General features: G+C 46.6%; 27 protein-coding genes and 2 pseudogenes. 12 read left to right on the forward strand and 17 right to left on the reverse strand.

Going from position 1 to position 49,297, the window contains the following annotated elements; translation table 11 throughout:
• Positions 1 to 283 precede the first annotated feature (283 nt).
• Positions 284 to 868 carry a hypothetical protein gene (locus QT992_RS09110; RefSeq protein WP_333319327.1) on the reverse strand — a complete coding sequence of 195 codons (585 nt, stop codon included), beginning with the start codon at positions 866 to 868 and terminating at the stop codon, positions 284 to 286.
• 532 nt (positions 869 to 1,400) lie between these two features.
• Between QT992_RS09110 and QT992_RS09115 the strand changes: the two genes are divergently transcribed.
• From QT992_RS09115 to QT992_RS09150, 9 genes and pseudogenes are all read left to right on the forward strand, one after another.
• Positions 1,401 to 3,374, forward strand: a complete 1,974-nt coding sequence (locus QT992_RS09115) for a SpoIIE family protein phosphatase (protein ID WP_333319325.1) — start codon at positions 1,401 to 1,403, stop codon at positions 3,372 to 3,374.
• Positions 3,375 to 3,451: 77 nt separating this feature from the next.
• Complete coding sequence (locus QT992_RS09120; RefSeq protein ID WP_333319323.1) at positions 3,452 to 4,030, forward strand: DUF6272 family protein; 579 nt, start codon at positions 3,452 to 3,454, stop codon at positions 4,028 to 4,030.
• 45 nt (positions 4,031 to 4,075) lie between these two features.
• The gene (locus QT992_RS09125) at positions 4,076 to 4,420 is read left to right on the forward strand and encodes a slr1659 superfamily regulator (protein WP_333376872.1); all 345 of its coding nucleotides are present in this window, start codon (positions 4,076 to 4,078) and stop codon (positions 4,418 to 4,420) included.
• Positions 4,421 to 4,490: 70 nt separating this feature from the next.
• A complete protein-coding gene (locus QT992_RS09130; protein WP_333376874.1) occupies positions 4,491 to 5,966 on the forward strand; it encodes an adenylate/guanylate cyclase domain-containing protein in 1,476 nt (491 codons plus the stop codon).
• A gap of 142 nt (positions 5,967 to 6,108) precedes the next feature.
• Positions 6,109 to 6,204 (forward strand): helix-turn-helix domain-containing protein, encoded by a 96-nt coding sequence (locus QT992_RS33570; RefSeq protein ID WP_445251150.1) that lies wholly within the window; start codon positions 6,109 to 6,111, stop codon positions 6,202 to 6,204.
• 137 nt (positions 6,205 to 6,341) lie between these two features.
• Positions 6,342 to 11,180: a PAS domain S-box protein gene (locus QT992_RS09135; RefSeq protein WP_333376876.1), complete on the forward strand. Its 4,839-nt coding sequence runs from the start codon at positions 6,342 to 6,344 to the stop codon at positions 11,178 to 11,180.
• A gap of 172 nt (positions 11,181 to 11,352) precedes the next feature.
• Positions 11,353 to 12,625: pseudogene (locus tag QT992_RS09140) on the forward strand (RNA-guided endonuclease InsQ/TnpB family protein).
• Positions 12,626 to 12,884: 259 nt separating this feature from the next.
• Positions 12,885 to 14,534: an ABC transporter substrate-binding protein gene (locus QT992_RS09145; RefSeq protein WP_333337370.1), complete on the forward strand. Its 1,650-nt coding sequence runs from the start codon at positions 12,885 to 12,887 to the stop codon at positions 14,532 to 14,534.
• Positions 14,535 to 14,695: 161 nt separating this feature from the next.
• A complete protein-coding gene (locus tag QT992_RS09150; protein ID WP_333319314.1) occupies positions 14,696 to 15,355 on the forward strand; it encodes a pentapeptide repeat-containing protein in 660 nt (219 codons plus the stop codon).
• Between the two features lie 412 nt (positions 15,356 to 15,767).
• Here QT992_RS09150 and QT992_RS09155 read toward each other — a convergent pair whose 3' ends face one another.
• The 4 genes from QT992_RS09155 to acnB form a co-directional block, all read right to left on the reverse strand.
• Positions 15,768 to 16,148, reverse strand: a complete 381-nt coding sequence (locus QT992_RS09155; protein ID WP_445251149.1) for a cupin domain-containing protein — start codon at positions 16,146 to 16,148, stop codon at positions 15,768 to 15,770.
• A 101-nt stretch (positions 16,149 to 16,249) separates the two neighbouring features.
• The gene (locus QT992_RS09160; RefSeq protein WP_333337372.1) at positions 16,250 to 16,663 is read right to left on the reverse strand and encodes a nucleic acid-binding protein; all 414 of its coding nucleotides are present in this window, start codon (positions 16,661 to 16,663) and stop codon (positions 16,250 to 16,252) included.
• 35 nt (positions 16,664 to 16,698) lie between these two features.
• Positions 16,699 to 17,112 (reverse strand): hypothetical protein, encoded by a 414-nt coding sequence (locus QT992_RS09165; RefSeq protein ID WP_333337374.1) that lies wholly within the window; start codon positions 17,110 to 17,112, stop codon positions 16,699 to 16,701.
• A gap of 70 nt (positions 17,113 to 17,182) precedes the next feature.
• The gene (gene acnB, locus QT992_RS09170; protein ID WP_333319309.1) at positions 17,183 to 19,798 is read right to left on the reverse strand and encodes a bifunctional aconitate hydratase 2/2-methylisocitrate dehydratase; all 2,616 of its coding nucleotides are present in this window, start codon (positions 19,796 to 19,798) and stop codon (positions 17,183 to 17,185) included.
• Between the two features lie 464 nt (positions 19,799 to 20,262).
• Between acnB and QT992_RS09175 the strand changes: the two genes are divergently transcribed.
• A complete protein-coding gene (locus tag QT992_RS09175; RefSeq protein WP_333376878.1) occupies positions 20,263 to 24,417 on the forward strand; it encodes an EAL domain-containing protein in 4,155 nt (1,384 codons plus the stop codon).
• A gap of 53 nt (positions 24,418 to 24,470) precedes the next feature.
• Here the strand turns inward: QT992_RS09175 and QT992_RS09180 are convergent.
• The 3 genes and pseudogenes from QT992_RS09180 to QT992_RS09190 form a co-directional block, all read right to left on the reverse strand.
• Positions 24,471 to 24,752: pseudogene (locus tag QT992_RS09180) on the reverse strand (IS1 family transposase); the annotation flags it as partial.
• 697 nt (positions 24,753 to 25,449) lie between these two features.
• Positions 25,450 to 29,661, reverse strand: coding sequence for a Calx-beta domain-containing protein (locus QT992_RS09185; RefSeq protein ID WP_333376880.1), 4,212 nt, complete (start codon positions 29,659 to 29,661; stop codon positions 25,450 to 25,452).
• Between the two features lie 300 nt (positions 29,662 to 29,961).
• A complete protein-coding gene (locus QT992_RS09190; protein ID WP_333337380.1) occupies positions 29,962 to 34,521 on the reverse strand; it encodes a PAS domain S-box protein in 4,560 nt (1,519 codons plus the stop codon).
• Positions 34,522 to 35,462: 941 nt separating this feature from the next.
• On the opposite strand from QT992_RS09190, the gene QT992_RS09195 reads away from it, so the two are divergent.
• Complete coding sequence (locus tag QT992_RS09195; protein WP_333319303.1) at positions 35,463 to 35,795, forward strand: hypothetical protein; 333 nt, start codon at positions 35,463 to 35,465, stop codon at positions 35,793 to 35,795.
• Positions 35,796 to 35,926: 131 nt separating this feature from the next.
• Here QT992_RS09195 and mdh read toward each other — a convergent pair whose 3' ends face one another.
• The 9 genes from mdh to QT992_RS09240 all read right to left on the reverse strand — a co-directional run bounded on the left by mdh (position 35,927) and on the right by QT992_RS09240 (position 48,488).
• Positions 35,927 to 36,880 carry a malate dehydrogenase gene (gene mdh / locus QT992_RS09200; protein ID WP_333337382.1) on the reverse strand — a complete coding sequence of 318 codons (954 nt, stop codon included), beginning with the start codon at positions 36,878 to 36,880 and terminating at the stop codon, positions 35,927 to 35,929.
• A 123-nt stretch (positions 36,881 to 37,003) separates the two neighbouring features.
• Entirely contained in the window at positions 37,004 to 37,219 is a 216-nt protein-coding gene (locus QT992_RS09205) for an NAD(P)H-quinone oxidoreductase subunit O (protein ID WP_015178120.1), read from the reverse strand.
• Positions 37,220 to 37,316: 97 nt separating this feature from the next.
• Positions 37,317 to 38,030: a hypothetical protein gene (locus QT992_RS09210; protein WP_333337384.1), complete on the reverse strand. Its 714-nt coding sequence runs from the start codon at positions 38,028 to 38,030 to the stop codon at positions 37,317 to 37,319.
• Positions 38,018 to 38,911, reverse strand: coding sequence for a DNA-formamidopyrimidine glycosylase (locus QT992_RS09215; RefSeq protein WP_333337386.1), 894 nt, complete (start codon positions 38,909 to 38,911; stop codon positions 38,018 to 38,020). Before QT992_RS09215 ends, QT992_RS09210 begins: the two co-directional genes overlap by 13 nt.
• A gap of 2 nt (positions 38,912 to 38,913) precedes the next feature.
• On the reverse strand, positions 38,914 to 39,294 hold the full coding sequence (locus QT992_RS09220) for a photosystem I reaction center subunit IV (protein WP_333053993.1): 381 nt from the start codon (positions 39,292 to 39,294) through the stop codon (positions 38,914 to 38,916).
• 32 nt (positions 39,295 to 39,326) lie between these two features.
• Positions 39,327 to 39,482 carry a hypothetical protein gene (locus QT992_RS09225; RefSeq protein WP_333337388.1) on the reverse strand — a complete coding sequence of 52 codons (156 nt, stop codon included), beginning with the start codon at positions 39,480 to 39,482 and terminating at the stop codon, positions 39,327 to 39,329.
• A 238-nt stretch (positions 39,483 to 39,720) separates the two neighbouring features.
• Complete coding sequence (locus tag QT992_RS09230) at positions 39,721 to 45,444, reverse strand: DEAD/DEAH box helicase (RefSeq protein ID WP_333337390.1); 5,724 nt, start codon at positions 45,442 to 45,444, stop codon at positions 39,721 to 39,723.
• Between the two features lie 16 nt (positions 45,445 to 45,460).
• The gene (locus tag QT992_RS09235; protein WP_333337392.1) at positions 45,461 to 46,465 is read right to left on the reverse strand and encodes a hypothetical protein; all 1,005 of its coding nucleotides are present in this window, start codon (positions 46,463 to 46,465) and stop codon (positions 45,461 to 45,463) included.
• Entirely contained in the window at positions 46,458 to 48,488 is a 2,031-nt protein-coding gene (locus tag QT992_RS09240; RefSeq protein WP_333337394.1) for a hypothetical protein, read from the reverse strand. Before QT992_RS09240 ends, QT992_RS09235 begins: the two co-directional genes overlap by 8 nt.
• A 218-nt stretch (positions 48,489 to 48,706) precedes the next feature.
• Here QT992_RS09240 and QT992_RS09245 point away from each other — a divergent pair.
• Positions 48,707 to 49,297: dihydrofolate reductase family protein (locus tag QT992_RS09245; RefSeq protein ID WP_333337396.1), on the forward strand; the 591-nt coding region annotated here is incomplete at its 3' end.

The raw sequence follows: 49,297 nt of genomic DNA on the forward strand, positions 1-49,297 counted from the left end.
ACAAGAAACCACCCACAAAAAAACTCACTCTTTGTGGAACAGGCATCTTGCCTGTGCCCAGAAGCCCACAAGAAACCACCCACAAAAAAACTCACTCTTTGTGGAACAGGCATCTTGCCTGTGCCCAGAAGCCCACAAGAAACCTCCCACAAGAAAATTCACTCTTTGTGGAACAGGCATCTTGCCTGTTTGTGATCCCCACCTACAAAAAAACTCACTCTTTGTGGAACAGGCATCTTGCCTGTTCCAAAAGGAAACATATATTTCATTTCACAGGGTACATTTACCTAGCTAACTTTTTTTCCAAACGCAAGATATTTCCCCTAGCATTAGTGCGGTAAACCCAAGTTTGCCTACCATCAGAAACCACAACCCGCCAACCTTCGACAATCATTTGACCGCAAATTTCATCCGCTTTCGAGAGTCCTAAACAAGTATTCGGCCAACTTTGTCCGCTTGATTCCGTTACTTTCAACTTGTCAGCAGCAATGCCAGTGGAGTCCGACAACTCTCGGCGAACTGCTGCTGCTACGGTTGCGGGCAATTTGTTCGGGGGATTTGGGGGAGTCGTCTCCGCCAAATTTCCCGGTTCGGAAATGAGAGTATTTAGTGCCAATACCGAATAGCTGATTTTTTGGGGCACCGCTGCTGAGGAAAATTGCTGCGCGGTTTGCGGCGGTTGGCTTTCCAACTGGGCAAGGGAATCTTTGAGAGCGCCCGCGTTAGCCGCAGCGGTGTGTCTTAGCGCCGGATACATTTCCCATACCAGAATTCCTGTCAGCACCAAAGCCAAGATTACAGGATTGGGCTGCTTTTGGTCTCGGTTTTTATTTTTTTGAAATTTATTTGTGGAGATTCTTTTCATCATACGCCCTCTGCCTCACTTTACACAATGCGCGATCGCTCCTGAACACTCAACTGCAGATACTTACTTAGACACTATTGCTGGTGCTATTGGTTCCTTTGTGCAGAACCGACTTGACTGCTGGTGCGTGCGGCGCAAGTATTTCCTACTCGCTGCCTGCAGTTGTGTTTCAGGAAACTTGCACTACCCAGTTATTACTTAATTTTTACTTTTTGTCTCCGGGTATTAAGAAAAATTTATGCTTAAGTAAATATTCTTAAAAGCCTCTCATCTTGCCCCCGAATCTCAGTACAAATTACTATTCTGCGTCCCAAAACTGCTAAACGTGTTTTAGACTGGGGGAAGCGAGCTGAGCCAAGGATCTCACAGGGATGCCTCAAAATTGGTTGCAACAGGAGGAAAACGCATTAGAAATTAAATCAGCTATCGCTGATTAATTATATTAGCCTTGTGGTTTTCTAGAGCGATCGTCCCCGAAACTACTTTAGTAGCGATCGCTACTTTTTTAGTAGAATATTGTTGAAATCTATAGATTATGAACACAAAATCTCTGGGAATCCATTTAATGAATCGGCTGAGCTATCCTCAAAAATTTATCTTAATCGGTTTTCTATTTGCAATACCGTTAACCTTGGTCATGCACCTGCTGATTTCCGAAATTAACAGCCGGGTTGATTTTGCCCAAAAAGAAATCTACGGTAATCAATACCTGCGCCCACTGCGCCAGTTGAGGGAATACATACCTAAACTTCAACTCTTAAATTATCAGCCTTTAAATACAAATTTAAGCCTGCCCGATACGAGAGCCGATTTAGAAGCTAAGATGGATGCGAACTTTCAATCCCTGGCTAATACAGATAGCCAGCTTGGAAACATATTAATATCCAGTGAAAAATTTAATAATCTTTATCAAGATTGGCAAAACTTGAAACTTCGCCGCAGCCAGTGGAATGTAGAAACTTGCGATTTGGTATATCAACGTTTAGCTGCCGACATTAATAGACTGAGCGCTCGCGTCGGCGATACTTCTAATCTAATTTTAGACCCCGATCTAGATACCTATTATTTGATGGATGCTACCTTACTGAAGCTTCCAGAGATGCAAAAAATCTTGTCAGAGATTAGGCTTATTTCTCAAAAAAACAGCTTGCGTTCCCATGCCACACCTAAAGAAAGAGCGAAACTGATTACTTGGGCAGGCAAGTTGAGAGAACTTAATCAGGATGTAGCAATCAATATGGAGGTAGGATATAGCAATAATCCTCACGGTAATCTGCGACAGAAATTAAGCGAGAATGTGACCCAATTCAACTCCGTAGTAGAGCAACTAACTGTGCAAATAGATAAACTGATTTATCCCACAGCCTTAGTGGAATATTATGCCTATCTCGATGGCAGCGATCGCTCTCTGAATTCGAGTTTTGAACTGTGGGACGCAACTATCAATGAATTAGACTTTCTGCTGCAAAAACGTATTGATAGTTTTGTTGCCAAGAAACGCATAATTTCTCTGGTTGTGTTAATAACCTTAGCCCTAGTTATTTATTTATTTGTAAGTTTTTACAGAAGCGTTATGCAAACGGTATTTGTCCTTGACGAAGCTGCAAAAAAGATGGCAAGCGGCAATCTCGATCACAAAATTATTTTGGATAACAGAGATGAACTCGGGCAAGTTGTGGGTGCGTTTAACAAGATTGCCGATGCCTTAGTTGGTGCAAATCACAAAATTACTGTTCTCAACGATCGCCTAAAAGCTGAAAATATGCGAATGAGCGCCGAACTAGACGTTACTCGCAAGATTCAGCAGATGCTGCTGCCGAAAGACCGAGAGCTCAACGAAGTTATCGGCTTAGATATTGCGGGATTTATGGAGGCTGCTGAGGAAGTAGGCGGCGACTATTACGACGTACTCCAGCACCAAGGTAGAGTAAAAATCGGCATTGGGGATGTGACGGGACACGGATTGGAGAGCGGCGTTTTAATGATTATGGTTCAAACGGCAGTGCGAACCTTGCTCGCCTACAATGAACCAGATCCAGTAAGATTTTTAAGTGCTATTAACAGTGTAATTTACGATAACGTGCAGCGGATGAAATGCGATAAAAACGCCAGCCTTGCTTTGCTAGACTATGAGGAGGGGATGCTGAAGCTGAGCGGCCAGCACGAAGAAATGATTGTTGTGCGGTGTAACGGTTCTGTCGAGCGGTTTGATACGATCGATTTGGGTTTCCCGATCGGGCTGGATGTAGATATTGCTGAATTTGTTGCTGAGAAAATTGTGCATTTGCGTTCAGGAGATGTGGTTGTGCTGTACACTGACGGGATTACGGAAGCTAAAAATATGGATAAAGTGCTTTATGGTTTAGATAGGTTAATTGAGGTAATAGAGATTAATTGGCAGCGTTCGGCGGCCGAAATCAGGCACGCTGTAATTAAGGACGTGCGATCGCACATCGGCGAACAAAAAGTTTTTGATGACATCACATTGTTGGTACTCAAACAAAAATAACTACTTGGATATCCCTTCTAAAGTTTAAAATATATTCAGTGATGCCCCTCATCTCAAACTTTAGCTCTCACATCGGTATGATTCAGATTTTAGGCGATTTTATTGAGCAGGCAGGTAGCCAAGAATACTTAATAATTGGATTTTCTCCGAGTTCGGTCCCTCTCAAGCAGCGGTGGCGGAACAACGGTTTGTCGGCGGATTTTCTGGCTGACTACCTGACGACTTTTTTTCCGGGCAACCAAGATGAACCCTCGACAATTGAAAGACAAGCTGAAATAAAAAGCGCTGTTAGCTACATTGCCAACGAGTTATTGGAAAATGCCATGAAGTTTAATGATGAAACCTCAGAGTACCCGATCGATATTAAAGTGCAATTAGAGAGCGACGGAGTGATTGTCTCAGTTGCTAACAGCATCTCTCCGCAAGCTGTGGACAAGTTTCAGGCTTATATTCAGGAGTTGCTGGCCTCGGAGCCAAGCGAACTTTACATTCAGCGGTTGGAAAAAAATGCTGCTGACGACAACTGTACCAATTCTGGATTGGGTTTGTTGACCATGCTCACCGATTATACCGCCAAACTTGGCTGGAAATTCCAGACCGTGCACCAAGACCCGGAAGTAATTGCGGTGACAACGATGGTGCAATTAACAGTATAAGCAACGCTAGCGATCGATAATATTAAGGGACTTTTTTTTGTGGCTATGGAAATTAATACAGAAGATTACCAGATATGTTACGATCCAGCAACGGCAACCGTGAGTTTGATTGGATCTCTAAGGCTGAGCGGGCCTACTGAGTACGCGCCGATAGCGCAGTTGCTGACCAAGGTTGCCGACTTGGAACCGACGAAAATTACCCTCAATTTGCAGCAGTTAGAATTTTTGAACAGTTCTGGCATCAATATGCTATCGAAGTTTATTATCGAGATCCGCAAAACAGCCAGGGTGCAAATGGCGGTGCAGGGCTCTCAAAGCATAGCTTGGCAAGGTAAATCTTTGAGGAATTTCCAGCGCCTGATGCCTGGTTTAGAGTTGGAATTTCTATAGAAACACGCTTACTTTTTGGGTGCGAGCTATTGAGCAATTTTTTGTTAGTCGAGGCGCAAATTCTAGAGTTATGCTGGAAGAACAACCATCTAGAGAACAGCTACTTTTAGAGATAGAAAAATTGCGCCAGCAAGTGGAAGACTTGAAGGAGGAAAAAGCCGATCTGGAAATCTTGCTGGAAACTACTGCTGAACATTCCGATACGGTTGAAACTGAGTTGCGATCTCGCGCATTCGAGGCGGTGCGCGAAGGCGAAATCAAGCTGGCTCAATTTCTAGAAGCGATTCCGGTAGGCGTGGTAGTGCTCGATTCTCAAGGCAAACCTTACTACGTAAATCACGCCGGACACCAGTTACTCGGTCAAGGAGTTTTGCCCTTAAATTCTGTTGAGGATTTGTCAGAAAGTTATCAAATTTATATGGCGGGAACTGAGACTATTTACCCTTTCGAGAATTTGCCCATCGTCCGAGCTTTGAGGGGCGAAAACGCGACTGCTGACGATCTGGAAATTCATCGAACCGACAAGAAAGTTCCCCTAGAAATTTGGGGAAGGCCAATTTTTGACGAGGGTGGCAAAGTTGCTTTTGCGATCGCAGTTTTTCAAGATGTCACGGAACGCAAAGAAGCTGAAGCCGATCGCCAGTTATTTATTAAGAAACTATTTGACCTCAACAAAAATTTAGAAAAATCCCTGGATGCCGAATCAGACTTAACTGATGCCTACGGTAGATTTGTGCCTCACCAATTTCTAAATTTGTTGGGATATGAAAGTATTATAGATGTCCATTTAGGCGACCAAGTGCAGCAGGAAATGTCCGTGCTGTTTTCTGATATTCGCGACTTCACGACGCTTTCCGAAACTATGACTCCCCAAGAAAATTTTAAATTTATCAATGCTTACCTTTCGCGGATGGAGCCGGCAATTACTAGGAATAACGGGTTTATTGACAAATACATCGGCGATGCAATTATGGCTTTGTTTAGTGACTTTGCAGATGATGCAGTGAAAGCGGGTATTGCAATGCTAAATACCCTCAAAAATTACAACGAATACCGTCTAGAGGTCGGCTACGTCCCGATCCGAATTGGCATTGGCATCAATTCCGGTTCTTTGATGCTGGGGACAGTCGGGGGGAAAAGCCGCATGGACAGCACTGTGATTAGCGATGCTGTTAATTTAGCATCTCGCATTGAAGGATTGACCAAAGATTACGGCGTACCTCTGTTAATTTCTCAGCAGACTTTAGAACGGTTGCGAAATCCGAAGGATTATGCTATTAGGATTGTGGATAAAGTACAGGTTAAAGGAAAATCTCAATATGTCGTAGTCTATGAAGTATTTGATGCAGATATGCCGGAAATTATGTCGGCAAAGCTAGCAAATTTGCCTGTATATAATGAAGCTATGTTACTGTGCGATCGCAAGGAATTCCGAGAAGCGGGAAAATTATTTGAAGAGTGTTTGCGAACAAATCCGAGCGATCAGGTAGCTCGCATTTACCTGAAACGCTGTCGGGATTGGCGATCGCTCCTTAAAGGAATTTAAAGCAACTTAGTCTATTTTAGATTTAAGATTGACCTCTGGAATCTGTAAAAGCTGTAAAATATAAACAGCTTTATACCTGTTACTTCTGAGGCTTCTCAAAATAGAACGGCTTAGGGCTCAAAAACCAGCGATCGGTAATTGGGTGCGAGAACAGCGGCAAGCGCTGAAGCTGTATCAGAAAAAGTTGGCGGATAAATTAGGGATGACCTTTCCCACGATTAATCGTTGGGAAAATTGACAGGCTACGCCTTCTGGCTTGGCACTCAAGCAAATTTAGATATTGCTGGATGAGTTAGGTAATTCGCCAGATGCAACGCTTGGCGACTGCTGTAAGGCACAGCGAGCAAGATATTTTTCGGATAAGGAGTACAAACGGTGAGTTTAGAGGGAATCAACAGCATTTTCAGAGATATTCGACTACTTCCCTATGGTGTGGCGATCCTCTCCGTGGCTGTGGCACTGGCGCTAACCCGATCGCTTTTACCGTGGCTCTACCCAACCACGACGCCCCTGTTTTTCATCGCCGTGATGGTGAGTGCCTGGTATGGCAGTTTCGGGGCTGGGTTTCTGGCAACAATTTTATCCACGCTGGCAATCAACTATTTTTTTATTGAGCCGTTCTATTCCTTAAAAATCGCTAATGTAGAGACAATTGTTCGGCTGGGTATGTTCTCGATCGCCGCAGGATTCATCGCTGCACTCAATCTCTCGTGGCGCACTGCTATAAAAAATGCGAAAGCAGCCTTGCAAACTTTACAGGAGTCAAGGTCGCTAGAACAAAAAGCCCAGGTTCGGGGCGAAGTCGCACAAACTGCGGCGACGGAGGCAAAAGAACAGCTAGAAACGGTACTTTCTAGCATCAACGATGGGTTTTACATCCTCGATCGCGATTGGCGCTACACCTATGCCAACGATCGCTACTGTGAAATGGTTGGAATGCCGCGGTCAGCGATTCTGGGTCAGAACGTTTGGGAGCTATTTCCGGCTGCCGTTGACACCGATGCTTACGTGCAATTTCATCGGGCAATGGGGGAACAAACGCCGCTCCAGTTTGATTATCTCTACTCACCTTGGAACGGTTGGCACGACCATCGAATTTACCCTTCGCCCAGTGGACTGACCGTTTTGCTTGCCGACATTACCGATCGCAAACAGGCCGAACTCATCCTAATCGAGCAGAAACGACTGCTGGAGTCGATCGCATCCGGACAGCCACTAGACGACTGTCTGGCAGCCGTGTGTGACTCAGTATCCAGGCTGAATCCGGGTACCCGCGCCTGCTTCCTGCTAGCGGATGCTCAGCGGCTGACGTTTAAGAGATCAATTACTCCAGACTTTCCAGCGTCTTTTGGTGAAGGACTCCAAGATGCTCCGATTAACGATTTGTGCATTGGAACCTGCGGCGAAGCGGTGTATAGCGGTCAGCCCGTGACCTGCGCCGACATTGCCAACGACGATCGCTGGTCGCAAGAATGGCGAAATTTATGCGTGGCTCATGGCATTCTAGCGTGTCATTCTCAGCCCCTCTTCAGACACGACAATCTATCTCTGGGGTCGCTGATGCTGTGCTTTAGCGAGGCGCGGATGCCGACTGATTGGGAAAATAAACTCGCGGAGTTCGGCACCCAAGTTGCCAGCATCGCCTTAGAGCGCGATCGATCGTTCCAGGCATTGCGCGAGAGCGAAGAACAGCTCCGACTGGCTTCCGAAGGCGGCAATTTGGGTTTGTGGTATTGGGATATGGAAACTGACACGGTGAGTTTGACGGACATAGCCAAAGGGATGTTTGGTTTACCCGTGGATCAGGCAATGTCCATGAAGGTGTTTTTAGCAGCCGTGCATCACGACGATCGCCAGTTCGTTCACAGCGCGCTCACAGAGCTAAAAGCGAATCAACCGCATACTGAAATAGAGTATCGGACGCTTTGGGCAGATGGCACCGTTCGTTGGATTTTGGCAAAGGGCGATTCCGCCTATAACGCTGATGGCATCATAATTTCGACGCGCGGCGTATTAATCGACATCAGCGATCGTAAACAAACCGAAGAAGCGTTGCGTCAAAGCGAAGAGCTGAGTCGGAACATTCTGGAGAGCATTGATGATGGATTCTTTTCCCTTGATGAGAATTGGCGTTTCACTTACGTGAATCGGTCAGCGGAAATTCTGCTAGACCGCACTGCAGGCGAGCTGATTGGGAAGAATTTGTGGGAAGAATTCCCCGGACTCAATGACACCGAGTTTGAGCGGGTTTATCGTCGCGTGGCAAACGAGCGCGTGGCTTTGTCAGTCACGGCGTTTTATCCCGAGCACGATCGTTGGTATGACGTTCGCACCTACCCTGCCGCGAACGGGATTACGATTTATTTCCGAAATGTCACCGATCGAAAACAGGCCGAGGAGGTATTGCAACAACGAGAAGCAGAACTTCGTTTAGTCACCAATGCCGTGCCTGCCTTGATTTGCTTTGTAGACTCAGACCAACGCTACCGCTTCCACAATCGAGCATATGAAGAATGGTTTGGATCTGAGGCAAAAGAAATCTACGGCAAGCACCTTCAAGAGGTTTTAGGCGAAACGGGGTATGAAGGGATTCTTCCTTATGTTGAGCAAGTCTTGGCAGGAGAGGAAGTGACCTTTGAAAGCCAAATTTCCTACAAAGATGGTCGAACCCGTTATATCAATGCGACCTATGTTCCCCGCTTCAATAGCCAGGGAAAAGTTGAAGGGTTTGTAGCACTGGTCAACGATATCACTGATGGCAAACAAGCCGAAGCCACACTACGGGAGAGTGAGGCACGGTTCCGGGTGATGGCAGATGCCGCCCCTGTACTGATTTGGATGGCCCGCACCGATAAACTCTGTTATTACTTCAACCTCCCGTGGCTAAACTTTACGGGACGGACGATCGACCAAGAAAGGGGCAATGGTTGGACAGAAGGAGTCCACCCCGACGACTTCGAGCGCTGTTTAGACACCTATGTGACTGCCTTTGATGCCCGTCAACCGTTCAAGATGGACTATCGCTTGAAACGCTGTGATGGCATATACCGTTGGATTATGGATGAAGCTGTTCCTCGCTACGGATTGGACGGCGAGTTCTTGGGCTACATCGGCTCCTGTGTGGATATTGAAGACCACAAACAAGCTGAGGAAGCCCTGCGCGAGAGTGAATCCCGCCTGCGTCTGATCATTGAAAGCGCCAAAGATTATGCCATCTTCACCCTCGACCTTAACGGCATCATTGCCAGTTGGAACTCCGGGGCAGAAAGGTTGTTGGGCTATACCGAGACAGAAGCAATTGGTTGCTCGAGTCGGATGATCTTCACACCCGAAGATAACGAACAAGGACAAGCCGAGTACCAGAGGCAAACGGCTCTACTGCAAGGACGGGCCGAAGACGAACGCTGGCACGTCCGCAAAGATGGGAATCGCTTTTGGGCCAGTGGATTGATGATGCCCCTGCTTAATGAAGCGGATTGTCCGCAGGGATTTGTCAAAATCATGCAGGACAAGACCCCACAACGGCAAGCAAGTGAGCGACTGCAATTGCTGTATGAAACTACCCGCGATCTGATGCAGACAGAACAGCCTCTGGCTTTGATGCACACGCTATTCCGCAAACTTGCATTGCAACTGGATCTGCACTCTTACTACAACTTCATGGTGGAAGAAAAAGACAACCGCCGGATGCTGCATTTGAGAAACTATGATGGCATCTCTGAAGAAAGGGCGCAGGCGATCGCATGGATCGATTTAGGGGAATATCTCTGTGGACTGGTTGCCCAAACGCAGCAGCAACTTGTCTTGAATCAAGCCGAACTTTCCACTCATCCGAATGGTAAAGCCGTCTCTGAACTGGGCATCACGGCTTACGTGGGTCAACCGTTAATCGCTCAAGGGCAGTTATTAGGAACGCTCTCCTTTGCCAGTCTGACTCGGACGCACTTCACGCCTGCTGAAATCGAGCTGCTGGGCTCTATCTGTGACCAGATCGCGATCGCTCTGGAACGGGCAAACCTGAACGATTCACTGCAGCAGCAAGCGGAACAGCTAAGACAGGCAAATCGGATCAAGGATGAGTTTTTAGCGGTACTATCCCATGAGTTGCGATCGCCCCTCAATCCGATCCTGGGGTGGACAAAGCTGCTGCAAACTGGCAAGCTGGATGCGGCCAAAACTGCACAGGCGTTAGCGACGATCGAACGCAATGCCAAGCTGCAAACTGAATTGATTGAAGATTTGCTTGATGTCTCGAAAATTCTCCAAGGCAAGCTTAGTCTTAATATTCGTCCAGTCGATTTAGCTTTAACTGTGGAATCGGCGATCGAAACTGTCAATTTGGCTGCTGTTGCCAAATCCATTGATATTCGGACTGTGTTAGATCCTCAGATCGGACAAATTTTGGGGGATTCGGGCCGTTTGCAGCAGATTGTCTGGAATCTTGTTTCCAATGCGGTCAAATTTACTTCAGCCGGGGGGCGCGTTGAGGTGAATTTGACTCGTGTTGGCAATCAGGCTCAAATTACGGTGGCGGATACAGGGATTGGCATCGCACCGGAGTTTTTACCCTACGTGTTTGACTACTTCCGCCAAAAAGATGGCGCTACAACCCGCAAGTTTGGTGGCTTGGGATTGGGGCTGGCGATCGTGCGGCATCTAGTGGAACTGCACGGCGGCACCGTTGGGGCCCAGAGCCAGGGTGAAGGGTTAGGAGCTACCTTTACTGTAAGACTGCCCCTGTCACCGAAGGTAATACAAGAAAACTCTCTGGCAAGACTTTCGGAACGATCGACTGCGGAGGAACCGTTATCCGGGATGCGGATACTTGTGGTAGATGATGAGCCGGATATGCGAGAGTTGATTTCCTTTCTGCTAGAAGATGCAGGTGCAGAGGTACTGACTGTTGCTGTCCCTCAAGAAGCCCTCACGGCGTTGACTAATTTCCAGCCAGATGTCCTGGTGAGCGACATTGGAATGCCGGGGATGGATGGCTATATGCTGTTGCGGCAAGTGCGAGCTCTGCCGCCAGAACGGGGAGGGCTGATTCCCGCGATCGCCCTGACTGCCTATGCGGGCGAGGTTAATCAACAGCAAGCTTTGCAAGCTGGATTTCACCGCCATCTGGCAAAGCCGATCGAACCGGATAAATTAATTAAGACGATCGTCGCACTTCTTAGCAAGAACACTCATGAGCCAGCAAGCTCTAAAAATTGATCAGAAGGAGTTCAAACCGATCGAACATCACCAAGCTTTTAAGTTGCTGTGGTTAGGGAGCGATATTTGTATTGTAAAACTTCATTAAACTTTTAAGCATTAATAGACAATAGTAGTATCATCTAGTCAGAGAAATCAAGAATGTTGCGATCGTTAAGAATGGAAAATCCAAATGCAGCTAACAGAGAGGCACATCATTAAATCTACGGAACACCGTTTTGCCCAAATTGATGAATTAGCCTTTAAATCCAAGAATCTTTACAATGCGGCCAACTACGTCATTCGTCAAAGTTTTACTTATGGATGGGGTTACATCAACTACAACGAGATGAACCGTTTGATGAAATCTCATCAAGCATACAAGGCTTTGCCCGCCAAGGTTAGTCAACAAATTTTGATGATATTGGACAAGAATTGGAAATCCTTTTTTGAAGCAGTCAAAGCTTACAAAATTGATTCTTCTAAATTCACGGGTCGTCCGAAGCTACCGAAATATAAAGATAAAGCCAAGGGTCGTAATATTCTTATATATACGATTCAGGCGATTAGCAGCAAGCAATTGAAGAAAGGAATTATCAAGCTTTCGGGTACGGAAATCTTGATAAAGACCAAAGTAAATCCCGCTCAAATTTGCCAAGTTAGGCTGATTCCCAAATGTGATTCGTATGTGATTGAGGTGATTTATAATGAGCCGGAGTCCACCGTCAGTAACGATATTTGGGCAGCTAGTATTGATTTAGGACTGAATAATTTAGTGGCGTTAACTTCAAATCAGCCAGGTTTCATCCCTCTGTTGATTAACGGGCGACCATTAAAATCGATTAACCAGTTCTACAACAAACGCTCTTCACACTTACAATCTCAGTTAAAAGGAAGTCGCAAGAGTTCGCCCCGCATTCAGCGCTTAACTCGCTGTCGCAACCAAAAAGTCGATAATTACTTGCATCACGCCAGTCGGCTAATAATCGGTATCTTGGTCGCCAAACAAATTGGGACGCTAGTAATTGGCAAGAATGCACAATGGAAAACCGAGATTGGTTTAGGAAAGCAAACCAACCAAAACTTCGTCAGTATTCCTCATGCTCGATTAATTGAGATGTTGGAATACAAAGCTCGACTGGTTGGGATTAAGGTGCTACAGGAAGAGGAATCTTATACCTCGAAGTCGAGCTTCCTGAATTTAGACCCGATTCCGGTGTACGGGCATACTGGCGCTGATGGTGTCGCATTTAGCGGCAAGCGAATTAAGAGAGGTTTGTACAAGACATCGGTCGGTCAATTAATTAATTCCGATGTCAACGGGTCTTACAATATCCTCAGAAAAGCAATCCCAAATGCGTTTAGCTTTCTTGATAGGGAGCTGCGTAGTTCAGCCGAGGCGGGTCAATCCGCTCAAAGTAAAAGTGAAAGGGGAGGGACTTAATGCCTCCCATGTCATGTCATAAATGACTATACTTTTACTAGCTATTATCTTCTGTCCGGTCGATTCCCTCCGCTTCGCTTCGCCCGAAATGAGGTAGGGGCGGGTTCAACAACAATATCTGCGAATAATTGACAATCTCAAAAACCCGCCCGGCCGGGATATTATGGTCAATCGCTCGGACGTGATATTACAGGAGAATCTACCAATAAATCCGGTTTCTAGTCTAACAGTGCGTAAGTCCTGATAATATAATCAGTAATTTGGAGTGTCAAAAAAAGACGATGGGAATCAACAAGCAGCAGCCTAGAATACATATAAAACCTTCAGTGATTAAAGCGATAGCTCTCTTCTTTCTGTGCTGCTTGTTAACTGCAAGTTGCGGACAAAGAACACGTCCATCGGTCACTGCGAGCGGCGAAAATGCTAATAACCGCGTTACTATTGGCACAACCTTGAAATTGCGGACGATCGACCCTGCGGACGGTTACGAAACCTTATCTGGACAATTGCTACGCAATTTGGGCGACACTCTCTACGCCTACGAGTCGGGAACTACAAAGTTAATCCCCCACTTAGCGACAGCGATGCCAAAAGTTAGCCAAGACGGATTGACATATACAATCCCCTTGCGTCAAGGCGTTATTTTTCACGACGACACACCGTTTAACGCCGCCGCAATGGAATTTTCCTTGCAACGGTTTATCCAAAATGGCGGCAGTCCGGCTTTGTTGTTGAGCGATGCAGTAGAATCCGTGAAAGCGACGGGTGAATACGAATTAACTTTTCAACTCAAAAAGCCTTTTGCTGCTTTTCCTTCCCTGTTGACATTTTCGGGTATGTGTGCAGTTTCTCCGAAAGCTTACGAGATTGGGGCGGGTAAATTTAAACCCGATACCTTTGTGGGAACTGGACGTTACAAGTTGGCGAAGTACGGCAGCGATTCTCTCAAGTTTGACGTGTTTGACAAGTATTGGGGGGAAAAGCCGGTTAATCAAGGAATTGACATTTTGCTGCTTTCTAGTTCGTCAAATTTGTTCAATACTTTTCAGACTGGTGCTGTTGATGTGGCTTATTTGTCTCTGGATGCAGACCAAGTTCGCAGCTTGGATGAGGGAGCAAAAAAAGGGAAATGGCAGGAAATTGCGGGGGAAAGCAGTACGGTTAATTACATGACGCTGAATATGCAGTCTAAACCGCTGGATAAGTTAGAAGTGAGACAAGCGATCGCAGCAGTGATGGATCGCCCGCTGATTAACGAGCGCGTACTGCTGGGACAAGCACAACCGCTTTACAGTCTGATTCCCACAACCTTGGACGTTCAAAAACCGGTTTTCAAAGAACTGTACGGCGACGCCAACACGGCCAAAGCCAAGGAACTTTTAACGAAAGCGGGATACTCGGCCACAAATCCTTTTGTTCTGCAAATTTGGCATGCTTCGGCTTCAAGAAAAAGAGCTTTAGTCGCGAGTACGATCGAGGCGCAAACTAAACTCAAAATGGACGGGATAATGCAGGTAGAAATTAACAGTGTTGAATCTCCGACTTTGTTTCAAAACATAGAGAAGGGCATTTATCCAGCGGTTTTAGTGGATTGGTCTGCCGACTTTTTTGACGCTGACAATTACATTCAGCCGTTTTTAGATTGTGCCACAGGTTCGGAGGCTGGGGGCTGCTCCAAGGGTGCAAGTCAAAGTCAGGGTTCGTTTTATTATAGCGATCGGGTAAATCAACTGATCGACAAGCAGCGCAAAGAAACAAACCCTCAAACCCGCAAAGCCATATTTGCCGAAATTCAAGACATACTGGGTAAAGATGTACCTTTCATCCCTCTTTGGCAGGATAAGGACTATACGTTTGCTCAGAACAGCATTACCGGCGTCCGTCTCGAACCGACGCAATCTTTTCCTTTTTGGTTCCTGAAAAAGCAATAATTCGTTACAATAATTTGGGGGAGTTGAAACGTCAATAATTATTGCATATGTTGTGCACAACAGGGTGATGATTGTCACAGTTTATCAAAGAGACTGATCACCCTACCCTCTTTAATAATGTGGGATATTATTAAGAGAGAGATATTGCTGAGGGTGGGTATATGAAACTTGGAATTTTAACAACAACAGGGCTGCTGATTGCGATCGGTTTTGCCTCGGGAGTAAAGGCAGAAAACGTATCACACGTCAAACAATTATTAGAAACTAAAAAATGTACCCAATGTGACTTGACAGGAGCGGAGCTGGCTGGTATTGATTTGACGGGCGCAGATTTGAGCGGTGCGAATCTCAGCGGTGCAAATTTGAACGGTGCAAATTTGAACGAAGCCAAACTGAATGAAGCAAATCTGAAACAAGCTAAATTGCAAGGTGCGAGTTTAATTGCGGCTAAAATGCACGGGGCTAATTTGGAGGGTGCTGATTTGAGCCGCGCTAATCTGAGTTTGGCGGGTTTAGTGATTGCGAGTTTGAAAAATACTAACCTCACCAGCGCTAATTTAATCGGCGCTAATTTAGAAAGCGCCAATTTGGCGGGTGCAAACCTGAGAAATGCTCGCCAGTCTTTAGCGAATTTATCTAATGTCAGCCTCAGAGGTGGCAGTTTGTCGGGAATAGACGTACAGGGAGTCAACTTGCGGGATGCAAATTTGACCAATGCAAATTTGAACGGTGCAAATTTGAACGGTTCGGACTTGACAGGTGCTAATTTAAAGAATGCCAATATGGCAAATGTAGATTTGAAAAACGCTTCTTTGCCGTAGGACGATCGCCAATTGCTATATCAAATTCTGGTGCTTAACAAAGTTAATATAATCAGGTAGGGGCAATTCTGAAATTGCCCCTACAGTTTTAATGGTAGGATTTATATCATGTCCGGTCGATTACCCTTCATCAGGTAGGGGCGGGTTCACTAACAATATCTGCCAATAATTGACAATCTCAAAAACCCGCCCGGCCGGGATATTATGGTCAATCGAGCGGACATGATATTATCTGGTTTCCTGTCGCGGCGTAGGTCAATCGATTTTAGATTTTAGATTTTAGATTTTAGAATTGAAGCATTGACTTGCGCGAGATGAATCCGGGGGCTTGTATCCTGGTTGCTTTCGGTGATTGTTCGGTGTGCGAAGCTTTTCCCCGGTGTCTGCGATTGCTTCATATTTGGATCTAGGATCAATCTTGCTCGTGAGCATCTTGGGCGAAGCGGATAATGTCATCATCGCCGAGGTATTCACCATTTTGGATTTCAATCATCACCAGGGGAATAACGCCTGGATTTTCTACGCGGTGAGCAGTATTCATGGGAACGTAGGTTGACTGTTTCTGCATGAGAATCGTCTCTTTGTCGTCGCAGATAACTTTAGCGGTACCGGAGACGACAACCCAGTGCTCGCTGCGGTGATAGTGCATTTGGGTGCTGATGTGATGCCCCGGCTTGACTTCAATGCGATTGATCTTATAACGATCGCCCGCGTCTATGATTGTAACTTGACCCCAGTAGCGGGTTTGTGTGCGATCGTCAATTTTTTCGATTGTGTCCACTGTTTCCACCATCCTGTTTATCTCGCCAACGGTGTCTGCAAAAATATCTGTAGTTCAAAGTATAGCAGGTATAGGGTAAGTGCGTAAGTGCGTAAGTGCGATCGATTTAAAGATTACTGAATTAGTCGCCACTCGCGAGCATCAACAAATTGCGACAAATGCCCGACATTTGTTGTAGCAATTACCACATCATTGCCTTCACTTGCCTCCAATATTGCTTGAGCCGCCAAAATCACATCCCCGTCAAGTGCATTAGCTTCTGCGGTTGGTCTTCCTCTCATTCTCGCTTGCGCCCACAACTGAGCCGCCAAAAGCATTACTTCTGTAGTCAAAGGACGGTATGTAAGGACATTCTTGAATACGTCAAGTTTTCTGATACCTCTCTCTTTTCCGGCTCGAATCAATTCTCGCCGCACCTCATAGTCAGCAATTTCAGGCAGGATTACCATTTCACCATTTTGTAGTAAGGAGTCTAGCCAAAGTTGGCATTCCAAATAAGGAGGTTTGGCTTGAGGGTTTGTTACCATCCCTAATGGGCCAGAATCCAAAATAATTATTCTGCTCATTGAAACAAGGGTCGATTAGACATCCGATCTTCATTTATCACTTGTTCTAGATATTCCGCAGTTTCTTTTTGCTCTTGTTCGTCATCCTCTTCTCGCCACGATCGCAATAATTCAATTGCACCTTGATTTCTTTGTATCCGTTCCTCCAGCGACAGTTTAGTAATGTCTATTTTCTCAGATGTCTGGGGAGGCTCGGACCCTACGGGCTTTACTGTCACCGTTTCCAGAAATAAGCGCATCATCTGAAGTAAGTTTGGCCAATATTCTCTGGGAGTTTGCTGAATTACGCGGAGAAATTCCGCGATCGGCTGGCTTAAGGGGCGATCGCTTTCTTTGTCTTCCACCGTAGGAGTTTCGGGCGCTAATTCTACTGTCCCTTGGCTTTCGCTGCTTAAAACTTGTTCGGACATAATTACTTTTTTCCTTTCTCTCATTTACTCATATTATAAACAAAGGGCGGGCAATTGCCCGCCCCACTTTTTACTTGCTCAACACACCATCGGGAATCCCCAAAATATCCTCAATGCGAGGCATATCTTCCAAAGCAATTACTCGTCCTTCATCCTCAAAACCAGCAATTTGATCGAAATTCAAATACCGATACAAATCACCAGCAAAAGGATCGATTCTCTTCGACACAATGTCGTTGTATTCTTGGACTGTAGGAATGCGACCTAACAGCGAACAAACGGCAGCCAATTCCGCCGAACCGAGATAAACTTGAGCATCTTTGCCCATGCGGTTGTTAAAGTTGCGAGTAGAAGTTGAAAACACCGTTGTCGCATCTTTAACCCGCGCTTGATTGCCCATACAAAGACTGCAACCAGGCATTTCTGTACGCGCTCCAGCGGCTCCAAAAATGCTGTAATAACCTTCTTCTTTGAGTTGCTGTTCGTCCATCCGAGTTGGCGGACAAATCCACAGGCGAGTTTTCACTTCCCCTGCACCTTCCAACACCTTCGCAGTCGCGCGGTAGTGACCGATATTTGTCATGCAAGAACCGACAAATACTTCGTCAACCCGATCGCCCGCAACCTCACTCAACAACTTAACATTATCCGGGTCATTGGGAGCAGCCACAATTGGCTCTTTAATTTCGTTCAGATCGATTTCGATGATTTCAACGTATTCCGCATCAGCATCCGCCTCCAGCAGCACCGGATTTGCCAGCCATTCCTCCATCTTCGCCACCCGGCGCATCATCGTCCGCGCATCTTGATAGCCCCGCGCCACCATGTTTTTCAGCAGCGCGACATTGGAACGAATGTACTCGGAAACAGTCTCCACGCTCAATTTAATCGTGCATCCCGCGCAAGAACGCTCTGCAGTCGCATCGGTCAATTCAAAAGCCTGCTCGACCTTCAAATCGGGCAAACCTTCAATCTCCATAATCCGCCCAGAAAAGATGTTTTTCTTGTTCTGTTTCTCGACGGTTAGCAAACCTTTTTGAATTGCCACATAGGGAATTGCATTCACAACATCCCGCAGCGTTACTCCGGGCTGCAATTCACCTTTAAACCGCACTAAAACTGATTCCGGCATATCCAAAGGCATGACGCCCAAGGCAGCAGCAAATGCCACCAATCCCGAACCAGCAGGAAAGGAAATTCCCAAAGGAAAACGAGTGTGAGAATCGCCGCCAGTTCCCACTGTATCCGGCAATAACATCCGGTTCAGCCAAGAGTGAATAATGCCGTCTCCGGGGCGCAAAGCTATGCCGGCGCGCTCTGCCATGAAATCGGGCAATTCATGGTGAGTTTTGACATCAACTGGCTTCGGATAAGCGGCGGTGTGGCAGAAACTTTGAATTACCAAATCGGCGCTAAATCCCAAACAAGCAAGTTCTTTCAATTCGTCTCGAGTCATCGGCCCGGTGGTATCTTGCGAGCCGACTGTTGTCATGACTGGTTCGCAAGATGTACCGGGACGAACGCCGGACAAACCGCAAGCTTTGCCTACCATTTTTTGTGCTAAAGTGAAGCCTTTGCCCGTATCTACTGGGATTGTAGGGCGGGTAAAAATAGTGCTGGGTTCTAGTCCTAAAGCTGCGCGGGTTTTGTCGGTTAAAGTTCGTCCAATTAATAGCGGAATTCGGCCACCTGCGCGAACTTCGTCTAGAATTGTGTCTGGTTTGAGGGTGAATGTGGAGATTATTTCTCCGGCTTCGTTGGTGATTTCGCCTTTGTATGGATGGATGGTAATTACCATTCCTGTTTCCATTTTGGAGACATCACATTCGATCGGCAATGCGCCGGAATCTTCAGCGGTATTGAAGAATATCGGGGCGATCGCACTTCCTAAAATATAACCGCCACTGCGCTTGTTCGGCACAAACGGAATATCATTGCCAATGTGCCAGAGTACGGAATTAATCGCGGATTTCCGCGAGGAACCGGTGCCGACAACATCACCAACATAGGCTACGGGATGACCTTTTTGCTTCAAGTCTGCAATGGTTTGCAAACCTCCTGGCATCTTACTTTCCAGCATCGCCAAAGCGTGTAGGGGAATGTCCGGCCGCGTGGTAGCATGAGGTGCGGGGGACAAGTCGTCAGTATTGGTTTCTCCTGGAACTTTGAAGACTGTAACGGTAATCGCTTCGGGCAGTTGGGGGCGGCTGGTGAACCACTCGGCATCCGCCCAAGAATCGACTACCTGCTTGGCGTAGGGATTGGTATCGGATAAAGTCAGAATATCGTGGAAAGCGTCGAATACTAACAACGTTTTGCTCAAGGCCCGGGCTGCGGTGGCGGGAATGGCAATTTCGGCAGTAGGATTGAGCAAATCGATTAAAGATTGGACGTTGTAACCGCCCATCATTGTCCCCAGCAGGTAAACTGCCCATTTGGGAGCAATTAGGGGGCTGTGGATTTCGCCTTTAGCAATGCCAGTTAAAAAACCAGCTTTGACGTAGGCGGCGCTGTCTACGCCTGGGGGGACGCGATCGCGCAATAATTCTATTAAGGTTTCTTCTTCTCCTGGCGGCGGATTTTTCAGCAGTTCACACAGTTCCGACGTTTGCTGGGCGTCTAGCGGCAGGGGTGGAATTCCCTCATGGGCCCGAACGGCCGCGGTACGGCGGTAAGATTCAAGCATTTCTCCTCTCTCCTCGGATAGTATTCGGTGGTTGGCAAGCAGGTGACTTTACTTTTTAGATTAGGAGCTTCCGCTGCACATTTGGTAAAGTACCTCGCCATACATCAAAACTTAACGCAACTTTAAAAACAGTAGATTGTCATACCAAAGACAGATGTGGTCTTTAACGGGAGAGCAGCATATCAAACTTCAGCCGAGCAGTTTAGGGGCCTTGAGTTGCATAGTTCTGGTTAAGATTAATGTGTTGTGGGCTACTGTAGATCCTCCTCTGCATCTGAAATCGTCATTTACCAATAGTCTGGACTGTTTTTAGTTCGTAGTTTGAAACCCTTGATTTTCCGTTGGTAGCTCGATTGGCGAATCGACTTGAAACTTTATATTCTACGAATGCTAATTAAAAACCGTCCGCAGTATTGATTTACCACAAGTTTAAAAAAGTTGTCTGCTAATGGATCGATTAAACAATGGAAAGTTTTATCCCTGAAAACTCTGAAGACTTTCACGGCTGGGCATCCAAGCCCGATTTGTACAAAGAGCTGCAAGTAACCAAAGAATTACTGCTGACGATCGCCAACTCGATGCCAATACCCCTGATCGTCAGCAGTCTGGGGGACGGCACAATTCTTTATAGTAACGATTTATGCCGTCAGGCTTTCGGGTTCACAGGATTCAAGTCGATCGACCGCCAAAAAGCCGAAATCCTCTACCACAAACCTGCAGATCGCCAGGAATTGCTGTTGCGGCTCGCCCGCAACGGACTGGTCCGCGAGACAGAAGTCCGGCTTAAAAAAGCTGACGGCACGCTGTTTTGGGCAAGTGTATCGATGCGGTATCTGACATTGGTGTCGGGGAAAGCTGTTCTGTCGGTGTTCAGCGACATTACGGATCGCAAACGAGCGGCCGCCAAGGAGCAGGAATTGCTCACGTCAATCCACTCGCGGGCCCGCCAGCAAGCGGCCGTCGCTTACTTGGGGCAGCAGGCCCTGGCCGAAACAGATTTGTCCGCACTGATGGACAAAGCTGCGGTTTTAATTGCTCAAACCCTGGACGTTGATTATTGCCAGTTGTTAGAACTGTTGCCCTCTGGTCATGCTTTTCTGCTGCGAGCGGGGGTTGGCTGGCAGCCCGGCCTCGTCGGCAGCGCTACTGTTGCCGCTTCTGCTCGATCGCAAGCAGGTTACACATTGCTAGTGGGCGAACCGACTATCGTCGAAGATTTGCGGGTGGAAACGCGCTTTAGCGAGTTGCCGCTGCTGCACAACCACCGGGCTGTCAGCGGCGTCACTGTAATTATTCCCGGGAATCGGGGACTGGGGAGCAACTGGGGACAAGCAGAACCAGCCAACAGTTCCTCCTCGCAGGCCTGGGGCATTTTGGGGGTTCATACCTGCCAAGGGCGGGTTTTCACTCAAGATGACGTTTATTTTGTAGAAGCGATCGCCAACGTGTTAGCTGCGGCGATCGAGCGGATTCGATCGCAAGAGCGTTTGCAAATGATGGAACGGGCGATCGAAAGTTGCAGCAACGGCATTGCAATCACCGACGCGACTGTTGCAGATAATCCGATTATTTATGTCAATCCCAGTTTTGAGCGGATTACTGGTTATAGCAGAGACGAGTTAATGGGCAAAAATTGCCGATTTTTGCAGGGCACAGACACTGACGGCCCCGCTGCCCAACAATTGCGAATTGCGATTGAAGAAGGCAGAGAAGCTCAAGTTATATTACGCAACTTTCGGAAAGACGGCACGCCTTTTTGGCACGAACTGTCGATCGCTCCGGTTTACAACTCGCGGCGACACTTAACCCACTTTATTGGAGTACAAACAGACATTACCGACCGCCAGCGATCGGAAGAAGAATTATTTTTAAATTCTCAAGCTTTAGCAGCTTTTAGCGCTAATCTAAAACACTTGCACCGGATTACAACTTATCATTATCAAAACTTTGAAGAACGGGTTGACGATTATCTAACAGCAGGCTGTTTGATGTTTGGACTTTCTATGGGAATCATGGCTGAAGTTGACAACGAGACTTTTATTGTCAGAGCCGCGAAAAGCGATTTAGAATACTTCGTGCGAGGCTTAGAATTGAACCTCAGCGATACTTACTGCGCGGCAGTCATTAAACTTAACAAAACAGTTGCGTATTCTCATATAGGAGCAGATATTGAGATGCGCGAACATCCTGCTTATCAGAACTGCCAGTCGGAATCTTACATCGGAACGCCGATATTTGTCAACAATAAAACTTACGGAACGTTGAGTTTTAGTTCGCCAGAAATAAAGAAAAGAAAGTTCAAGTATGAGGAAATAGAAATTATAGAATTGATGGCTCAAAGTATTGGCAAAATTCTGGCGGTTCACCAAATGGAAGTCGAACGCCAGCAGGCTGAAAAAGAGCGATGCGAGTTGATAGTATCTCTCAAAGAAAGTGAAGAACGCTATCGCCGTTTAGTAGAACTATCTCCCGAAGCGATCGCCGTTCACAGTCAAGGGAAAATCGCCTACATCAATGCTGCGGGCGCGAAACTCCTCGGTGCGAGCTCTCCCGAAGCGCTTATTGGCTTTCCCCTATTGCATTTCGTCCATCCAAACTATGTGGAAATAGCCACAGAGCGCCTTCGGCTAGTCGAGACCGAAAATCAGCCACTCGACCTTGCCGAACAAAAACTGATGCGGCTCGACGGACAAATAATAGACGTTGAAATGGCCGGCATCCCCGCTATTTATCAAGGCTCGACGGCCGGCCAGATTATTATCCGAGATGTCACCGAGCGCAAGCGAGTAGAACGGGAACTGCTGCACGGCGCTTTTCACGATGCGCTGACGGGTTTGCCCAACCGGGTTTTGTTCATCGACAGGCTAGGACAAGCCATCCGGCGATCCAATCAGTCCCCCGATTACAAATTTGGTTTACTTTTCCTAGATTTAGACCGCTTCAAAGTAGTTAATGATTCTTTAGGACACGTTTTAGGAGACAAACTGCTAATCGCCCTCGCGCAGCGACTGCAAACCTGCGTCCGGGTTTCTGATACCGTCGCCCGGCTGGGGGGAGACGAATTCACCATCCTGCTAGACCACATTCAGAGCCTCAGCGACGCCACCCTCGCAGCTAAAAAGATACAAACAGAACTGACGAAGCCGTTTCATCTCGAAGGACACGAAGTATTTACCACCGCTAGCATTGGCATTGTTTTCAGTCGAGGCGAAGCCACCGACAGTGGCGAATCGAATTCGTACACTCACCCGGAAGAATTCCTACGCGATGCTGACATCGCTATGTACCGCGCTAAAGCTTTGGGTAAGGCCCGCCACGAAGTGTTTAATTTGGCGATGCACGACCAAACTATGTCGCTGTTGCAGTTAGAAACTGACCTGCGGTTGGCTATTTTGGGCAAAGAGGAATTAGGAGAGAGCAAGGATCAATGTTCGCACTTTATTCTGCACTACCAACCGATTGTTTCGCTCGCCAGCGGTGCGATCGAAGGTTTTGAGGCCTTGGTGCGCTGGTACCACCCAGTTCGGGGTCTAGTTCCGCCGTCTACTTTTATCCCTGTAGCTGAAGAAACAGGTTTGATCGTGCCTCTGGGAGCCTGGGTGTTGCGGGAAGCTTGTCAGCAATTGCGGATTTGGCAAGAAATGTTAACCGAGGAACAGGGAAGAAGTCCAACGGAAGTCGGAACGAGGCCCTTCGACTCCCTTCGGCTTCACTCAGGGCAAGTCGCTGAGGGCAACAAGAAGGAAGAAGGCGCTTCGACTTCGCTCAGGGTAACAGCAGGGAAGATGGCAACGGGCAATGGAGGGGATTTAACTGATGTAACGGATACAGGGAATGAGGAACACGGAACTTTTACTGAGCGTAGCCCCAGTATTGGTCACAGGGAAGAAAGAATCGGTAAAAAATTACCAATTCCCAGTTACCAATTCCCGATTAGGGATTTCCACTCATCTATTACCAATTCCCAATTCCCAATTCCCAATAGTTCGGCTACGTTAAGTACAACTTCCCAGGTACCCATTCCGAATTTTAAATTACCAATTATTGCTCCTTCGCAATTAACAATGAGCGTCAATCTCTCTCCTAAACAGTTAGGTTTCCCGAATTTAATCGATGAAATAGATGAAATATTAGCAGAAACGGGCTGCGATCCGAGCTGTTTAAAATTGGAGATTACTGAAAGCGCGATCGTAGAAAATGTCAAGAAAGCCAATATTGTGCTAGCCCAATTAAAAGGTAGAAATATTCGATTGTCGATCGACGATTTCGGTACTGGCTATTCGTCTTTAAGTTACTTGCACCGTTTTCCGCTGGATACACTGAAGATCGATCGCTCTTTTGTGAGCCGCTTGGGGGCTGTCGAAAACGGTGACGACGGGGGGCAGCCTTTGCAGATTGTGCGGGCGATCGTAACTTTGGCTCACAATTTGGGATTGAATGCGATCGCCGAAGGTGTAGAGACAGCCGAACAGTTAGCACAGCTTCGAGAACTAGACTGCGAATTAGCTCAGGGATATTGGTTTTCTAAACCTTTGGATAGTTCTGCCGTGACAGAAATTCTGATAAATCTCGGTAATACCAATTCTCAAGTCAGTGAGGTAGAGATTGGTAATAGGTAATGGCTAATAGGGGTAGTCCTATTTAGTAAAGGATACAGAAAAAGCAGACCTGTTCAACAACTCTCGTTGGCGATCGAACGAATCAGTGCATTGTAGTGATCGATGAAATTCCAGATTGCGCCAATGTGATTGTCTAACTTCTTAGAGAACGATAACGTCCTTCTACCAGCCGTGACACTCGTTGCCGCAAGGTGTTATTGAATCGTTCTATGTAACGGGTCAATCCACTCTCCTTGCCTACGGCTCGATGACGTTTGCGATCGCAGTGCTGTTTCATAGGCCTGCCAGTAGTCGGTGTAGATGACGGCACATGGTCGGTACACGGGCGGCAGCGATGCCCTGGCAGACCCTGGCAGCGCCCGCAGAACGATCTTTTGGCGCCTACTTACAAAGAGCGTCTAATTTCTAGTCACCCTGTTTATCTGTGTGTGCGAGCCTAAGTTTTTACACACAGATGTGGATACTTTTTTCGGTTTACTGAGTATTTTAGTCGAGAGAAGCAAATAAATAGATCGCTCGCGTCTCACTTTTGGCCGATTTCGATCGCATTTATACTGAATATATCTTGCGGTTCTCACCATTCTGGGAACTCCACAGCCCACCCGTACTCATGTGACAGTTGGGGTGCGGAATGTGGGTTAGATGGGCCTTTTAGCCGCGAAATTGGGGAACGACAGCTCCCGCTTTTTAAGTTGATTGAGTAGTCTACAAACCCGTTAGACAAGATTGCAAAAGCCCTTTTAATCAAATTTTCGGGCGCTTTTTAAGTTGATTGAGTAGTCTACAAAACCATTAGACAAGATTGCAAAAGTCCTTTTCATCAAATTTTCGGACGCTGCTCAAAGCCCATGCCACAAGAAAAAAAAATTGTGGGGTGGGCTTTGAGCAGCGTCCTAATTATTTTGGCAATTCAAGTCTATTTTTTGAACATTTGCGATTGCTCACAATTACCAGTCTCGGTTCCGAAGCAGATGTCCGTCGCGCGGCGCTCTCAATTCGGTTCACGTAAAATTTTCTCCCACATTAATCTAACTAAATAAAGATGAAATTTCCCATCTCTAGAGTCTGTTCTTCAACCCCCAACAGCAGACCCAATTCTTCCCCATTCCTACCGCTAATAATTAAAGTTCCTTCCGCAATTTGAACAAAGGCTAAATCTGCCCACGCCCCTTCATACTGAAGGAAGTCTCGCCCTTTAGACCAGTCATAAATTACATCAATATCTCGATTATTTTCTAATCTAAATATATCGCTCCCGCTGCCTCCCAGCAAACTATCATTTCCCAAATCCCCACTCAAAATATCATCCCCATTCCCACCAATCAAAGTATCATTTTCTTCACCGCCATAAACTGTATCATTTCCCTCACACCCGTCAATCAGGTCGCGATTTTCATCTCCTCGCAAGTAATCTTCGCCGACACCGCCGCAGACTGTATCATCGCCCAAGTTACCCAGAATGGTATCCTCTCCTTGACTCCCTAAAATGACATCTCCTTCTTTGCCTCCAAATAAAGAATCATTGCCTTTGCCACCATCCATAAAATCCGAGCTTTGATTGCCGTTAATCCAGTCATCATCTTCTCTCCCATTCACCGAATCTTGACCTTTATTTCCTAATATAAAATCTTCCCCTTCGTTGCCGAGCAAAATATCTCGATCTTTGCCTCCAAAAAGCCGATCGCCTCCCAGTCCCCCGGAGAGAAAGTCGTTGCCTTCATTGCCATTGAGAGAATCCTCGCCCTCACCGCCAAAGAGATTATCGTTACCTTCACCAGCATTGAAATTATCAGCTTCACTGTTGCCGTAAAAAACTTCACTGTTAGCAGTACCTATGAAAATTTGACCGAGTTTGCTACTTACAATTGTTTTTTCAACCGAGTTGGGTTGATTGAGATCGGGAATCGGCAACGATTTGCATAAACACTCTCTGTCCAACTCGATCGCGATCGGTATGGGTGTCGGTGTTGGCGTTGGTATGGGTGTCGGCGTCGGTATGGGTGTCGGCGTCGGTATGGGTGTCGGTGTCGGCGTCGGTATGGGTGTCGGTGTCGGCGTCGGTATGGGTGTCGGTGTTGGCGTCGGTATGGGTGTCGGTGTTGGCGTCGGTATGGGTGTCGGTGTTGGCGTCGGTATGGGTGTCGGTGTTGGCGTCGGCGTCGGTATGGGTGTCGGTGTTGGCGTCGGTGTAGGGGTGTCGTTGTCAATAATAGTCAAACTAGCTGTGCTGGGAGTCGCGATCGCATAGCCGCTTCCCGCTAGCAAAGTGATGCTGACAGTTTCATCGGGATCGGCGATCGCATCATCAATGGGAACAACATTCAGGATCGCAGTCGTCGCACCCCCAGGAAAGGCAATACTACCCGGCAAGGTGGTATAGTCAGTGCCGGGAGTCGCAGCATTGCTTCCAGAGGCGATCGCATAATTAACTGTTAAATCCGTGGGTGCCGAGGAATTAAGATTCAGGAGAAATGAACCCGCCGTCGAACCAGTTTCGCTCGGCACTGTACCGGAAGCAATACTAATATTAGGAACATCATCATTATTGACAGTTAATACCGCAGTTGGTTGCACCGTCCCGATCTTGCCCGTGCTAGGGTTTGCTAAACTCAGAGCGATATTTTCATCCTTCTCTACTTCGGTATCTCCGGCAATGAGAATATTAACATCCTTAAACGTTTCTCCCGCATCAAAAATGACAGAAATGGCAGCATTGTTGTAGTCTATGCCTGCTGTTGGTGCGGTTCCCCCCGTAGCATTTGGATCGCTTCCATTTGCCAATTGCAACTGTACAGTATTGCTGGCGCTGGTATCGCCACTGCGGTTGACTCGCACAGTGGCATTAGTTGTAAAACCTGCTGTATTGCCCTCGGCCACGGTGTAAGTTGCAGCACTAAAATCAAAATTAGGCGGTACTGAAACGACTTTCCCTCCTGAGAATTCAGAAGTGTTATTGTTGGGATCTGTAGCAGTGGCAGTAATCAATTGCCCTGGAGGGATAGCCGTTGGCAAAGTAACAGTAAAGTTGGCGTTGCCACTAGCATCCGTTGTAATATTAGTAAAGCCAATCAATGTTTCGCCTTCCCCGTAAGTTGTGGGATCTAAGGCTGTATTGGCGAAGAATTCTAGCCGGAATTGAGTATTAGCAAGACTGTTTAAGGTTCCAGCGATCGTGATATTAGTACCGTCAGCGGAAGCTGAGGTGATGGTGGGGAAATTTTGCAGGTCGTTATTGCCTGTATCCGCGTCTCCACTATCGTTAGCAGTTGTACCAGCAGGATTAATAAAAACGCCATTTAAGTCGATTCCTAATTCGCCATTTGAGAAAATTTTATTAGAGATAATGTTGTTATTTTTGCTGCTATTCCTAACTAGAATTCCATCCAGACCATTGAAAGCAATTGTATTGCCTTCTCCTGGTGCTGTTCCACCAATGCTGTTGCCACCCTGCAAGGAAATTAAAATACCCGTTTTTCCATTTCCTAACGCGCTCTTTCCGTCTGCTTGTGTTCCAATAAAATTACCAATAACTTTAGTATTTCTAGTGTCAAAGGCTATACCGTTGCCGCTATTACCCGAAATGATATTGCGCGTTTCAGGTGCTATTCCTCCAATGGTATTGTTAATAGAAAATCCCTCTATCGAGATGCCGTTTTCGTCGTTGGCGAGCGCAGTGGTACCGCCGATATCCGTACCGATATAATTGCCTAGAATTTGGGTCTCAGAAGAATTGAGGCCTAAAACAATCCCACTACGGCCATTGCCTGAAATAATGTTACGCGCTCCAGCAATTGTCCCACCAATAATGTTTTGGGGCCCGTCCACATTCACGCCATTGCTGGAGTTACCCAAGGCAGCTTTACCGTTAATATCTGTGCCAATAAAATTGCCACTGACCTGATTGTTTGCCGCCCCAGTTTGAAAAGCCATTCCCCAACTTTTATTACCAGAAATCAGGTTGCGCGACTCAGGATTTGTCCCGCCAATTATATTGTTAGAAGCGCGCTGAACGACAAATATACCCACGGCACCGTTACTAACAGCAACTGTCCCGCTAGCATCAGTGCCGACTAAGTTGCCAGTGACTTGATTTCCCGTCGCATTGCTAGTACTGATCAGGAGGCCAGTATTTTGATTTCCAGAGATGAGGTTTCCTTGAATAATGTTGTTACCAGTCTCAATTTCTACACCTGCTACGTTGGCGATTGCAGTTTTCCCGCTACTATTCGTGCCAATATAATTGCCAATTATTTGGGTGCTATTTGAATCACTTCTAATATGAATCCCTCTTGATTTGTTCCCAGAAATAATGTTGCGTTGATTGGAGATATCCCCGCCAATTGTATTGTTAGTTGATTCCTGAATTCGCACACCGTTTCCATTGCCTAATGGAGCATTTCCGGTTAAATCAGTACCAATATAGTTGCCAAAAATTTGGTTTCCTGTTGCTTGGCTGCCACTAATAGCGATGCCATCAAAGTTGTTTCCAGAAATAATATTGCTGGCTTCAGGAGTTGTACCCCCAATGACATTGTTGGGTGCGTTGCGAATCAAAATGCCTTGATTGCTGTTTCCTAACGCAGCAGTGCCAGCAACATCTGTACCGATTTTATTGCCGAGAATTTGGTTGCCAGAGGCGATCGCCCCTTCAATGCGAATACCAATTTTTTCGTTGCCAGAAATCAGGTTGCTGCTAACAGTATTGTTAGCCGAATTGCTGATAAAAATTCCTGTATCGTTGCGGCTGCTAAAAGTGCCAGTACCGGCGAGATTCGTGCCGAGGTAATTGTTTTCGATCGCATTGTTGCCTTTCTCCCTCAATGCGATCGCAAAACCGGCAAATCCAGCGCGGTTAATCACTAATCCCCGCACAGTCGTATCACCCGCAGTGATTTCTAGGACGCCTTGATCCAATCCGGTGGCATTTGTACCGTCAATTTCGATAATTGGGACGCTGCTGAATCCTGGCTGGCTAGTGCCGTTAATAATAACAGAATCGGTGATAATTGGTAAAGCTGACGCGGGGGCAATTGTCTGCGGTCCCGAACCGGGAATGTTGAAAGCAATGGTGTCTTTGTCTGCCGCACCCGTTCCCAAAGTCCCAATGATTTGTGCTTGTTCTCCTGCTGTCAGAGTTCCCAGTGGGAGGGTGCCATTAGCAATCAGAATAGCTTCTCTAAAGGTCAGAATCGTGTCTCTGAGATTGGAGTCCCCTGTGCCATTAACAGTAATGGTTGCTGCCATAACTTTTTCCCAAGATTAGTAATACTTTATTAGTTTATAGTCCTAGACGCAACTGTCACAATAGTTAAAGATTTTTTTAGGTATGTTGTTGCCCCCAAGCGTTCTTTCATATACCTTAAGAGCGCTTGGGGCAACAACATACCTTTTTGAATGTGCCAGTTGCGTCCCGGAGTATTATACTCTCATGGTTAGTGACACAAGAGCGATTGATTGCGAGTTTAGACTTGAGAATTACCTTTCTCCGGGCACCCTACCGCTTTCGCAATTGCCAATTGCCAATTACAACTTACCAATTCCCCATTAACAATTAGCTTTGAGGGGAATCTCGATCGCCAATTCTGTACCCTGTCCCGGCGAAGAAGTGCATTTCAGCGACCCGTTGTGTCTGTCTGTAACAATTTGATAGCTAATTGACAAGCCCATCCCAGTGCCTTTCCCCACAGGTTTAGTGGTAAAAAACGGGTCAAAAAGCCGAGTGCCGACAGTCTCCGGTATTCCCGGCCCGTTGTCAGCAATCCGAATGATTACTTTGCCCGCTGGCGATATTTCAGTGCGGATGCGGATGTTGCTGGGCTGTTCCCGCATTTCCTCAGCAGAACGGCGCAGATCCCGTTCTTCCAAAGCATCCAAAGCATTGCTCAAGATGTTCATAAATACTTGATTTAACTGTCCGGCATAACATTCTACTAAGGGCAGTTGAGCGTATTCTTTAATTACCTCAATTTCTGGATGATTGTGTTTAGCTTTGAGCCGGTGCTGCAAAATCATCAGGGTGCTATCTATGCCCTCGTGGATGTTGACTGCTTTCATTTCCGCTTCGTCCATGCGGGAAAATGTGCGGAGAGAAGCAACAATTTGTTGAATTCTGTCTGCACCGACTTTCATGGAAGAAAGCAACTTTGGCAAATCTTCCATCAGAAAGTCTAGTTCAATATTGTCTACTTCTTCTTGAATTTCCGGGACGGGATCGGGATAGTGATTTTGGTAAAGTTCGATCAGGTGTAGCAAGTCTTGAGTATAGTCGTTGGCGTGGGTGAGATTGCCGTAAATAAAGTTAACTGGGTTGTTGATTTCGTGGGCTACTCCTGCCACGAGTTGACCGAGACTTGACATTTTTTCATTTTGAATTAACTGTGATTGAGTGCTGGTTAATTTCTGTAATGTTTGTTCTAATTCGAGAGCTTTATTGCGAGTTTGGGCGTAAAGATCGGCTTGGTTGAGGGCGATCGCCAATTGAACTGTAATCGCTTGCAATAATTCTACTTCGCCCTCACTCCAGGGTCGCACAGCAGCGGAGTGGGCGCAGGTAACAACGCTCACTACTCCCGAAAGTGCCTGCATCGGAATTGCCAATATAGATTGGTAGCCCAGAGAGTTAAGAGACCTTCTCCAAACAGGGTCTGCGATTGCTCCGACATCATCGATTTGCAGCGTTTCTAGACGCAACATCTGTTCTCCTATAGTGCCGAAGTCAGAAGCTTTATAGCTACCTGTTAAATCGGGAACTTCCCGAAGGCGAGATTCTTTAATAATTTCCCAGAAAGGTTCGTCTCCGTCGCCGCGATACCAGGTAAAATTGCAGCGATCGATCTGCATGAAAGCGCGAATTTCCTTAACTGCGACTGTAACGATGCTGTCGAAGTCGAGGGAATTGCGGATTTGAGTAGTGAGGTTGTTGAGCAATTTTTCTCGATCGGCCTGTTGTCTGAGTCGGGCTTCCGATCGCTTCAAAGCAATTTCTCCCTGCTTGCGCTCAGTAATGTCTTCGGTAACTGCTAATAAATATTGGGGATTGCCTTCTCGATCGAGAATTGCGGTTTTCTTGGTATGAAATATGCGATTCTCGCCTTCTCTTGTTTGAATCAGTTCTTCGGGAATGTCTAAAATTTGCCCGCTGGCGAGCACTTCCCGGTCTTTGGCGGTGAAAAAGTCGGCTTGTTCTCTGGGGAAAAAGTCGTAGTCGTTTTTGCCCATAACTTCAGCAGCGTGGAAACCCAGTAACTCTTCGGCGGCTGGGTTCCAGAGTACAAATCGCAACTCTTGTGCTTCTTTGCCAAATACTCCTACGGGTATGGTTTTGAGCACTGATTCCATAAACTGTTGAGCGCGTTGCAGTTCTGCTTCTGTCTGTTTGCGATCGCTAATATCTCGGACGTTGGCAATGACGCTGAGATTGCCGTTGAGATGAATTCTGGACAGGGCAATTTCTGCATCAAAAGTTGAACCGTCGTTGGGACGCCTCGCTTTCCATTCCACGCGACCTGTTTCGCCGGCTAATACTCTTTCCCAAAGTTCTTCCATTTTTTCAAGGGAATTGTCGTCTGTTGAATAGTCGTTTTTAAGTGATAATTTTGTTGCTTGCTCACGGGGAACTCCGTACATTTCTAACATCCGATTATTGACATCGAGAATGTTGCCTTCTAAGTCGTGAATGAAGATAGCATCGTAGACATTGTTAAATATGGTTCGCAGGTTTTGCTCGGAAAGTTGCAGCGCTGCTTCTGCAAGTTTTCGATCGCCAATTTCTTGTTCTAATTGGGTTACTGCTAGGGAAAGTTCTGCCGTGCGATCGCTCACTCTGTCTTCTAACTCGGCGGCTGCTTGCCGCAGTGCTGCTTCGGCGGCTTTGCGATCGGTAATGTCGAGCGCCGTGCCGAACATTTTTACCACCTTGCCACTGGCATCGGTTTCGGCTTTGCCCAAGGCGTTGAGATGCCGCAGCGTGCCGTCGGGACGGTAAAGGCGCAAGTCAAAATCGAAGGGGATGCCCGCTTCGAGTCCCCGCTGCACTTGAGTCTGCCACAATTCCAAATCTTCTGGATGGATCAGAGCGATTTGTTGGGCTAGGTTGGGCGCACTTTCGGCAGGTTCGAGCCCGAAGATGCGGAAAAGTTCTTCCGACCAAGTGATGGTTCCGGTGGGTGCGTCGAGTTCCCAATTGCCGACGTGGGCCAGTCTCTGGGCTTCTTTGAGCTGGCGCTGGCTGTCGCGGATGGCGGTTTCGGCAACTTTGCGATCGGTAATGTCGAACAATACGCCGCAAAATACGATTTCGCCGTTCTTGCTGCGGGTGGGCATGGAGTCGCCCTGCCACCAGCGAATCTCACCGTCAGGCTTGACTAACCGTCCTTCGTAGTGCCAGAGGGAAAGATTTTCTACGGCTTCGCAGACGGAGGCGATGTAGGTTTCCAAGTCTTCGGGGTGGACGCGGGAAATGAATGTATTCATGTCTCGCATCATTTCTGCTGCTGTGACGCCGCTGAGCTCTTCGATGCGATCGCTCATGTAGTCAATGCGCCAAACTCCGTCTCGGTTGCAAAACTGGAACAAAGCTCCGGGCATGGTGGCTGCGATCGTCCGAAACTTGGTTTCGCTGGCACTGAGGGCGGCAAAAGTCTGGCGCAGTTCGGCCGTGCGTGCTTCTACTCTGCGCTCTAGTTCTGCGTTGGCGTGTTGCAAGGCTGCTTCTGTGCGCTTGCGATCGGTAATGTCGGTGGCTGTACCGGTCGTGCCGAGGCAGTTTCCGGTTTCGTCGTAGAGGGCGATCGCGTTAAACATCAAATGTTTCATGCTGCCGTCTTTGGCGATTTGAGTGCTTTCGTACTGGAAAATTGATTCTCCCGAAAACAGGCGGGCGAAAGCTTCTAAATCTTTCTGGCTTTGTTCTGGTGTCGCAAAGTCGGAGAACGGCCTACCGATCATTTCTTCGGGTTCGTAACCGTAGATGTACTTAACGGCTGGGTTGACGAAGGTATAGCGTCCTGAAGCATCGACCGACCAAATCATGTCTTGGGAGGTTTCTACCAGGCTGCGGTATTTTGTTTCGCTGGCTTTGACGGCTTCTTCTGCTTGTTTGCGTTCCGTCATGTCGCGGGAGACGCCGACAGTCATGACGATTTGGCCGTCTGCGTTGCGGATCGGTGTTTTGACGGTGCTGAACAGCCGGACTTCTCCGTCGTGCCGCGTCACCGGTTCTTCAGAAATTTGCAGAGTGTGCCCGGTGTCAAATACGAAGCCGTCATCTCTGACGTACTGGAGAGTATTGTCGGGATCGGCGAAAGGTGCGTCTACGATGTCTTGAAGTTCCTCTTGAGTCATGCCGTAATAGTCGCGGAATGCTTGATTTGCCCAAACAATTTTCGATTGGGGGCCTTTGACTAATACCATATCGGCGATCGAATCGAGAATTTGGTGATATTTTTGCTCGCTGTCGCGGAGTTTCTGCTGGGCGGATTCGATTTGTGCTATTTGCCTCTGGGTTTGCAAGTGCAGTTCGGCTTGGTAGATGGCAACTGCTAAATGGTCGCCTACTTGTCTGGCAAATTCGATTTCGTCTTCTTGCCACTGGCGGGGTTGACCGCAGGAGTGAATGCACAGCAATCCCCACAAATGTTTCCCTTGCAGCAGCGGTACGACTAAGTTGGCTCGGATTTGAAACCGCTTGAGGATTTTGAGGTGACAAGGGCTCAAGCGGGCTTTGTAGATGTCCGTGACTGCTTGAACGTATCCTTTGGTGTATTTGGCTGCAAATTGTTCGCCGAAGCAGTAGTCGCGGATTTTGGTTCCCAAAGATGGGCTGTATTGCGGCAGTACGTCTTCGGACACTACTTCGCCCTCGTTCAATTGGGATTCGGGAAAGAAGCGGTAGACGGCGACTCGATCGGCATTTAGGAGTTGCCGAACTTCGGTGGCTGTGATTTTGAATATTGTTTCTAAGTCTAGGGATTCACGAATTTTGCTAATAACTCCCATCAGCGCTTGCAGCTTTTTGAACCAGGTTTGAGACTGCGTTTCTCTTTCTAGGTGAGCTAGTTTCTCGCGCAGGTTGCTGACTTCGTGATACAGGTATTCATGAAACATAATGCTTTTTCTTTAGTTATTTTGCGGTTTGTTATCGAGGCTTATGGCATCTCAATAGGGCTCTGCAAGTTGAGCCTGGTAACTCAAAAAGGCAAAGAACATATTCTCCTCCTTCTGCTAGCACTTAGCAGCTACTCACGCTGCATTTCCGTATTTTTTCGAGATTTGGAGGTCAATCGACCATCTTAGCTCCCGTATATTTACTGAAAAATTGGCAGAATTTGCTACTTCTTTTATTCTCAATAATTGAGAATAATGCTAACAAAACTTACACATAAACCGGGTTTATTAACGTAATTAGGTCAGGTAATCTCGGAAAGTGGGAACAAGAAACCCGGTCCCATTGCGCGATCGGGAGGAGCGTCTCTGACTAATTTTGACATTTTTTTGGCTCGCCTTCGGTTGCAATTGTCACCTTTTTATTATTACCCCAAACTCGCTCAATGGTTTCCTTGTTTTGGCGAGCGCATATCCTGTTGGGTTCGCATCTCTTAAAATTTGTTTAAACTTAGGCGATCGCCTTTTCTAGAGTTTTAAGTAATGCTCGATTTATCTCTCCTAAATTAGATTTTAGACAGCCTTTGGGGTAATCCGAAATTTTAGAGATTTTTCCTTGCAGTCTCGTTATTTCAGGCGCGAGATTAGATTTTTTAAACTGATTAAAATTCACCGAATCAGAGGTTAGTTTTCGGTCAAACAGTTGAGGTAGTTGCAGGCTATGGTTAAATTGGCTCAACTCAAGGGCGATTGCCTACCCTTCACCGAAGGCACGCGCGGAGAGAGATAGCTTCGCACGCCCGGAGACTTTTTGCCCGATTTTTGCCATTTTTGAGAAGTGTAAAACTTTTAGATAATACCAATATTTAGGGTATCACATTTTTGGCGAAAGTAAAGGTATTTCAAGCTCGATCGATAGAAATGGCGATCGCGAAGATTAAAGTTTGGGCGAAGTAATGATAAAATCTGTAGAAACTCGCATTTCCCTTTCTACCTTTAAAGTGCCACCGTGTTGTTCGGCCATAATATCGCGAGTGAGAGATAATCCAAAACCGACTGCTTATGCGGTTGGTTTATTAGTAAAGAAAATATGGCAGATTTTTGCTTTAATTTCTAGAGAAACTCTGATGGTATTGTCGCCCAGATCAATTTCAACTACTTTTGCCAGTGTTTGCGTTTTTAGCAAGTTTTTGAGAGGAAATTTAATATTTATTTATCGGTTGCTGGCTACCCATTTTTCTGCATTTGAAATAGAGCATAACAAGCATGAGCAATGATATTTTTTATAAAAGCGCGGTTGAAACCAGATCAGCCAACTTCCGAAAGAGCGATCGCACTGTCATACTCAGTATAAATTATTATATGGAAGCGGCGAGCAGGCTGCTGTGCTCAACCAACAGCTACAAACTTAAGAAGAAGTTTTCAATATTGCCCTGGCTTCCTCAATATTTTGGGCAACCAATTTGCCCGACTTGATAAAGGCTGATCTTTCGGTATCGCTGAGTTCGAGTTCCACTACTTGTTCGACTCCCCGATCTCCCAAGCGGCAGGGAACTCCTAAAAAGATATCTTGCACGCCGTATTCGCCGTGCAAATAAACGCAGCAAGGCAAGAGTCGCGACTGATTAAATAAAATAGATTCTACCATCAAACAGACAGCAGATGCGGGTGCAAAATAAGCACTACCAGTCTTCATCAATTCTACAATTTCGGCGCCGCCGTGGCGAGTCCGCTGTACGAGTCGATCGATCGCCCCAGCATCCATAAGTTGATTGATGGGAATACCGTTGACAGTAGAATAGCGGGGCAAAGGAACCATTAAATCGCCATGAGAACCGATGACAGTGGCATTGACTTGAGCATTTGAAACGCCCAATTCCATTGCAATAAAAGTTTGAAAGCGGGCGGAGTCGAGAACTCCCCCCATCCCCATGACTCGGTGTTTGGGCAAATCTGCCGCTTCCCACGCTAAATAAGTCATGATATCTAGGGGATTTGTGACTGTGATTAAGATTGCTTCGGGAGAATGCTCGATCGCCTGTTTTGTGGCTTCGGTGACAATTCCAGCATTGATTTTAATTAAATCTTCCCGATTGATACCGGGTTTGCGGGGCACTCCGGCGGCAATTACTATGATATTTGAGTTTGCCGTATCTGTATAATCATTTGTACCGACAATTTGGCGATCGTGGTGTTCGACTCCCCTAGCTTCCATCAAATCCAAAGCAACGCCCTGCGGCCAACCCTCCACAATATCTAGCAATACTACATCTGCCAGATTTTTCTCGGCAATTCGCTGGGCTAACGTACTGCCGACTTTGCCTGCACCAATAATTGATACGCGGGTTGATGGAGAATTCATTGGATTTTAGATTTTAGATTTTAGATTTTAGATTTTAGATTTTAGCAATCAGCTTAATTGGGGAAAGGTGCGCGGTGTGCACCCTTCGCTACATTAAGAACAGTGAGGTTGAGTTTTGGTGAGTTACTTAAAATCTTCGAGTTGGTCTACCCGCAGCCAAATATTCGGGGTGGGAACTTTACCAAATTTGACGAAGGCATAGTCGCCGCGAACATCCATCACTTCGCCCTTTGTTTCAAATATATAGGAGGAAAAGCGCTGGTCGCTGGCTTTGGCTTCTAGACTGTTTTCCAATTTTTCGCGTACAGCGCGAACTATACTGCCTTTCTTGATTGCCATAACTTGCTTTGTTTAGTTTAAAAAACTATACAAATTTTAATCTAGATTTGGCTGGAAAGGACTTCTTCTTTCTTCTGACCTCTGGCACCATTCTGGCTTAACAGGATTTCCGGCCTGTTACACAATAGTTCAATATTCTTTTGGGCTGGGTGTCCCGCCCGCCCCTGACAGCCTTATTGACAATGGTGCAAGAAGATATCAGTTCTTCCTTCTTCTCTCTTCCTTCTTCCATCTTCCGCCTTCTTCCCTCTTCCTTCTTCCATCTTCCGCCTTCTTCCGCCTTCTTCCCTCTGCCTTCTGCCTTCTTCCCTCTGCCTTCTTCCTTCTTCCCTCTGCCTTCTGCCTTCTGCCTTCTGCCTTCTGCCTTCTGCCTTCTGCCTTCTGCCTTCTTCCCTCTGCCTTCTGCCTTCTGCCTTCTGCCTTCTTCCCTCTGCCTTCTGCCTTCTTCCCTCTGCCTTCTTCCCTCTTCCCTCTGCCTTCTTCCTTCTGCCTTCTTCCCTCTGCCTTCTGCCTTCTGCCTTCTGCCTTCTTCCCTCTGCCTTCTGCCCTCTGCCTTCTGCCTTCTGCCTTCTGCCTTCTTCCCTCTGCCTTCTTCCCTCTGCCTTCTTCCCTCTGCCTTCTTCCCTCTGCCTTCTTCCCTCTGCCTTCTTCCTTCTGCCTTCTGCCTTCTGCCTTCTGCCTTCTTCCCTCTGCCTTCTTCCCTCTGCCTTCTTCCCTCTGCCTTCTGCCTTCTGCCTTCTGCCTTCTGCCTTCTGCCTTCTGCCTTCTGCCTTCTGCCTTCTGCCTTCTGCCTTCTACTTATTGCTGACACGCGGGGCAAAAATGAGTCGATCGCCCTGCTAATTTTATACGTTCGATGGTTGCGGAGCAAGTGCGGCAGGGTTGGCCGGCGCGATTATACACCCAAGCGACGCCGCCGTAGTTGCCGTTGACACCTTGGACGTTGAGAAAATTGCTAAAAGTGGTGCCACCGGATGCGATCGCCTTCTGTAAAACTTGAATAATAGCTGTATGGATGCGCCCAATTTGCTCTGCGGTCAAATCCGCGCACAGAGTTGTGGGCATCACTCCCGACAAAAACAAAGTTTCGTCTGCGTAAATATTGCCCAAACCAGCTATCAGTGCCTGGTCTAGCAAAGCTGTTTTTATGGGTCGCGCCCGCCGTTGCAGCTTGCGGGCCAAATATTCTGTTGTAAATTCTTCTGAAAACGGTTCTGGCCCTAAAAGTTTCAGACCGATGACTGTGCCCGAAACCTCGGTTTCTGCGGGCACGTACCACATTTGCCCGAAGGTGCGCTGGTCTACAAAGCGCAATTCTTGGTTTCCTTCAAAAAACAGCCGCACTCGCGCGTGTTTTTGCAGGGGTTCGGATCGGTTCACCCACAGCAGTTGTCCCGTCATCCGCAGGTGAACGCCCAACCAGCCCGCTTTTGAAGGAGGGAAGAAGGCGGGCGCGGGGAGGGCGGGCACGGGGGCACCGCCCCTACATTGAGATAGTTCTGCCAGGAGGTATTTGCCGCGTCTGTACCAGCGGGCGATCGACTTTCCTTTGACTTTTGTCAAAAAATCGGTCGCAGATATTGAGCGGGCGATCGTGCTGTTTAACAACACGTCCCCGCCCAACATTTCTCGATCGAGGGTTGCTTGATTCAAGCCCCGGCAAATAGTTTCAACTTCTGGCAGTTCTGGCACAATTAGCGTTGTTCTGTTCCTTGATTTGGCGAACCTTCGACGCTGCCGGTCACTTCGGCGCCCGGTTTGCTGTCGGTCGAAGTTTTCGGCTGCTGGGGGGCTCCTCCGCTGCCGGTTTTCCGGGTTTTCTCGTCCAGCGTGGTTTGTTTGCCGCCGGAAGCTACTGGAGTCCCTGTTTTCGCTTTTGCTTTGGGTGCTGACACTTCCACTAATTCGCTTTGGGCGAAGTTGTTGGTGTTGACGCCTGCATAATTTACGCTGTTAAAGCGAACGATAACTGGGTATTTAATGCCGCTTTGGTCTACCGTAGCAACGGTGCCCACTTCTTGATACCAGAAGGATTCTTTGCGGAGAATCCGAACTGTAGAACCGCGTTGAACCATGAGCTTTGTTTCCTTTGCGATGAATAAACGGATCAAGCCATTTTTTTTACTCTAGTCGATCGCGCGACGCATTTGAAGTCTGCAACAGAATTTTTACCTCCCGCGCCGTTTTTTGTCTGCTGTTTGTAAAGAAAAGTAAATACTTTGCTAGGGCGATCGCTGGGGTTGCAAAATAAATAAACAGACATTATCCGTTAAATACAAGCTGTGCGATCGGATCTATAAAAAACTTTACAAATAGGAGAGCGGGCCGGAGCGCCTACATAGTGCATTAATAGGATTTAGGCAGAGCCGTGGCAATCCCCCAGCAGGCCGCGTAGCCCCAAGCGCTCTGGGAATTGCCACGGCTCTGCACGAGAAGGTTGCGTAAATCCTCATTCAGTCAAGTGATCCACCATCTAGTGTGTTAATGTTTGAATCCTGCATCTAATCATCTAGCGATTGATAGCACCAACTCGGACGGCGCAGGAGATTGAAGGTATCTAGGTATCGAACTCGATCGGGCGCTTCTACTGTAGCAATCGCTTCATGCAATAAGCCTTGAGGGTTATCTACGTCCCACAAAGGATGAACGATAATAACGCTTTTATCTCCCACTGCCAAACCCGGTAAAGCGCCGAACTGTTCCCCGGAACAACTAAACGAAGCACAAAATATATCGCGCAAAGCAGTTGCATTCAGCAGCCAATTTTCTAAGTCAGGAGTAGAAAAATCCCCATCGAGTCCGCATTGAAAATTGCTGCTAGCCAATGCCCTCAGCAAGGAAAGCCCCAAACGCCAATCCAGCAGACCGTGATAGTTCATATTGCGGTACTGCTGCAAGCAATCGTAACAAGAAGAGTCGCATTTTTGGCGGTGTTGTGGTGACATAATTGCCTCAGCAAAGCTATTTTGAGAATTCAGAATTTTGTCTGTAAGGATATCTTCCCAGTGATTAGCTAGCCAATAGGTGAAGCCAGAACCGTTAGCAAGCCGATCGCTAATTACAATTTCTCCTACTTTTTCCCCAGCATCCTCTAATTCAGCCTGTCGCAAACCGCTCACGTCTAATTCTTCAGGATCGATGTCTAACTCCTGTGCTGCTACAGCACGAACCATGAAAGCGGCTGAGTAGAAAGCAGCTTTGACGGCGGAACCGCGTGCAATAGGATCGAGGCACAATCCATCTGGTACAGCAGCAGGTTTAATTCGCAGGACACCAGTGGTTTTTGGGGCAACGATCGCAATTTTCTCTGACTCTCCCTGCTGTTTAAACTTCACATTATTTTTATTCTGAAATCGCTCATCAATCCACTGATCTGGTAATAGTTTGTCACCGCGTCCAAATGTGGCAGTTCCTATTGCTCCCTTAAATAGCTGTCCTCTATTGTCATTGACGCGGAAAACGCGGCCCGATTCAGAAAAAGCTGTCTGAGTATTTGTGTTATTTACTAACTCAAAATCTTGAGGTTGTGATTCGGCTACGCTGGCTGCACCTGTAATTAACGCATCGTATTCATCTTTAGCGTCAGCCCCAGGATTGAGGCTGGTACGGAAAGCTAAAGGGACAGCCCACTGAAAAACTCGAAATCCCTCTTCCTCAGTTGCCGCACATTTCGGACAGATTGTATCTTCAAAGGTTGTCTTAGAAGTGTCCGTATGTTGGCACCGCTGACACCTCAACATCCATTGGCGATCGCTCAGAGGTTCGCCAGCAGGCACCAACCCGTTTTTAGTGTCGGGAATTAACGATGCTGTAAACCCGATCGCAGTATAAATCCGCTTATCTTTAGTTTTTTCTGAACCGGGGGCAAATTCAGAGACAGCTAAATCTAAATCTCGATCGATAGTAGGAACTTTTTGTTTTCTGGACGGATCGTGATGGTACAAATCACGCACTCTTGAGGGCATCCCGTACATCGGCAAAACTCCGCCTTCAGCAAGGCGTTCTGCCAATCCATCTCCTGTCAATTCTAAGTTATTGGCACACTCGTCAATCTTTTTAAACAAATCCTGACGTGCATACTCTTCAAGTTTGTTGCGATCGATACCTTCAACACCGACTAGCAGAGAATTTACGATCTCGGTGACTTCCTTTGATTTTTCTAACCAATTACGAACTTGTTCGCGGCGTTCTTCCGTTTCCTTCCACTTTTTAAGTGTCCCAAATTCACCGTGACTGTCCGGTTTCTTTTCTACCTCCCAACAGGTGACACCAGCATCCTTAAATGCGCGTCTCAAACATTCTTTGGCTAGGAGGCGCTGCACGATCTCAACCTGTGACATAGAAAGAAAAGGAACTGGCGGCGGATCGCCCGTAATTTTTTCAGGATGGCGGTAATAAAACTCATCGTGCGATCGACCGCGACAGAGAGTAAGTACAATAGCAAAAGCCTGACCCCGGCGCCCTCCGCGACCCGCACGCTGCTGGTAATTAAAGCGCATCGGCGGCATATTTGCCATCACAACAGCCATTAAACTGCCAATATCAATTCCCACCTCCATTGTGGTAGTCACGTTCAAAATGTCGATGATATCTACCTCTGGGATAAAATCTCTTTCTTGTTCGCCAAAATTCACGATAATGTTGCGGAAATGTCGCTGTCTCTCGGCTTGATCGTCGGTTTGTCCGGTCAACTCTTCGCAGTGCAACCGCAACGGTTGACGCTTATTTACAGCTTGGGTGGCGAAATAATTGCGATCGTATAAATCTGCACATATTTTATTAGGTTCCGCTGATAAATTTGCCAAACAATTAGTATTAGTACAAATACCTCCCGCACGGTGCAGGTGAGGGCGGTGGCAAGAATCGCACTGCCACACCGGGTCGTTCGGCACAGCAACTCGTACAGATAAATGCCGGGGATTAAGTTTAAAGTGGTGGTGCTGACCGCATTCACAAATAGCAGATTTCAATGCCTGCTGCAACTCCTGTTCTGAAATTCCGCAAGCTTTTGCACACTCTTTAATATATTTCCGAAATTTTGATCGCACATCACCCCAGTCTTTCCAGTCATCCAGCGGATAATCTTTAGGTTCTTGCGGATACCTGTACAATTCACCTAAAATTCGCAAGCTGCCATCACAAATACTCTCAAATACTGAAGGTGAAAGTCCGCATTGGATTGCTAGCTGTTCTAATTGATTTGGCGGTAAATTCAGGCGAACATAACCCAATCCTGATGCTTCAATCCCAAAATATAGGCGACCGAAAAGTATGTTGCAAACCTCAGATTTTACTTTTTCTCTAAATGTAAAATCTCGCCTTGTTTGTGCTTCAGGAGGCAAGTCCGATTTCCACCCAGCGGTTTCAAAGTCAAATAATTTTGTCCAATGGTGATACTTTCCGTCATAGGAAAAGTCTTGGTAAAGAACATCGTTACCAGCAGGATTAACACCCAAGTTTACTAATCGCTGGATCAGGATTCCTGGGTCTTGCGAATTTTCAAGACCTTCAAATAGGATTCTGAGAGGAACTGTGCGGGTATTAATTCTTTGCTGAATTTCGTTCAGGTATTTCTCTGCTTGGTCTCGCACTGCTTGCAATGCTGGTGGATGCCCTTTGGGCAATGGAAAGTTAACAAGTTGGCGATTCTCCTGCAATTCATTAACAGCGTTTGGGTGACGCTGGACAAATTCAATAGCTTCGCTACAGGTAGGCAGGCCGTGATTTTGGATGTCTTGAAGCAAAAGAGGGCGGGCGATCGCCTCTTGTTTCAATTCATCAAAAATAGCCTCGCGCACTAAGTCTTTATAGTGCGATCGCTCAATTCCATTTGATATTGAAGCAGCATCTTCGCGGCTGTCTGAAAACACTACCAGTTTTCGAGATTCTTGGGTGTCAGGTAATTGATAAAACAGTTCTTTAGACAGCAGTTGACTCACTTTAGAAAAACCTGTTCTGAAGTCGCGGATTGGAGATTTTCGATATAGTCGCTTGCTGTAGTCAGCACCGCAGCAAGCACAAACCGCAGGCAAAGCTTTAACTTTTTCCCGTGCCTCTGGTAACAGGTTCGGTCGATAAAAAATATAGCCTTTTACTGTCAAGTCATCAGAGGAATGAGGGTCGCCTAAACGAACTATACCGCTGCGAGTATCTAGCCACGCCTTATCCCAGCGACCTGACTCTGTTTTTTTAGACTGTCGTCCCCAACCCTGCGAATCTTCATCAATCTGTCTGGACGGCCAGAATACAGCAAATTCTTTGTAAGTCCTACCATCGAGAAATTTTCCAGCTTGTCTGTCAGGAATTCCCTCAATATCTGGTTCTGTAGGCAAAAGTTCCCATCCGTCATTATTCTGTCTTGTCAGCCTGTTTCCCCCAAAAAAGACAGTATTACATTGTTCGCAATAAAGAATTTCTAAAACTCGGTAATTATCGCAAAGTATGGGAGGATTTTCTACAAATAGTTTTCCAACAGGTCGCTTTTCGCTGATTTCGTTTTCCTCGCACCCGTGATTCGGTTTAGTGCAAGCCCAAAGCCCTTCGATATTCCTAAAAAACCAGTGCATCCTGAAGGATGGCAAGGATGTTTGGTCGGACAAACCGCGAGCGACAAGCAATCCTCTTACTGCCAGTTTGAGGTTTTCATTTGTTAAGTCATTGCCAAACATCTTTTGACCAAAATCAGCGATCGATACGGCACGGATTTTGTCATCAACGTTACAAGCATCGACCATTCTAGCGCCAACTGCCTCAGTTTCAGATTCCACTATTTGGCTGCAAGCAATGTATGCAGGCGTTTCCGACAACGTTTCTATATTGTTTATTTCTGGTGCTGATGCCAAGGAAATGAACGGTTGGGCTTCCAGAAATTCTTGACCCTCAATTGGTGGAATTTGCTCTAAATGACCGGGTATAATCTGTTCGGAGTGCCATTCAACACCAAAGAATTGATTAAGAAATTCTAAGCTTTTTGGATCGTCTGGTTCCAGAGATGCACTAGAGGCAAGAATCCGCAATTTTGGATGACCTGGATGCAGCCCCAAGCGTTGCAGCAACAGTCGCAGCAAATAAGCGACTTCAGTCCCCGAAGTACCGCGATATAAGTGCAATTCGTCAACAATTAAATGAAAGACGCTGCCATCTTTATTTAACCATTCCTTCGTTTTTTCAAAGATATCTCGATCGATATTCCGCATCAGCATGATACTGAGCATAGAATAGTTGGTGATTAAAATATCTGGGGGGGCCTCTTTCATATCCCAGCGACAGCGCATTTCTGACCCATCAAGTCTGGGAAAGAAAAAAGTCACTTCTTTGGCTTTCTCTGTTGCCTCTTCAAAGGTATAACCCTGGTCTATTAGTTTGTCACGCTCCTTCTCGGCGTGTTTCCTAGCTCGCGTGGCTGATTCCTCCATTTGCTGCATTGCTTCCAGCAGTTCTTCTATTTTTTTGCTATTAGGTTTACCATTTTCTTTTAATTCATGCCCCGGTACGGGTGTAACGCCGTTGTATCTTCCAAAATAGACTCGGTTGCCTTTTCTATTATCTTTAAACCAATCTCGCGCTTCTTCAGAATCTAAAGCGCGGCGCAGCCTGGTAAGTTGGTCTTCAACTAAGGCGTTCATGGGATATAAAATCAGGGCGCGAACGGCTGCATCCCGCTGTTCGTGACTCCTTTGAGGGACGCGATAAGATTTCTTAAAACTGCGTTTTGTCTTCACCAATGGGTTGCATTCGTTCTGCCAATCCTTATTTTCCCACCAGTTATTGAGGTAGGCTGGCTCTGGTTTAGGAGCATTCCAATTCCTCGATTCTTGGGCAAGATAAGCAAATAGCGGCAACATAAAAGATTCAGTTTTCCCTGAACCAGTCCCCGCCGTTACTACCGCATTTTGACCTTCTAATGCCTGCCGCAGCATTTCGATTTGGTGGCTGTACAGTTCGTAATTGCCTACAAGTCCGCAGGAGGCAAGCTGTTTAAAATCTTGAAGGGCAGATTCATCTAATCCCGGTAGGTTTGAAATATCTAAATCATTGATGGTTTTACCCGACCTTTGGTAGCGGGGCATCGGTTCAATCCAGGGTTCTTGATGGAATGCACCGGGTTGGCGCAGCAGTCTTTCGCGTTCTTGTTCTATTTCGGAAAATTGAGTTCCGAAAGCTGTTTTTATGTATAGTAAGAAGTTGTCGCGGATGGTGTTAAAAGCGTTAATTGGGTCGTGCATAAGTTTCCTCAGTATGTTATATTAAAGATTGCGACAAAAGTGTTTGCCTTAATTTAGCTGCGGTCATTTCTGCTATTTGAGGGGGAATAGCGGAGAATAAATTGAATCCCTGAATTTGCGGCAGAACACGCGGCATTTTTTCATATTTTGCTGCATAACCAGAACAAAGAGTTAAGGATCTTTCTAGAAGTCGTGGCAGCTTAGCGCTGGCGGGTACTGCCATATGGAATGTGCGTTTGTCGTAGATAAGAACATTCCGCCGCAGTGCTTTTAGAACAGCGTACCTCCCCCAATCGAGGTCTATTTCCGCACACATTCCATCTTGCCACAGATAGTAAACTTTGGTGTTTCGGGATGGGTGAGTGTATTCACTAAGGCGAATGACGCCATCGGTTTCTTGTATGGATTGAAATTGTAAATAAATCGGGTCAAAGGTTTTGCTTTGCCAGTTTAGTTCTGGTTCTTTAGACCATTCGAGGGTAGCTAAGTAATCGTAAATACTGGCGGCAAAGTGCAGCAAAGACCAGGCTGAAGGCGTTTCGATAAAAGGTATTTTAAGCAAATTGCCGATCGCCCTCAATTCTCCTACATCCTCCGCTTGCACGGCGACTCGCTTCGGTATCAACCCTAATTCATTGGATTGTTCTGTGACTTCCAGGTTAATGTGATGTCCCACCGACTGACAAGCCTCTGATAATTGTGCGATCGTAGCAGGCGATCGTGCTCCTGCTAAAATCGCTTGAGGAAAGCCAGCACAAGGCAATCGCACCAATACAGGGGGAGCAGCATAAACCTTACTCTTGCTGCGATCGCCGCTAAAATCAAAGTCACAGTGACCCAGGGAATTGAGGGCGCGAATTGCTTGCAATCTTTTATTTTTGATTTTGTCTTTGTCAGTATTTGCATCCCTGTTACCAGTTTCTAAAGTATATAAATAATCAAATGTCTCCTTAAATTCAAGCCAAGAAACTTCCCGTTTCGCAGAAATAACGTATATCAGTTTATCGCTATCTTCAGACACGTTCTGCCTCCTGTTGAAAAGTTTTCCATAATGCTTTTAACTCTTGTCGAGCGGGCGGAGAAATTTTCTTGCGATCGTGCCACAATATTTCTTTCCACTCCCGCATTCTCTTGCGGTTTCTGCACTTGGATATTGCAGGTGCTGAATCGGATAAATTAGTGCCGCAGAACATTACTTGACCGCGATGCCTGCCTTTGGAAATAGCCCAAACAGGCTCCCAATCAGTCGGCAGCGATTCCATTGGCCAAGTTGCTATTTGACCTGCTTCTTTACCTACAAATAAAATCCGTTGCTTTCCTTGTATTGGCAAAAAAGTGTTGAAGTTAAAGTCCGGGAAATCAACGTTCCGCACCAATGCACCTGCAACGCCCGCGCTCTCATTATCTGCGCGGGTCAGGCGATGCCCGAAGCTGTCGAACTGTGGCGCAGAAATTTCGGATGACAAAGAATAGTTTTCTACTAATAAAAGAGAACAACGCTTGATAATATCTTCGCCTCGGTGTGCTTCGATTAGCAACTTTGTTTCCGCTGGAGTATCGGCGGGCAGTTCATAAATACCTGCTGTTTCCGTGCAATCTAATAGCTGATTGTTGCAATATACTTTAATTGATTCGCTGCCCGCTAGTAAAATTAATTTCGGCGGGGCAAACTTAAAGAATTTATTGCCTCTTCCCAGGCGGATTCCTCCATCTAACTCTAGCCTCACATTAGTAGAAAAAGCTAAAATTGGGTATTGATCTTTGATTAACTCGTCACTGCAAGCCGCCGTGGCTTTGAAGAAGTGCCATCCACTGGGCAAACCATCGGTAATTTGCAATTTTTCAAAGCCTTGACAGCTCAATTCTCCCCATTTTTTCAGCAATTCCAAACACTCTTGATGAGCAGCTAAATAAAATGGCTTTTGAGTGGGAAGCTGCCGCACTTCGACGAAACCAGGCAATCCCTCAGTATCTCCATTAACGAATACTCGAATGGGCGATGCTGGCAGCTTAAAAAACCATTTAGAGTCAGCCGATCGCATTTTTACACCTCGCAACCAATCAAACTCTGAAGCAGCCACCGTTTTTCCCTCAGACTCAGATATCAAAGGTAAAGACCAAACGCCGCTATATTCGGAACAAGAAAACGAGCTAGAATTATCTTCTAAAAATAACAACAAATCGTCTTCAGGAAATTCGTGTTTGGTACTGCAACGCAAGCTTAGGGTAGCGCGTTTGGCAATTGAATCGAGTTTGCAGCACAATCTCAACAGTCCGTAAACCTGCTTTTTATCGGAAAGTTCAGCAGTGCCATCCCAATCGTGCAATTCATCAATAATCCATTCGAGCAATGCTTGGCGAAGTTCGTCGCTGTCTCTGGTTTCTTTTAACAAGTCTAGCGTGCGTTTTCGGAGTTGTTTGCACCCGTGTTTTGCTAACAAAAGTGCGATCGCTTCCTCAGCAGGATGTGAAGTAGAATCTAAGTCAGCAGCGGCAAAAATAGCCGGGAGTGCGCGCCGTTCTTCCTCAGTCAGAAGAGTTTGTGCAAGCGGCAGTCCAATGTGATTTCTCTTGCCAATGCTGGTGCTGTTGAAGATACCCAATTCGCCAGATTTATCTTGATTAGACCATTTTTCTAAATCTTCCCAGAGTTCAGACATCCGGTTAAATGAAGGATACTGCCCTGTGGTAGGTTCTTCGCCTAGTAATGTTCGCAAGCGCGGATAGTAAGAATGGGCGGCAAAAGTTCCTTCAATACCGGCTGCTAAGACAAAGAGCGCTAAATAAGCGATATAAGGCGGATAGTCTAATTCTCGCTGCTGCCAATTATCCCGGCTTTGTAAGGCTTTCACGCACAAACCCTGCCTTGTCACCCCAAAAGGCCCCGTTTTGATAGCTGCAATAAAATCTGAGAAATCAACACCCCTTTCTTGACCAATATCCGTTATTAGTTTCTCTGTGACATACAGGTGAACGGTACTGCCCGCCATTTCCGGTTTAAAGAAATGAGATGCGATTGAATTATTCCAGGTTAAATAATCCATTCTTATGTTTTATATAATTTGACGGAAATTGGTAATTTTAAGTATTATAACTCTAGTTGCTAAGCAGGTGAGTATAGAGAAACTTAATTATGTCGAAATCGCCAGCCGATATCGATTATAATATTTGGCAATGGCGTCCGTATAGCGAACAATAATAGGGTTTATATCCGTGAAGTTACTTAGTTAAATATGATGTCGTGCGAAAATTTAATAAATTAATGACAGATAAGATCGATCGACCATTAGCAACAGTAATACTCGCGATCAGTGCTGACGGTAAAATTGCCGATGCAGTACGATCGCCCGCGAGATTCGGTTCTGCCAACGACAAAGCCCACCTCGAACAGCAAGTAGCAGCAAGTGACGCGGTTTTGTTCGGCAACGGCACTTTACAGGCTTATGGGACGACGATGAGAGTGATTTCGCCGGAATTGGTCAAACAGAGGGAACTGCAAGGAAAGCCACCACAACCGGTGCAAATTGTGTGTTCGCGATCGTCCCAATTTGACCCAAACTTGCGATTTTTCCAGCAACCTGTGCCTCGCTGGCTGCTGACGGGGCAAGACGGTAGGGAAACGCCATTGCCGTCACCTGTTCCGACGAAAGACAGTAAGTTCGATCGCACATCTGGCACCATTGTCAAGAACGGGCAAGATGCCCGTTCCACAAGAGATGAATTTTCTAGTGGAACAGGCATCTTGCCTGTTCATGAAAGGCTTATTGAGAATGGTGCCATTGTCAAGAACGGGCAAGATGCCCGTTCCACAAGAGATGAATTTTCTAGTGGAACAGGCATCTTGCCTGTTCAT

It is taken from the genome of Microcoleus sp. T3_D1, assembly GCF_036700405.1.
Classification (GTDB): domain Bacteria; phylum Cyanobacteriota; class Cyanobacteriia; order Cyanobacteriales; family Microcoleaceae; genus Microcoleus.

Coding starts and splice junctions, on each gene's coding strand:
- acnB (WP_333319309.1), bottom strand. CDS start 19,798: ATGCTTGAATCTTACCGCCGTACCGCGGCCGTTCGGGCCCATGAGGGA.
- QT992_RS09120 (WP_333319323.1), top strand. CDS start 3,452: ATGATTCAGATTTTAGGCGATTTTATTGAGCAGGCAGGTAGCCAAGAA.
- QT992_RS09185 (WP_333376880.1), bottom strand. CDS start 29,661: ATGGCAGCAACCATTACTGTTAATGGCACAGGGGACTCCAATCTCAGA.
- QT992_RS09230 (WP_333337390.1), bottom strand. CDS start 45,444: ATGCACGACCCAATTAACGCTTTTAACACCATCCGCGACAACTTCTTA.
- mdh (WP_333337382.1), bottom strand. CDS start 36,880: ATGAATTCTCCATCAACCCGCGTATCAATTATTGGTGCAGGCAAAGTC.
- QT992_RS09165 (WP_333337374.1), bottom strand. CDS start 17,112: ATGTCCGAACAAGTTTTAAGCAGCGAAAGCCAAGGGACAGTAGAATTA.
- QT992_RS09145 (WP_333337370.1), top strand. CDS start 12,885: ATGGGAATCAACAAGCAGCAGCCTAGAATACATATAAAACCTTCAGTG.
- QT992_RS09220 (WP_333053993.1), bottom strand. CDS start 39,294: ATGGTTCAACGCGGTTCTACAGTTCGGATTCTCCGCAAAGAATCCTTC.
- QT992_RS09240 (WP_333337394.1), bottom strand. CDS start 48,488: ATGGATTATTTAACCTGGAATAATTCAATCGCATCTCATTTCTTTAAA.
- QT992_RS09115 (WP_333319325.1), top strand. CDS start 1,401: ATGAACACAAAATCTCTGGGAATCCATTTAATGAATCGGCTGAGCTAT.
- QT992_RS09225 (WP_333337388.1), bottom strand. CDS start 39,482: ATGTCTGTTTATTTATTTTGCAACCCCAGCGATCGCCCTAGCAAAGTA.
- QT992_RS09190 (WP_333337380.1), bottom strand. CDS start 34,521: ATGTTTCATGAATACCTGTATCACGAAGTCAGCAACCTGCGCGAGAAA.
- QT992_RS09175 (WP_333376878.1), top strand. CDS start 20,263: ATGGAAAGTTTTATCCCTGAAAACTCTGAAGACTTTCACGGCTGGGCA.
- QT992_RS09130 (WP_333376874.1), top strand. CDS start 4,491: ATGCTGGAAGAACAACCATCTAGAGAACAGCTACTTTTAGAGATAGAA.
- QT992_RS09160 (WP_333337372.1), bottom strand. CDS start 16,663: ATGGTAACAAACCCTCAAGCCAAACCTCCTTATTTGGAATGCCAACTT.
- QT992_RS09110 (WP_333319327.1), bottom strand. CDS start 868: ATGATGAAAAGAATCTCCACAAATAAATTTCAAAAAAATAAAAACCGA.
- QT992_RS09205 (WP_015178120.1), bottom strand. CDS start 37,219: ATGGCAATCAAGAAAGGCAGTATAGTTCGCGCTGTACGCGAAAAATTG.
- QT992_RS09150 (WP_333319314.1), top strand. CDS start 14,696: ATGAAACTTGGAATTTTAACAACAACAGGGCTGCTGATTGCGATCGGT.
- QT992_RS09155 (WP_445251149.1), bottom strand. CDS start 16,148: ATGGTGGAAACAGTGGACACAATCGAAAAAATTGACGATCGCACACAA.
- QT992_RS09125 (WP_333376872.1), top strand. CDS start 4,076: ATGGAAATTAATACAGAAGATTACCAGATATGTTACGATCCAGCAACG.